Source organism: Mycetocola sp. BIGb0189 (assembly GCF_024810155.1).
Taxonomy (GTDB): domain Bacteria; phylum Actinomycetota; class Actinomycetes; order Actinomycetales; family Microbacteriaceae; genus Mycetocola; species Mycetocola lacteus.
On the sequence record NZ_JANUED010000003.1, the window covers coordinates 397747 to 455417 of the forward strand.

Annotated in this window: 47 protein-coding genes (2 of these 47 only partly in view); 16 read left to right on the plus strand and 31 right to left on the minus strand. The window is 66.2% G+C overall.

From position 1 onward, the window contains the following. The 3 genes from M2390_RS06605 to M2390_RS06615 all read right to left on the minus strand — a co-directional run. Positions 1-1142: the 5' portion of a thiolase family protein gene (locus M2390_RS06605; protein WP_259177704.1), read on the minus strand. The gene continues 55 nt to the left of window position 1, outside the view; 1142 of the gene's 1197 nt are visible here — the first part of the coding sequence; the start codon lies at positions 1140-1142; its stop codon lies beyond the left edge, outside the window. A gap of 74 nt (positions 1143-1216) precedes the next feature. Further along, positions 1217-2407 carry an HRDC domain-containing protein gene (locus tag M2390_RS06610; RefSeq protein ID WP_259177782.1) on the minus strand — a complete coding sequence of 397 codons (1191 nt, stop codon included), beginning with the start codon at positions 2405-2407 and terminating at the stop codon, positions 1217-1219. 244 nt (positions 2408-2651) lie between these two features. Continuing rightward, on the minus strand, positions 2652-3269 hold the full coding sequence (locus M2390_RS06615; protein ID WP_121688653.1) for a DUF3000 domain-containing protein: 618 nt from the start codon (positions 3267-3269) through the stop codon (positions 2652-2654). 25 nt (positions 3270-3294) lie between these two features. Between M2390_RS06615 and M2390_RS06620 the strand changes: the two genes are divergently transcribed. After that, a complete protein-coding gene (locus M2390_RS06620; protein WP_259177705.1) occupies positions 3295-4485 on the plus strand; it encodes a S9 family peptidase in 1191 nt (396 codons plus the stop codon). A 108-nt stretch (positions 4486-4593) separates the two neighbouring features. On the opposite strand, the gene M2390_RS06625 is transcribed toward M2390_RS06620, so the two are convergent. From M2390_RS06625 to M2390_RS06635, 3 genes are all read right to left on the minus strand, one after another. Continuing rightward, on the minus strand, positions 4594-5313 hold the full coding sequence (locus M2390_RS06625; RefSeq protein ID WP_259177706.1) for a dihydrofolate reductase family protein: 720 nt from the start codon (positions 5311-5313) through the stop codon (positions 4594-4596). Next, entirely contained in the window at positions 5306-5749 is a 444-nt protein-coding gene (locus tag M2390_RS06630) for a SufE family protein (RefSeq protein WP_259177707.1), read from the minus strand. Before M2390_RS06630 ends, M2390_RS06625 begins: the two co-directional genes overlap by 8 nt. 99 nt (positions 5750-5848) lie before the next feature. Further along, the gene (locus M2390_RS06635; protein ID WP_259177708.1) at positions 5849-6772 is read right to left on the minus strand and encodes a sulfurtransferase; all 924 of its coding nucleotides are present in this window, start codon (positions 6770-6772) and stop codon (positions 5849-5851) included. Between the two features lie 195 nt (positions 6773-6967). Here M2390_RS06635 and zapE point away from each other — a divergent pair, with 195 nt between their 5' ends. Continuing rightward, a complete protein-coding gene (zapE, locus tag M2390_RS06640) occupies positions 6968-8017 on the plus strand; it encodes a cell division protein ZapE (RefSeq protein ID WP_259177709.1) in 1050 nt (349 codons plus the stop codon). 29 nt (positions 8018-8046) lie between these two features. Here the strand turns inward: zapE and M2390_RS06645 are convergent, their stop codons facing one another. Further along, on the minus strand, positions 8047-8631 hold the full coding sequence (locus M2390_RS06645) for a TetR/AcrR family transcriptional regulator (protein ID WP_259177710.1): 585 nt from the start codon (positions 8629-8631) through the stop codon (positions 8047-8049). Between the two features lie 87 nt (positions 8632-8718). On the opposite strand from M2390_RS06645, the gene M2390_RS06650 reads away from it, so the two are divergent. The 4 genes from M2390_RS06650 to M2390_RS06665 all read left to right on the plus strand — a co-directional run bounded on the left by M2390_RS06650 (position 8719) and on the right by M2390_RS06665 (position 12372). Further along, the gene (locus M2390_RS06650; RefSeq protein WP_121688646.1) at positions 8719-9111 is read left to right on the plus strand and encodes a DUF1304 domain-containing protein; all 393 of its coding nucleotides are present in this window, start codon (positions 8719-8721) and stop codon (positions 9109-9111) included. A gap of 10 nt (positions 9112-9121) precedes the next feature. After that, on the plus strand, positions 9122-10153 hold the full coding sequence (locus M2390_RS06655) for an NADP-dependent oxidoreductase (protein ID WP_259177711.1): 1032 nt from the start codon (positions 9122-9124) through the stop codon (positions 10151-10153). A gap of 172 nt (positions 10154-10325) precedes the next feature. Beyond that, positions 10326-11585, plus strand: a complete 1260-nt coding sequence (locus M2390_RS06660; RefSeq protein WP_259177712.1) for an ammonium transporter — start codon at positions 10326-10328, stop codon at positions 11583-11585. Positions 11586-11808: 223 nt separating this feature from the next. Continuing rightward, the gene (locus tag M2390_RS06665) at positions 11809-12372 is read left to right on the plus strand and encodes a type II toxin-antitoxin system PemK/MazF family toxin (RefSeq protein WP_259177713.1); all 564 of its coding nucleotides are present in this window, start codon (positions 11809-11811) and stop codon (positions 12370-12372) included. Positions 12373-12452: 80 nt separating this feature from the next. Here M2390_RS06665 and M2390_RS06670 read toward each other — a convergent pair whose 3' ends face one another. From M2390_RS06670 to M2390_RS06685, 4 genes are all read right to left on the minus strand, one after another. Continuing rightward, positions 12453-12818: an RNA polymerase-binding protein RbpA gene (locus M2390_RS06670; RefSeq protein ID WP_030143556.1), complete on the minus strand. Its 366-nt coding sequence runs from the start codon at positions 12816-12818 to the stop codon at positions 12453-12455. Positions 12819-13037: 219 nt separating this feature from the next. Then, a complete protein-coding gene (locus M2390_RS06675; protein ID WP_259177714.1) occupies positions 13038-13838 on the minus strand; it encodes a glycerophosphodiester phosphodiesterase family protein in 801 nt (266 codons plus the stop codon). Further along, positions 13831-14844 carry an SPFH domain-containing protein gene (locus M2390_RS06680; RefSeq protein ID WP_259177715.1) on the minus strand — a complete coding sequence of 338 codons (1014 nt, stop codon included), beginning with the start codon at positions 14842-14844 and terminating at the stop codon, positions 13831-13833. Before M2390_RS06680 ends, M2390_RS06675 begins: the two co-directional genes overlap by 8 nt. A gap of 43 nt (positions 14845-14887) precedes the next feature. Beyond that, positions 14888-15358, minus strand: coding sequence for an NfeD family protein (locus M2390_RS06685; protein ID WP_121688641.1), 471 nt, complete (start codon positions 15356-15358; stop codon positions 14888-14890). 202 nt (positions 15359-15560) lie between these two features. On the opposite strand from M2390_RS06685, the gene M2390_RS06690 reads away from it, so the two are divergent. Then, entirely contained in the window at positions 15561-16328 is a 768-nt protein-coding gene (locus M2390_RS06690; RefSeq protein WP_259177716.1) for an SDR family oxidoreductase, read from the plus strand. A gap of 74 nt (positions 16329-16402) precedes the next feature. On the opposite strand, the gene M2390_RS06695 is transcribed toward M2390_RS06690, so the two are convergent. Both M2390_RS06695 and M2390_RS06700 read right to left on the minus strand, forming a co-directional pair. Beyond that, positions 16403-16963 carry an HdeD family acid-resistance protein gene (locus M2390_RS06695; protein ID WP_259177717.1) on the minus strand — a complete coding sequence of 187 codons (561 nt, stop codon included), beginning with the start codon at positions 16961-16963 and terminating at the stop codon, positions 16403-16405. Positions 16964-17177: 214 nt separating this feature from the next. Then, positions 17178-18005 carry a MerR family transcriptional regulator gene (locus M2390_RS06700; protein WP_259177718.1) on the minus strand — a complete coding sequence of 276 codons (828 nt, stop codon included), beginning with the start codon at positions 18003-18005 and terminating at the stop codon, positions 17178-17180. A 130-nt stretch (positions 18006-18135) separates the two neighbouring features. On the opposite strand from M2390_RS06700, the gene M2390_RS06705 reads away from it, so the two are divergent. Then, positions 18136-18567 carry a nuclear transport factor 2 family protein gene (locus M2390_RS06705; protein ID WP_259177719.1) on the plus strand — a complete coding sequence of 144 codons (432 nt, stop codon included), beginning with the start codon at positions 18136-18138 and terminating at the stop codon, positions 18565-18567. A gap of 36 nt (positions 18568-18603) precedes the next feature. Beyond that, positions 18604-19557, plus strand: a complete 954-nt coding sequence (locus M2390_RS06710; RefSeq protein WP_259177720.1) for an alpha/beta hydrolase — start codon at positions 18604-18606, stop codon at positions 19555-19557. 197 nt (positions 19558-19754) lie between these two features. Here the strand turns inward: M2390_RS06710 and M2390_RS06715 are convergent, their stop codons facing one another. Next, entirely contained in the window at positions 19755-21647 is a 1893-nt protein-coding gene (locus M2390_RS06715; protein ID WP_259177721.1) for a cation-translocating P-type ATPase, read from the minus strand. 83 nt (positions 21648-21730) lie between these two features. Continuing rightward, a complete protein-coding gene (locus M2390_RS06720; protein WP_259177722.1) occupies positions 21731-22144 on the minus strand; it encodes a helix-turn-helix transcriptional regulator in 414 nt (137 codons plus the stop codon). A 187-nt stretch (positions 22145-22331) separates the two neighbouring features. On the opposite strand from M2390_RS06720, the gene M2390_RS06725 reads away from it, so the two are divergent. Genes M2390_RS06725 through M2390_RS06735 form a run of 3 tightly spaced genes read left to right on the plus strand, consistent with a single transcriptional unit; the run spans position 22332 to position 28017 of the window. Continuing rightward, entirely contained in the window at positions 22332-23882 is a 1551-nt protein-coding gene (locus M2390_RS06725; protein WP_259177723.1) for a DUF3375 domain-containing protein, read from the plus strand. Then, complete coding sequence (locus M2390_RS06730; protein WP_259177724.1) at positions 23879-24658, plus strand: DUF4194 domain-containing protein; 780 nt, start codon at positions 23879-23881, stop codon at positions 24656-24658. Before M2390_RS06725 ends, M2390_RS06730 begins: the two co-directional genes overlap by 4 nt. After that, positions 24655-28017, plus strand: a complete 3363-nt coding sequence (locus M2390_RS06735; RefSeq protein WP_259177725.1) for an ATP-binding protein — start codon at positions 24655-24657, stop codon at positions 28015-28017. The genes M2390_RS06730 and M2390_RS06735 overlap by 4 nt, the downstream gene beginning before the upstream one ends. Before the next feature lie 132 nt (positions 28018-28149). Here M2390_RS06735 and M2390_RS06740 read toward each other — a convergent pair whose 3' ends face one another. The 12 genes from M2390_RS06740 to M2390_RS06795 all read right to left on the minus strand — a co-directional run bounded on the left by M2390_RS06740 (position 28150) and on the right by M2390_RS06795 (position 45478). Beyond that, positions 28150-28563, minus strand: a complete 414-nt coding sequence (locus M2390_RS06740) for a hypothetical protein (protein ID WP_259177726.1) — start codon at positions 28561-28563, stop codon at positions 28150-28152. 163 nt (positions 28564-28726) lie between these two features. Next, the gene (locus M2390_RS06745; protein WP_030143541.1) at positions 28727-29974 is read right to left on the minus strand and encodes a pyridoxal phosphate-dependent aminotransferase; all 1248 of its coding nucleotides are present in this window, start codon (positions 29972-29974) and stop codon (positions 28727-28729) included. Between the two features lie 106 nt (positions 29975-30080). Further along, on the minus strand, positions 30081-31490 hold the full coding sequence (locus tag M2390_RS06750) for an NlpC/P60 family protein (protein WP_259177727.1): 1410 nt from the start codon (positions 31488-31490) through the stop codon (positions 30081-30083). Between the two features lie 211 nt (positions 31491-31701). Then, the gene (locus tag M2390_RS06755) at positions 31702-32304 is read right to left on the minus strand and encodes a TetR/AcrR family transcriptional regulator (RefSeq protein ID WP_259177728.1); all 603 of its coding nucleotides are present in this window, start codon (positions 32302-32304) and stop codon (positions 31702-31704) included. Between the two features lie 37 nt (positions 32305-32341). Then, positions 32342-33472, minus strand: coding sequence for a serine hydrolase (locus M2390_RS06760; protein ID WP_259177729.1), 1131 nt, complete (start codon positions 33470-33472; stop codon positions 32342-32344). 404 nt (positions 33473-33876) lie between these two features. Then, positions 33877-34605 (minus strand): hypothetical protein, encoded by a 729-nt coding sequence (locus tag M2390_RS06765; RefSeq protein WP_259177730.1) that lies wholly within the window; start codon positions 34603-34605, stop codon positions 33877-33879. Beyond that, positions 34602-35267, minus strand: a complete 666-nt coding sequence (locus M2390_RS06770; RefSeq protein WP_259177731.1) for a signal peptidase I — start codon at positions 35265-35267, stop codon at positions 34602-34604. Before M2390_RS06770 ends, M2390_RS06765 begins: the two co-directional genes overlap by 4 nt. A gap of 6 nt (positions 35268-35273) precedes the next feature. Further along, entirely contained in the window at positions 35274-36038 is a 765-nt protein-coding gene (locus M2390_RS06775) for a hypothetical protein (protein WP_259177732.1), read from the minus strand. A 76-nt stretch (positions 36039-36114) separates the two neighbouring features. Beyond that, the gene (locus M2390_RS06780) at positions 36115-36735 is read right to left on the minus strand and encodes an alternate-type signal peptide domain-containing protein (protein WP_259177733.1); all 621 of its coding nucleotides are present in this window, start codon (positions 36733-36735) and stop codon (positions 36115-36117) included. Between the two features lie 59 nt (positions 36736-36794). Beyond that, on the minus strand, positions 36795-39896 hold the full coding sequence (locus tag M2390_RS06785) for a vWA domain-containing protein (RefSeq protein WP_259177734.1): 3102 nt from the start codon (positions 39894-39896) through the stop codon (positions 36795-36797). 273 nt (positions 39897-40169) lie between these two features. Further along, on the minus strand, positions 40170-42830 hold the full coding sequence (locus tag M2390_RS06790) for a helix-turn-helix transcriptional regulator (RefSeq protein WP_259177735.1): 2661 nt from the start codon (positions 42828-42830) through the stop codon (positions 40170-40172). After that, complete coding sequence (locus M2390_RS06795; protein WP_259177736.1) at positions 42827-45478, minus strand: LuxR C-terminal-related transcriptional regulator; 2652 nt, start codon at positions 45476-45478, stop codon at positions 42827-42829. The genes M2390_RS06790 and M2390_RS06795 overlap by 4 nt, the downstream gene beginning before the upstream one ends. Before the next feature lie 251 nt (positions 45479-45729). Here M2390_RS06795 and M2390_RS06800 point away from each other — a divergent pair, with 251 nt between their 5' ends. The 4 genes from M2390_RS06800 to M2390_RS06815 all read left to right on the plus strand — a co-directional run bounded on the left by M2390_RS06800 (position 45730) and on the right by M2390_RS06815 (position 51456). Further along, entirely contained in the window at positions 45730-47091 is a 1362-nt protein-coding gene (locus tag M2390_RS06800) for an anaerobic C4-dicarboxylate transporter family protein (protein WP_259177737.1), read from the plus strand. Positions 47092-47219: 128 nt separating this feature from the next. Continuing rightward, positions 47220-47861 (plus strand): PadR family transcriptional regulator, encoded by a 642-nt coding sequence (locus tag M2390_RS06805; protein ID WP_259177738.1) that lies wholly within the window; start codon positions 47220-47222, stop codon positions 47859-47861. Next, on the plus strand, positions 47858-48583 hold the full coding sequence (locus M2390_RS06810; RefSeq protein ID WP_259177739.1) for an ABC transporter ATP-binding protein: 726 nt from the start codon (positions 47858-47860) through the stop codon (positions 48581-48583). The genes M2390_RS06805 and M2390_RS06810 overlap by 4 nt, the downstream gene beginning before the upstream one ends. 2 nt (positions 48584-48585) lie before the next feature. Beyond that, on the plus strand, positions 48586-51456 hold the full coding sequence (locus tag M2390_RS06815) for an ABC transporter permease (protein ID WP_259177740.1): 2871 nt from the start codon (positions 48586-48588) through the stop codon (positions 51454-51456). A gap of 60 nt (positions 51457-51516) precedes the next feature. On the opposite strand, the gene M2390_RS06820 is transcribed toward M2390_RS06815, so the two are convergent. From M2390_RS06820 to gltB, 4 genes are all read right to left on the minus strand, one after another. Next, positions 51517-52626, minus strand: a complete 1110-nt coding sequence (locus M2390_RS06820) for an N-formylglutamate amidohydrolase (protein WP_259177741.1) — start codon at positions 52624-52626, stop codon at positions 51517-51519. Positions 52627-52732: 106 nt separating this feature from the next. Next, positions 52733-54175, minus strand: a complete 1443-nt coding sequence (gene pyk / locus M2390_RS06825; protein WP_259177742.1) for a pyruvate kinase — start codon at positions 54173-54175, stop codon at positions 52733-52735. A gap of 47 nt (positions 54176-54222) precedes the next feature. Then, entirely contained in the window at positions 54223-55680 is a 1458-nt protein-coding gene (locus M2390_RS06830) for a glutamate synthase subunit beta (protein ID WP_259177743.1), read from the minus strand. After that, positions 55673-57671, minus strand: partial view of a glutamate synthase large subunit gene (gene gltB / locus M2390_RS06835; RefSeq protein WP_259177744.1) — the end only. The gene runs 2804 nt beyond the window's last position; the window shows 1999 of its 4803 coding nt (coding positions 2805-4803); its start codon lies beyond the right edge, outside the window; the stop codon is at positions 55673-55675. The genes M2390_RS06830 and gltB overlap by 8 nt, the downstream gene beginning before the upstream one ends.

Genomic DNA, 57671 nt, shown 5'->3' on the forward strand with positions numbered 1-57671 from the left:
AGTCCCACACACATCGCGGTGAGACCGTAACGCACGCCGGGGTTCTCGGCGAACTGTGCGGCGAGCTGGATCATCAGGCGCACACCCGAGGCGGCCAGCGGGTGGCCGAGGGCGATGGCGCCGCCCCAGGCGTTGACCCGCGGATCGTCATCGCCGATGCCGTAGTGGTCCAGGAAGCTCAGCACCTGGACGGCGAAAGCCTCGTTGAGCTCAAATAGGCCGATGTCCTCGATCTTCAGGCCGGCCTTGGCCAGCGCCTTCTCGGTTGAGGGGATCGGGCCCAGGCCCATCAGCTCGGGCTCGACGCCCGCATAGGCGAAGGAGACCATCCGCATCTTCGGGGTCAACTTGAGGTCGTGCACCGCCTGGCTTCCGGCGAGCAGGCTCACCGTGGCCCCGTCGGTCAGCGGCGAGGAGTTACCGGCGGTGACGCGGCCGTGCGGACGGAAGGGCGTGCGCAGCGTGGCCAGGCCCTCCATCGTGGTTTCCGGACGCATGCCCTGGTCGGTGTCGGCCAGGCCCCAGCCCGCCTCACTGCGCAGCGCGATCGGGACCAGATCCGGCTGGATCTTGCCGTTGCGGTATGCCGCCTCGACCTTCTGCTGACTGCGCAGCCCGAAGTGGTCGGCGCGCTCCTTGGTGAGCTGCGGGAACCGGTCGTGCAGGTTCTCGGCGGTGATGCCCATGTTGAGTGCGTCCGGGCTGACGATCTTCTCGGCCAAAAAACGCGGGTTGGGGTCGGCGTTGAAGCCCATCGGGTGCCGACCCATGTGCTCCACGCCACCGGCGATGGCCAGATCGTAGGCACCGAAGGCCACACCGGCGCCGAGTGCGGTGACCGCGGTCATCGCCCCCGCACACATTCGGTCGATCGCGTAGCCGGGCACCGTAGTGGGCAGGCCCGCCAGCAGTGCGGCGGTACGACCCAGGGTCAGGCCCTGGTCACCCTGCTGAGTGGTGGCGGCAATCGCGACGTCGTCAATGCGTTCCCCGGGGACACCGGGGTTTCGTTCAAGTAGGCCGATCATGGCCTTCACCACGAGATCATCGGCGCGGGTGTTCCAGTACATGCCCTTTTCACCGGCACGTCCGAACGGGGTTCGCGTTCCATCGACGAAATAGACGTCGTTTTTCTTGGCCACACTGCCTCCTAGAGGAATCGATTGATTCGATCCTAGGGATGACCTCGGGCGCTCAGCTACCCCTTTGATGCTTCCTACGAAACCGCGCCGTCGTCTTCCAAAACAATTTGGGGGGCTTCTACAAACGCATCGGCGATTAGCTGTGAGGTTTCCTCAACCTGCCAGGGGCGTGCCCCGAGCTCGGCGAGGGCCGCTCCCACCGCCTCGGCGGTCAGCTCGGTCGGCGGCTGCCAGGCCACCCGACGCAGCAATTCCGGAGTCAGCAGGTTCTCTACCGGCATCAGAATCTCTTCGGCATGCGCCTGCACCCGCGGACGGGTCACCCGCAGGCGGTGGTGTGCCTCGGGGTTCTTTTCGGCCCAGGCACGGATCGGCGGCAGGGTATCGGTATGAATGCGCAGCGGCGGCAGCTCGGTCTCGTGCTGCCCGCGCTCGATGGCCTCCCACCAGGTGTTCAGCTCGGTACGGCTGGCGCGGCCGGTGAAGGCACGCATGCCGGCGAGCTGGGCGCGGGTCTTGGGGTTGGCCTTGACCGCCGCCTGCAGGGCCGCATCGGGGACCAGGCGTCCCGGGGCCACATCCCGACGTCGTGCCAGGGTGTCGCGGGCGACCCACAGTTCGCGAGCCACGGCGAGGATCTGCCGGTTGCGTGCGCTCGGGGCACCCGACAGCTTGCGCCACGGGTCCACCTTGGGCGCGGGCGCGGGCTTGGCCAGCTCGGCGTTGAATTCCTGCCGGGCGATCTCGGTCTTATCGGCCTCGATCAACAGCTTTTCGACCTCGTCGCGCAGATCCACCAGGAGCTCCACATCCAGGGCCGCATACTCCAGCCAGGACTGGGGGAGCGGACGGGTGGACCAGTCGGCGGCCGAGTGCTCCTTCGCCAGGTGAATACCCAGCAGGGACTCCACCACGGCGCCCAGACCCACCCGCGGCATGCCCAGCAGTCGGGCGGCCAGCTCGGTGTCAAAAATCTCACGCGGATCCAGGCCCACCTCGCGCAGGCAGGGGAGGTCCTGGCTTGCGGCGTGCAGCACCCATTCGGCGTCCCCGATCACGGCCTGGAGCTCATGCATCGAGCCCAGCGCGATCGGGTCGTAGAGGAACATCCCCGATCCCCGGCGGAAGACCTGGATCAGGTAGGCCCGCTGCGAGTAGCGGTAGCCCGAAGCGCGCTCGGCGTCCACGGCCACCGGGCCGTGACCGGCCGCCAGCAGTTCGAGGGACGCGGCGTAGGTGCGCGGGGTGTCGATGACTGTGCGCATGGCACCGGTGGGCGTATCCGTCTGAGCCAGCGCCTGGGCTGCCGCGGCCGTGGCGCTCACCGACACCACTGGTGCCTGTGCGGCAGCGCCGGCCGGGGCCGACGCGCGTCGGGATCGGGTGCGCGTGCGCGACGCCGAACCGGAGGAGGCCTGTTCGACCTCGACGGTGTCGGTGGAGACGGCCTCGCTCGAAGTGGCGGACGGTGCGGTGTTTCCTGCGGGAGCCGATGCTCGTCTGCGGCGCTCAGGCACGGGGGCCTCTGCGGCGACCGATCATGGTCACTCCTTCTTCAGTCGGGGGAAGGCCCGCGAGGAGACACAGCAGGTCGCCCCAGCCTTCGACATGGGCGCCGATTTCGGCATTACTGGGCGACCAGGACGCGCGCAGCTCAAGCTGTGTGCCGTCTCCGGCACGGGCGAGCTCGCCAAAACCCGTTGATATTACCTTAGTGGCGGTGCCACTCGCCGCGCCAAATTGGGCGTCACGTGACTCCAGCGCATCCATTAACCAGGACCAGGCCACCCCGGCCATGAAGGGATCGACACCCAGCTCGGGCTCGAGCGGTGCCTGGGCGAAACAGATCACCCGGAAAACCCCACCCCAGGCCTCGGGGGCCGCGGGATCGTAGAGGAGGACAAACCGGCCGGCGCCGTGTTCGGAGTCCGCCGTGTGTGGAGCGTGCGCACGCCCGAGTTCGGGCGGAATCACGTCGGCGGCCAGGGCCAGAGCGTACGGCGCAAGACGCTCCGGCGCGGTAATCTCGTGGACCCGCAGTTCGGGGCGTAGGATCACACTTCGGATGGCGTCGCGTGCCCGGAGAAAGTCAGCCGGTGCGAGTCCGTCCGTTACCGAATCAGTCACGATTGCAGACTAGAGTTAGTTGGCTATGAATTCTTCACGCCGCGCCGGAGCTCGCGCGTTAATCCTGCCTGCGGCGGCTATCGCCGCCACCACCGCCCTCGTGGCGGCCGGAATCGCCACGGTTTCGGCGATCCTAGCCCGCGAGGTGGTGACGCCCCCCGGGCCGGATGCGCCCGACACTCAGGTTCTGGGAATCAACGAGATTGAGGGCACCATCGTGCTCTCCCGGACCGACTTCACGGTCCTGCCCGGGCAGTACGGCATCTGGTACGGACGCCCCGAGCGCCTGGTGCGCATCGGCGAGGTTTTGGCGGTGGGGGAGCACACGGTCACCCGCGAACTGCCCGCCCAGAATCTGCGGGGACTGGTGGGGCACGGCGCGGGTCGCTTCACCGCCTGGGTCGAGGCCGACCCCACCACGGTGGCCGAGCACTGGGAGAACGTCCACATTCCGGTGGAGAACGGTGTGGCGCCCGCCTGGCTGTTCCCGGTCGAGGACGAGGGCGCACCCTGGCTGGTGGTGGTGCACGGCCGGGGCACCCGTCGCGGCGAGGGGCTGCGCGTGGTTCCCACCGCCCAGGCCGCCGGGTACAACGTGCTTCTGCTGTCCTACCGCAATGACGGCGATGCCCCCGCCAGCGCCGATGGCCGTTACGGGCTGGGCCTGACCGAATGGCACGATGTGGATGCGGCCCTGGGCTGGGTTCGCGCCCGCTCGACCGCGCGCATTTTGCTGATGGGGTGGTCGATGGGTGGCGCGGTCTCGTTACAGACCGTGCTGAACGGCGAGCACGGTGCCGAGATCTCCGCGCTGCTGCTGGACTCCCCGGTGATTGACTGGGCCGAGGTTCTCGCCTTCCAGGCACGAGAGCGTCGACTGCCCAGGCCGGTTCGGGATATCGCCGTGCACCTGCTTGGTGCCGGATGGGCGTCGCGAATCACCGGACTGGGCGAGCCTGTCCGCCTTGACCGAATGAACCTGGTTGCCCGCGCCGACGAGCTGCGCATCCCCACCCTGATCCTGCACAGTGTGGATGACGACGTGGTGCCTGCCGAGGCGTCACAGGCCCTGGCGATCGAGCGCCCGGACATCGTCACGCTGGAGGAATTCAGCGTGGCCCGACACACCAAGCTGTGGAACTTCGATCGCGATCGCTGGGAGCGCCTGGTGCATGAGTGGCTCGAGGCCCAGCGGGATCCAGCCACGCAGGATTAAACCGAAACGACCCGGTGGGAAATCCCACCGGGTCGTTTTGTTCGGCCGAACACTCGGCCTGGGCTCACTCGGCCAACCGCTGCCCGGCCAACCGCCAGTGTGGCCGCGCTACTCAGTGGTGCGCGGACGGAAGCGCTGATAGAGCGTACCCTCATCGTCCAGCATCAGGCCGTGCAGGGTATAGCGGGTCACCAGGTGCTCGGTTTGGCCAAACACCGGCTGTGGCGGCAGGACCACGCTCGGTGCCGCGGTCAGGAAGATCTCGTCGATCGCCCCGGCGGCCAGGAAGCTGCCGGTCACGGTTGGACCACCCTCGCAGATCACCCGCTTCAGTCCGTGGTCGGCCAGGGTTGCCAGGATCTGAGCGGGGGACGGATCGGCGGCCTCGATGCCGATCACGGCGCGTACCCGACCATCCATCCGGGCGGTAACCTTGGGGACCGAGGCGCGCGGGCACAGCACGATCAGTCGTTCCCGAGCACCCTGATTATCGGGCACGTCGCCCAGGTCCCCGCTGCGGGTCAGCACGGCCAGTGCCGCCCGGCGCGGAATCGTATAGCCCTCGGCCCGCAGACTCTGCGCGCCAACCAGGACCGCGTCGGCCTGGTCGCGAATGACGCTGAGGATTGTGCGATCCACCCGGTTGGAAATCGTGTCGCTGGTGCCGTCCTCGCCGGCGGCTGAGCCGTTCATGGTGGTGATCATGTTCACCGCGGTCCAGGACTCTCCGGCGAGCGCATAGCGTTCGGCGATCCACTCGCGTGCCTCGGGCAGCGCGGGATCGATGCTCTCTCCGCTGGCGGGGAGGAGCTCGGTCAGACTACTCATGCCCGGCCAGCAGTCGAATCTGACGCTGGGCACGACGAATCATTCCGGTCATCCCGGCCAGTCGAAGCGGGGAGACGGCGCGGGCCAGTCCCAGCCGCTGCGAGTAGTCCGAGGGAACGGCCAGCGCCTCCTCGACGCTCAATCCCGAGAGTCCCTGGACCAGGATGCTGGCAAAGCCGCGCGTGGTCGGCGCCTCCTGGGGTGCGGTCGCAAAGAGCTGCACGAGCCCGGCATCATCCAGTTCCACCCGAATAAACACGGGGGATTGGCATTCGGCCACGCGCTCGAGCTCCTCGGGGTGGTCGCTGTAGCGAGCGGGCAGCTCGGGAAGTTCGCGGGAAAAGTCCAGCAGCAGTTCAAGCCGCGAGTTTTCGTCGAGGTCGAGGAAGTCCTCGCTGATCTCGGCGAGCGCGGCGGGCAGCGCGTTATCGGTCATGGGACCCCATTATGCCAGCCTCTGGTGCGGCTGGCCGTGGATTTCGCCCAGAGTGAAGGGCCGCGGGGATGCTCCCGCGACCCTTCATCCACTCGGTTCCTAGCGGGTGGATGCCCGGTTTCCGCGCTCCGGGCGGGTGCCACGCTCGGTGCCCTGAACGATCGGGACCCGGACGGCGTTGCCCCATTCGGTCCAGGAACCGTCGTAGTTGCGGACCGCCTGGAATCCCAGCAGGTAGCGCAGCGCGAACCAGGTGTGGCTGGAGCGTTCCCCGATGCGGCAGTAGGTGATGACCGATTCGGTGGGTGCCAGGCCGAGCTCACCCCGGTAGATCGCCTCGAGCTCCTCACGGGTGAGGTAGCCTCCATCGGCGGCCACGGCCCGAGCCCAGGGGACGTTGTGTGCGGTGGGGATGTGGCCGCCGCGCAGCACACCCTCCTCCGGGTAGTCGGGGTGGGTGACGCGTTCGCCGGTGTACTCCTGCGGGGAGCGAATGTCGATCAGCGGGTTGCCCAGATGGTCGATGACGTCGTCCCGGAATGCGCGTTCGGTGCGATCATCGCGTTCGACGACCGGATAGCGAGTCGCGATGCGTTCGGGCACCTCGGTGGTGATCTCGCGGCCCTCGGCGATCCACTTGTCCCGTCCGCCATCCAGCAGACGCACATCGGGGTGACCAAACAGCGTGAACACCCACAGGGCGTAGGCGGCCCACCAGTTACTCTTATCGCCGTAGATCACCACGGTGTCATCACGCGAGATGCCCTTGGCCGACAGGAGTTCGGCAAAACCCTCGCCATCGACGTAGTCGCGCACCACCGGATCGTTGAGCTCGGTGTGCCAATCCACCTTCACGGCACCGGGAATGTGACCAACCGCGTAGAGCAGCACGTCCTCATCGGATTCCACCACCACGAGGCCCGGTTCACCCAGGCGCTCGGCCAGCCATGAGGTCGAGACGAGTTTGCCCGGGTGTGCGTAGTCGGCAAACTTGGGATCGGAGGTATCAAAGGCGAATGTCACGGGGTTCCCCTCGGGTTGCACCGGCAGAGGCCGGTCCGGATGGTGGCTGGGGGACGGGACTCACAGCCGACACCCCACGTGCGTGTGCCTCGTGGGACTAGGCTAGGAGCCGACGCCCCACCTTCGAATGTACGCACCTTTTTGCGGCTTGTCATCAGGGTGGCGAAAGAATCCGACACACGAGGTAGCCCCCACATGACCGCAGCCCCCACGCAGCGTCGCATCAGCCTGACCGAACGCACCCCGCGCAGCGACGCGCAGGCCATCATTGCCGGGCTGACCCCGCCCCCGCAGTTTGCGCAGGCATCGTTTGAAAACTATCGCCCCGATGCCGACTATCCGAGTCAGGCCGAGGCCGTCACGATCCTGACCGAGTTTGCCGATGCCTGGGGCGTGCAGCGCTCGGGTGGGTTCTTCGGCCGGAAAAAGAAGGCGCCGACGGTTCAGCCGGGCATCTACCTGGACGGCGGCTTCGGCGTGGGAAAAACCCACCTGCTCGCCTCGCTCTGGCACCGGGCACCGGGCCCACGCAAGTACTTTGGCACCTTCATCGAGTACACCTCGCTGGTGGGTGCTCTCGGGTATCAGCAGGCGGTACAGGCACTCACCGGTGCCACGCTGATCTGCATCGACGAGTTTGAGCTCGATGATCCGGGTGACACGATGCTGATGACCCGCCTGCTGGGGGAGCTTGTGGCCTCGGGGACCCGGATCGCGGCCACCTCAAACACCCCGCCCGGCGCACTGGGGGAGGGCCGCTTCGCCGCGGCCGACTTCCTGCGTGAGATCCAGGCGATGTCCGCGCACTTCCGCACCCTGCGTATCGATGGGACCGACTACCGTCGCCGTGCGGTAAGCGGATCCTGCATCGTGACCGATCCGGCGACCTTCGATTCCGCACTGACCGCCGGGTTGCCGGTGGACGCCGAGGTGTCGGATGACACGTTTGATGCGCTGCTGAACCACCTGCAGACGGTCCATCCCTCGCGCTATGCCGGACTGATTACCGGTCTATCTCGTCTGGGCATCCGCGATGTCCACGAGCTCACCGATCAAACCCGCGCCCTCCAGATTGTGGCCTTCATCGACCGGGTGTACGACGCCCAGGTGCCGATTGTGGCCTCCGGGATTGCGCTGGACCAGATCTTTGGCGATGGGATGCTGGAGGGTGGCTACCGCAAGAAGTATCAGCGTGCGATCTCCCGCATGATCGCGCTGACCCACGCGGCCACGCCGGCCGAGTAGTCCATCGGGCCCCACCGAGGCCCCCGGTTCTATTCGACCGGGGGTGCCGCCTCGATGATCGCCGCATCCAGCAGTGCCAGCGCGCCATCCAGGTCCACCGGAGCCAACAGGAGTGTGCTCACGATTAGGCCGGTGATCACCGTGGCCCGGTGTGCGGTGCGAGCCTGGTCGGCGGGGAGCGGGGCGTCCACGCGGAGGGCGGCGAGGATCGAGCCCTCGACGCGGCGACGATAGCCCGCGACCACGGCGGCCGCATCGGTGTCTCGCGAGCCGATTCCCGCACCGGCGCGCACGATCATGCATCCGAACCGTGGATCACCGGGTTCCAGCGCGGCCAGGGAAGCAGCCATATCGCGCAGATAGCGTCGCACCCCGTCGGGGCTTCCGTCGGTCAGATGGACGAGCCGCGGCTCGATGATCTCATCCAGGTAGTCCTGTAGCGCCGCATCAAACAGTCCTCGCTTATTACCGAAAGCCTGATACAGGCTCGACCGCGACAGTCCGGTCGCCGTTTCCAAATCGCTGATCGAGGCGACGTCATAGCCGACCGCCCAGAACAGGTCGCGGGCCGCACGCACCACGGTGGCGGTATCAAATTCTCGGGAGCGGGCCATGTTTTCTCACATTCTGCAACGATCGGTTCAGAATCTATTGTACGCTAGTTTCCAGACCCCCTGTTATCTAACGTGAGGAACCCCCAAATGCTTGTAGCCGGACTCGTATTCGCGACCCTGGCCGCCGTGCTGCACTGCTACATCTTCGTGATGGAGTCGGTGCGCTGGACCGCCCCGAGCACCCGCAAGACCTTCGGGATCGAGAGCGCCGAGGTGGCCGAAATCACCAAGCCCCTCGCGTTCAACCAGGGCTTCTACAACCTGTTTCTGGCGATTACATCGCTTATCGGTCTGATCCTGGTTATCGCCGGGACCGAGACGATCGGACTGACCCTGATCATTGCCGGCATCGCCCCGATGTTTGCCGCCGCACTGGTCCTCCTGCTCTCCGACCACACCAAGGCTCGCGCAGCAATCACGCAGGGAACCCTGCCGCTGCTGGGTCTGATCTTCCTCTTTGTCGCACTCGCAACACGCTAAGGCTGTATTTATGAACACCACACCGATTCCCGACACCACCGTCGAATTCCATCTCGCCGAGCGCCCCGAGGGCTGGCCCACCGCGGACACCTTCCGTCGCGTGGAGCGCACCCTGCCCGAGCTGGCCGAGGGCGAGGTTCGGGTGCTTAACCGGTTTGTCTCGGTTGATCCCTATATGCGTGGCCGGATGAACCTGGGCGAGTCCTACGTCGCGCCGTTTGAGCTGGATGCGGCCCTGACCGGCGGCGCCGTGGGCCATGTGATCGCCTCGAACGCCCCCGAGCTGCCCGTGGGCACCGCCGTGAGCCACGACCAGGGCTGGCGTTCGGTCGCCCAGGGTCCCGCCACCGGATTCCGCCGGGCCGCCGAGATTCCCGGCGTTCCGCTGTCCACCTCCCTGGGCATCCTGGGCATGACCGGCCTCACCGCCTTTGTGGGGCTGCGCGATATCGCCGAGATCAAGCCGGGGGACGTCGTCTTCATCTCCGGCGCCGCCGGGGCCGTGGGTACGGCCGCGGGGCAGATCGCTCGCCTGATGGGTGCCTCCCGCGTGGTGGGCTCGGCCGGTACCGATGCGAAGGTTGCCATGCTCACCGAGCGTTACGGCTACGACGCCGCCTTTAACTACAACGACGCGGCGCCGGTTGCCGAGCAGCTGGCCGAGGTCGCCCCGGACGGGATCGACGTATACTTTGACAACGTCGGCGGTGAGCACCTCGAGGCCGCGATCGGTGCCCTGCACCGCGGTGGACGGATCGCACTGTGTGGCGCCAGCTCCGAGTACAACGTCACCACGCCCAAGGTGGGACCGCGTAACATGAGCCGCCTGATTACCCAGAGCCTGCGCCTGCGCGGCTTCACCATCGGCGAGCATGTAGCCGTGGCCCCCGAGTTCGCCAAGGCCATGGGGGAGTGGTTCGCCGCCGGCAAGATCGCCTACGACGAGACCGTCGTCGAGGGCATCGAGAACACCCCGCAGGCCTTCATCGACCTGCTCGCCGGCAAGAACGTGGGCAAGATGGTGGTCCGCGTAGACGCGTAATTCGCGCTTCCCACGGGGCGGCGGCATCGAACACGAAACATTCTGTTTACCGATGCCGCCGCCCTGTAACATTTTGGAAATCAGATCCTGCCGGTTTTGGAAATAACTTCTCGCCAAACTAATCGCAACGGCCTCTACTCCCGATGGAGGCCCAGACGGTTAGGAAAAGCTTATGGATACCGGATCTCTCGCCTGGGGACTCGTCGCCACCGCACTGGTGCTGCTGATGACCCCCGGCGTCGCCTTCTTCTACGGCGGCCTTGTCAAGATCAGCAGCGTCGTCAGCATGCTCATGCTGAGCTTCGGCTCGATGGGCCTGATCGGCGGACTCTGGATCCTCTACGGCTACAACATGACCCACGTCGACAACCCGGGTCAGTTTGCCGGTAACCCGCTCAACGATTTCGGACTGAGTGGACTCGCCTCGGCGCCGCACGCCAACGAAAACCTGATCGGGGTGGCCTTCGGCGCCACGTTCGCCATCATCACCGTGGCCCTGATCTCGGGAGCGATCGCGGACCGGGCACGATTTGGTGCCTGGATGGTCTTCGCCGGTATCTGGGCAACCGTGGTCTACTTCCCGGTCACCGCCTGGATCTGGGGTGGAGGCTGGATCCAGAACCTCGGCACCGCGCTGTTTGGTAAGGACTCCGGCATCGAGGTCATCGACTACGCCGGTGGTACCGACGTACACATCAACGCCGGTGCGGCCGCCCTGGCCCTGGCCCTGATCCTGGGTAAGCGCGTGGGCTTCAAGCCCGGCATCCAGAAGCCGCACAACGTCCCGCTGACCCTGATCGGCGCCTCGCTGCTCTGGTTCGGATGGTTCGGATTCAACGCCGGTGCCGAGTGGCTCAACGGCCTGAAGAACGTCGGCCTGATCACCATCAACACCCTGGGTGCCACCGCCGCGGCCATTATCGGCTGGCTGATCATCGAGAAGATCCGTCACGGTAAGCCCACCTCGGTGGGTGCCGCCTCCGGCGCCGTCGCCGGCCTGGTTGCCATCACCCCGGCCTGCGCCAACCTGACCCCGGGTTGGGCCCTGGTCCTCGGAGTCCTGACCGGTGCGGTCTGCGCCGTGGCCATCGAGCTCAAGTTTGTCCTCGGTTTTGACGACTCGCTCGACGTGGTGGGTATCCACCTTGTGGGTGGTCTGATCGGAACCCTGTACCTCGGCTTCTTCGCCACCGGCACCGGCCTGTTTGTGGGCGGCGACTTCCGCCAGCTGGTGGTCCAGACCATCGCGGTCTTCGCGGTCCTGATCTACTCCTTCGTGGCCGCCTACGTCATCGGCTGGGTCATCCAGAAGACCATGGGCTTCCGCGTCACCAACGAGGATGAGATCGCCGGTGTCGACAGCGTGGTTCACGGTGAGGACGGCTACGCCCTCACCCCGGTATCCACCGCAACCTCCGAGCACAGCCTCTAGGTTTCCCAAGCTCGCGTCGGGTCTTCAAGGGGAGGGCCCGACGCGAAACTCCCATCCGAATATCGGATCCCCGGTTTGTGCCAGGTCTTCAAGGGGAGGGCCTGGCACAACTCTTTTCCCAAACGAACCGGATGTGCACTCGCACATCCGGTTCGTTTTGTCCGTACGCGACACTCAGCTTGAAGCCTGGCAGCTCGGTGACGGCGTGCACTAGCGTAGGAGCGTGAACACGTTCCTGAGGATCCTGCGTGACCTGCTGTCGGCCCTGACCGGCCCGAGTCGCCCCACCAGCCGTCCCGGCGGTGCCGGCCGCCCCGGTGCCCCGGGAAAGCCCTCCGGGGGCTCGAGACCGGGGGAGACGCCTAGTCCCGGACAGAGCGGACCCGCGGCCACCCGCGAGGTGGACCCGCGCCGGGTGGGATCCGTCACCATGACCTATGCACCGAGCCGCGACGGTGACGCCGACCCGGGAGAGATCGTCTGGACCTGGGTCCCGTTTGAGGAGAACGATGGACGCGGCAAGGATCGTCCGGTTCTGGTGGTCGCCCGACTCCAGGGATCCGACGTGTTGGCCATTGCCCTCACCTCCAAACCCCATGCGGGTCAGAGCGACTTTGTCCCCATCGGTGCCGGTCCCTGGGATTCCCAGGGGCGTCCGAGCTGGGCAAACCTCGACCGCGTATTCCGCGTCCGACCCGGTGGCATGCGCCGAGAAGCGTCGGGCCTGGACCGTAAGACCTTTGCCCTGGTGACCGCCGCCCTGAGTAAGCGTTACGGCTGGCGCTAACTGGGCGTTGCGCACCGGCGGTTAAACGAAGGATGGGGATGCCCCTACGGGCATCCCCACAAATCCGGTGAACCGGTGGGCTAGGCGCCCACCTTTTTCTGTCCGCGCCGGGCGCGGAGGTAGTCGAGTCGTTCGTCCAGCAGGACCTGAAGCTCTTCGCGGGTGCGACGCTCCAGCAGCATGTCCCAGTGGGTACGTGCCTGCTTTTCCTCGCTCGGCTCGAGCTCAATCGGTTCGGTCCCCACCATCAGCACCGCGGCCTCGCCGCAGTTACGGCACTCCCAGGTGTCGGGTGCTTCGGCATCGGCCGCAAACACCAGTGCGGTCTCGTGGCCGCACTTAGGACATAGGTAGATGTAACGTTCCCGGTCTGAGAACACAACACCCTCTTCGCTCTGTAGGCTCTGTGCCCCGAGGCGCATTCCGCGCAAACTGCGATCCGCCATTGTGTGGTCTCCTCTCGCGTGCTTGCCATTTATACCGGTCTAGCCTGAAAAAACTATGAGCGTGGATCGGTTCCCCACACCATACCGGCCCCGGCTACCGCGCAACAGGGCTTGGACACAAAAAGAATGACCCAGTGCACGGGTCAGATAAAACAACCGGTCACGGGCCACAAATTCCCGACCGATGGAAAATCTCATCACCCGGTGTAAGCGCTCACATTAATGTACCTCGTTCGAGGGGCAGAATCCCTCGGCGCGCAAATCCTCGATCACACTCACGGCAAGATCACAGCGATCGGTGATGACACCATCCACACCGGCCAGAATAAGCCGTCGAATATCGGCCACATCGTTGATTGTCCACACGTGGGATTCGACCCCGACGTCGCGTAATCGGGCGATCAGGGCCGGGGTCATCGCGGGGAACGGACCGTATTTCTCGGGAAACTGCACGGCCTCGGTGCGGGTGGCCAGTCGGCGAAAAATCGTGCGGAGCCGTAGCCAATGGGCAAGGATCAGCACAATCCCGGCCCAGCGTCCGGGGGAGCTTGCCACCGGACCGAGCCTCCTCATCGCCCTGCGCCGGGTGCGCTCGGAAAATGAGGTCAGTAGGATCCGGGACCGGGCGTCTGCCCGAAGAATGACCTCCACCGCCGGGTCCACCGCGTCCGCCGACTTCAGGTCAACATTGATCGGGATGCTCGGGAATGCCGCCAGAAGTTCGGCGAGCGTCGTGAGTGATTCTCCGGGGCCGATCGCCGGGTCGCGCAGGCGATCCAGGGGGAGTGAGGCAACCGGAATCTGCCGACCCGCCTGCTCGAAGGTTGGATCGTGGTGCAGGATCGCGATCCCGTCCGCGCTCACCCGAATATCCGTTTCCAGATGCGTCGCACCGGCGGCCACCGCCGCCGCGAAGGCCGCCAGTGTATTTTCTCTCACACGCGCCGAAACGGCCAGGCCGCGGTGTGCAAACACGCGCGGACTGGCCGTTTCAAAAAACGCGGGGGAGTTGCTACTCACCACTCGAGGCGGGGTTCTGCTTGGTGTAGCCCAGGGCCGCGGCGATACCCTCGACATCCACGCCGGCGACCGGAGTCGCGGCACCGGGTGCATCGGGGGTGGGGGTGGCATCACCCTTGGGGGTAAAGGCGCCGCCGATACCCTTGAGGGCCTCGGTGAGCTCGGACGGCACGATCCACAGCTTATTGGCCGAACCGTCCGCGAGCTTGGGCAGCGTCTGGAGGTACTGGTAGGCCAGCAGCTTGTTGTCGGGATTTCCGGCATGGATCGAGGCGAACACGGTCTTGATCGCCTCGGCCTCACCGTTTGCGCGCAGCACGGCGGCCTGGGCGTCACCCTCGGCACGCAGAATCTCCGACTGACGCAGACCCTCGGCCTCGAGGATCGCCGACTGCTTGGTGCCCTCGGCGGTCAGAATCGCCGCACGCTTGTCCCGCTCGGCGCGCATCTGCTTCTCCATCGAGTCTTGGATCGACAGGGGCGGATCGATGGCCTTGAGCTCCACGCGTCCCACACGGATGCCCCACTTGCCGGTGGCCTCGTCGAGGACGATGCGCAGCTGGCCGTTGATGTTGTCGCGGCTGGTCAGCGCCTCCTCGAGGTTCAGACCACCCACCACGTTACGCAGGGTCGTGGTGGTGAGCTGCTCCACCGCGCCCAGGTAGTTGGCGATCTCATAGGTGGCGGCGCGGGCGTCGGTGACCTGGAAGTACACCACGGTGTCGATCGAGACCACCAGGTTGTCCTCGGTGATCACCGGCTGCGGCGGGAAGGAGACAACCTGCTCGCGCATGTCGATCAGCGGGCGCAGGCGGTCGATGAAGGGGACCAGGATGTTCAGGCCCGGCTGCAGGGTCTTGTGGTAGCGGCCCAGCCGCTCCACCACGCCCGAGCTGGCCTGGGGAATGATGCGGACCGCACGAGCGATCACCACCAGGACAAAGATCACCAGCGCGATCAGGGCGATGATGCCGATAATGGCACCAATTGATACGTCGTCGTTCACGATGTTCCTCTTGTTCTGTGTTGGTTCGCCGCTCTGGCGAGACCTAGACGGGGGGAGTCGCGTCGGGGCGCACCAGAGCGGTGGCACCCTCGATCAGAGCTACGGAGATCACCGTGCCGGGTTCCAGCGCGGTACCGGGACCGTCGGCTACGGTGCGTGCGGTCCAGGTTTCCCCATTGGAAAGCTTGACCAGGCCCGTCCCCGCACTCACGGTTTCCAAAACCACGCCACCCTGACCAACCACGGCATCCATATTGCTCTTGGTTGGGTCACCGCCGCGCTGGAGGGCACGCAGTAGGGGAGGGCGCACCAGCAGAATCAGCAGCATGCCGGCAATGCCGGCAATGATGATCTGGCCCCACCATTCCACCCGCAGAATGCCACTCAGCAGCCCAACAAAGCTACCGATGGCCAACATGAGGAAGGTGAATTCCAGGGTCAGCATCTCGATGATGATGAAGATCAGGATCAGCGCAAGCCACGCAATCCAGATATACGGGGTAATCATCTCCATGGTCGTCCAATTCCTTTCAGGATGTGGGCGAAAACTCTTGCAGCAAACCTACCAGTTCGACGGGTCAATTCCGGGGAAAAGGGCGGATCGTTCGCACTTTGTGTCTGTACGCCGCGGGTGGGAGGGGGTGGCCTTGCTAGAATCGTCGCTGGGCTACTTTGCCCACCTCGTCCTTTCCGCACCCTTCAAGGAGCATCACACAGTGTCTGAAATCCTCGCCCCGGGCAGCCTCGCCGGCAAAAACGTCCTCGTCACCGGTTCCTCTCGCGGGGTCGGCGCGGACACCGTTCGCTACTTTGCCGAGGCCGGTGCCCGCGTCGTGATCAACTTCCGCAATAAGGAGGCACGGGCGATCAAGCTGGCCGAGCAGATTCGCGCCGCCGGCGGTACCGCGATCACCGTGGGTGCCGACCTGACCGATCCCGCCTCGGTGGCGGACATGATGGACACGATTCGCGCCGAGTACGGCTCGCTGGACATCCTGGTCCTGAACGCCTCAGGCGGCATGGAGTCCGGCATGGCCGAAAACTACGCCCTGCTGCTCAACCGTGACGCACAGCTCAACGTCCTGGAGAGCGCCAAGTCGCTCCTGGGCGAGGGTTCGCGCGTGGTGTTCGTGACCAGCCACCAGGCGCACTTCATCCGCCAGACCCCGACCATGCCCGAGTATGAGCCCGTCGCGCTGTCCAAGCGCGCCGGTGAAGACGCCCTGCGTGAGCAGATCCCCGCCCTCGCCGAGGCCGGAATCGGTTTTGTTGTGGTTTCCGGCGACATGATCGAGGGCACCATCACCGCAACCCTGCTGGACCGCCTGAACCCGGGTGCCATTGCCGAGCGCCGCGAGCAGGCCGGCAAGCTCTACAACGTGGCCGAGTTTGCCGCCGAGGTAGCCCTGGCCGCAGTCGAGGCCGTGCCCGCCGACAACACCCGTCTGGTGGGGGACACCGGTAGCTTCGGCTCCGGCGAATAGAACGTAACAAAAATCCCGCATTCGTAGCGAATGCGGGATTTTTGTGGTTTTTGGGGGAGCGGCGGCGGGTGTATCTACCCGTGTCGCCCAAACAAGAACGCCTGAATAATCTGCAGGATGCCGCCAATCACCAGGAACACCGCGGCAATAACCAGCAGGATCGCCGCGGTACTGAGCGGAATAAACAGCACCATCACGCCGGCCACAATGCTGAGGATTCCGTAGAGGATCCCAAACCATTTGGCACGGTCGTTGCTGCGTCCGGTCAGCGCGGCAATACCCTCGATAATCCAGGTAATACCGATAACTGTCGCCAGGATGGTCGCGCCAAAGACCGGATTTTCCAGCGTATAGATGCCGCCGGCCACCAGAAGCAAGCCGAGGATCCCGCTGGAGATGCGATACACGGTATCCGAGTCGGTGGCCAGTGCCGCGGCGATCAGGCGCATCACGCCGGCCACGATGAAATACAGCCCAAAGAGCCAGCCCACGGCGACGAGGGCGGATCCGGGCTGCGCCAGAATCAGGATTCCCACCAGAACGGCAACGATGCCGGTAACGCCGAGTCCCACACGAATTCCGTTGACCGCCGAGTCGCGCAGCTGCCTACTGTCAATCACTAGTCGATCACTCATGATCTTTCCCCTTCGATCACACCGGTACCGGTAACTCCATTCTGACGCAGACGCTCATTATTCAGCTATGGGGCCGCCGGTTTGTGCCCGAATCGCAATTCAATTACTGCGCCGATAATGTACATTATGTCAAGTAACACGTGCATTACCCGTGAAAGCTACACACACGTCGATAACGGACGACTCCCCTTGCCGGACAACGGGGTCGACTGTCCTACGCTCCGGTGTGGAAGATGGGCCAGCCGATCTCGGTGCGCCACTGGTTCTCGTCGGCGGTCTCGCGTGCGCCGACGAGGTAGTACTCGCGGATGGGGCCGTCGATCCCGATCGCATGATCACCGACGTACGCGCCAAGTTCACCGTAGATGTGATCGATCTCGCCGGTGTGCGGGCCGCGGTGTTCGGCCACGGCGAGGTCTGTCTCCGGCACCGTAAAGGGCACGACTCGTCCGGTGGGTCGCAGATCGCCATCACAGGGCACAAACACGATGGCCTCGCCGCGGCCGTGGGTGAGCAGATCGGTGGAATAGATCGCGCCTCCAGGCCCGGTGGGCGGGATCTTCTGGACGGCGAGCAGAGCGTACAGCTCGCCGAGGGCACCCTGGTACCAGCCCGTCACATTCACGATGTCGATCACGGCGCTGATCGCGGCGGCCGACGTGGCAGGCTGACGCCGATGCTCAACGCTCGCCGACCGATTTCCGCGGGATGGTTCGATCAGGTCCCGCAGCGACGCCACCGCGTCCTGTGTGCGGGCGAGCTCCGCCTCCAGGTGTGCGAGGTGGTCTGAGATGAGTCGGTTTCGGCGGGCCAGATCGCCCGTCATGATCAGGCGATGGATCTCGTCCAGCGGCATGTCGAGCATGCGGAGCCGGCGGATGACCTGGGCGGTCGGGATCTGGTCGGTGTCGTATCGCCGGTGGGCGGTATCCGGGTCCACGTGGGCGGGAACGAGGAGTCCAATCCGGTGGTAATGGCGCAGCGTCTTAATGTTCAGATGCGTTGCACGGGAGAAGTCCCCGATCGCTAAGGATGCCGTCATACCTCGAGTATGACACCTCCCCCAAGGGGAGATACCAGCAGGAACAGGCCTCTTGCCTCTCCCCTGATGGCACACCCGAGACTCTTTCTAGAGGCGGTTACTCAAGCTGCCAGATGGAAGGAACAACACCATGACCACGACCGAGCGCGCGAGTGCACAGCAGGACAAAGACACCTTGATCGGCATCGTCGGCGAGATGGCCACGTCGATGACCGGAGCGCAGAGCACCCGACACTGGGCGTCCGACGCGCTGTGGTTCGACATCGTCCCATTCGCCTCCCGCGGCATCGCACCGGCGCTGAAGCTGTTCGATGACACGTTCGCGACATTCGAATCGTGCACGGTCGACATCCTCGAGCTGGATGCCACGGTCAACGGCGACATGGGCATCGTGTGCACCGTGCAACGCACCGCCCTCGTGCTCAAGGATGGCTCCAGTCGGGAGGTCATCTCCCGACAAACCGACTGCTTCGAGCGTCGGGAGAACGGGTGGGAACTCATCCATCAACACGCCTCCGTGCCCGCGGGCAGAGCATGGGATGGCACCATCACCACCGCCTGAGACTGAACAAGCCCTCAGAAATCGAAAGATCCGATCATGAAATACGAACTTGACCCCGACCTGGCGCCCGCAATGGCCGAACTGAAGCGAGGAGCGGCGGGTGCCCCACGCCCCGTGCGCGGAGACTGGCAGGCCGTCCGCGCCTCCGCGAACGCCGGTCAGGCCCACATGGCCACCCTCTCCCCCACCGTCACCGACGTGACCACGACCGACTTCACCACCGAGACGTTCGACGGTGAGGCCTCGCTGCTGCTGCGCTGGTACGCCAAGACCGGAAAAGCCCCGGGGCCTGCCGTCGTCTACGTACACGGTGGAGGGATGCTCGGGGGCAGCGTCGACCTGTACAACGAAGTCGTCGCGTGGTACGTCGCCCACAGCGGTATCCCGTTCTTGTCCGTCGACCTCCGCCTCGCCCCCGAGGCACCGACCAGCACGGCGATGGCCGAAGACGTCTACAGTGCGCTGATCTGGCTCCGCGAACACGCCACCTCCCTCGGTGTGGACCCCGACCGGATTGCGCTCATGGGTGACAGTGGAGGAGGTGGCCCCACCGCGGGCGCCGCAATCCTCGCCCGCGACCGGAACATCCCGGTCGCCAAGCAAATCCTGATTTACCCGATGCTTGACGACCGTAACACCACCCCCGGCGTCATCCCGGACGATTTCCTGACCTGGGGATACAACAACAACTACACCGGCTGGGCAACGCTCCTCGGCAACGAGATCGGCACCGAAGACGTGTCACCAATAGCCGCACCGGCACGCCTCACCGACTTCACCGGCCTCGCCCCCGCCTATATCGAGGTCGGCGACCTCGATATCTTCCGCGACGAAGACATCTCCTACGCCGCCAGGCTTGCCCGGCACGGCGTACCGATCGAACTCCACGTCCACCCCGGAGCACCACACGGCTTCGAACGCTTCGTCCCCGACTCCGACATCGCCCGCCGAGCCATGACCGATCGGGTTCGAACCATCACCGATATCTAACCCGACCGCGCCGTAGATCCCGCAGTGTCAACGGATCAACACTGCGTAGGCGAGGCGAATCTGACGGTGCAGCATGACGAGCCACCCTCTCCTCCTCCCCCGGAACCTGCTCAGTAATCATTGGTTCAATTTCCACTGAACCAATGATTACGTGCACGGCGTGGGAATCCTCAGATCATTGCTTGCCCGGGCACCGCCTAGGAGGACGGAGGCTTCCCAGAGCTATCGGACCGGACCCTGGCTGCACGGATGCCATTAAGAATCACGATCACCTCGGCGATTTCGTGCACCAGCACCACCCCGGCCAAGCCCAGGACGCCCCACAGCGCCAGCGGCACCAGCACCACGATGATCGCCAGCGCGAGCACGATGTTGCCGGTCATGATGCGGAGCCCGCGGCGTGCATGGGCGATCGCCCGTGGAAGCTGGCGCAGGTCGGTGCCAACAAACGCAATGTCGGCGGATTCCAGCGCGGCCGCCGACCCCGTCTGTCCCATCGCGATCCCCACGTCCGCGGTCGCCAGCGCCGGTGCGTCGTTGATGCCATCGCCGATCATCGCCGTCACCGCGGTGCGTCGGTACGCCTCGATCACGCGCGCCTTATCGCTGGGGAGCTGGTCGTGATGAACCTCAGAGATCCCGGCACTCTGCGCGAGCGCCTCCGCGGTGCGGGCGGAATCACCCGTGAGAAGTGCAACCGAAATCCCCCGCTCGCGCAGTGCCGCAACCGTCTCCCCCGCCTCGGGCCTCAGTTCATCGCGGATTCCAATGACCGTGGACGCCCGGCCGTCCAGTTCGATCACCACGACGGTCATGCCCACCGCGGCCAGCCGTTCGACAGCATTCGAGAGCGCCTCATCAGCATCCGGTTCGAGCAGCCACCGCGCGCTGCCCACGCGCACGCGCACACCATCCACCGTCCCCGAGAGTCCCCGACCCGCCTCCTCGGTTACGTCCTGTGCCTCCGGACGTTGTCCAGCGGGTGCGGCGGCCACGATTGCCCGCGCCAGCGGATGGGTACTCCGAGCCTCCAGCGCCGCGGCCGCAACGAGCGCGAAGGTGGACGATCCGCCCGCACCCCGTTCAACTGCGACCACCTCGGGCACGTTGCGTGTGAGCGTGCCGGTCTTATCAAACACCACCCGGCGCACGGCCCCGAGGCGTTCAAACGCGGCGCCGGATTTCACGATGACACCGAAGCGACTGGCCGAGCCGATCGCCGAAATCACGGTGACCGGAACCGCAATCGCCAGCGCACACGGTGACGCCGCCACCAGAACAACCAGGGCGCGTTCGGTCCAGAATCCCGGATCTCCCACCAGGAAGCCAAAAATCACCACGAGGGCCGAGAGGATCAAAACGGCGGGGACCAATGGTCGGGCGATTCGATCGGCACGGCGCGCCCACTCCCCCTTGCGGTCCTGAGCCGCACTCACCAGCGCGACGATATCGGTCAGGGAGTTGTTTCGGCCATCGGCCGTGGCGGTAATGCGCAGGCTCGCCGAGCCGTTGATTGCCCCGGCCGCAATCGGGTCGCCCGGCGCCACCGAGACCGGGATCGATTCACCGGTAATGGCCGAGAGGTCTACCCCGCCGCGTCCCGCGGTCACAATGCCGTCGGTAGCGATCCGCTCCCCCGCGGCAACCAGCAACACGTCACCGATCCGCACATCCGCGCCGGCCACGACAAGCTCGTGGCCGTCACGCAGTACACGCACCTCGGTGGGAATCAAATCGAGGAGGGCACCCAGTCCGTGGCGCGCACGATCCATCGCCCGATCTTCGAGCGCTTCGGCCAGGGAAAAGAGGAAGGCCAGGGCCGCAGCCTCGGCGATGTGGCCCAGCAGCACCGCACCCACCGCGGCGATGGTCATGAGCAGCCCCACGGTGAGGCGTCCGCGCCACAGCTTGCGCAGCGCGCCGGGGATGAAGGTCCACGCCCCCAGCGCAAGCGACACCGCGTGGATCACCAGGGCGGCCACCGGGAATCCGAGCGCCGAGACGCCGGCACCCACCAGGAGGAATACCCCCGAGGCTGCGGGGATCAGGACACCGGCATCCCGCCCCCAGGGAGTCAGTGATTCGCGCATTGCGGGGGCGGTGTGATCGGCCCCCTCCCGCTCGGATCGGGCAGCGACCGGTACTTCGGCGGGTCCACAGCAGGCGTCGGCCACTAGCTCCGCTCCCCCACGCGGTCGATGGCGTGATCGGTTAGCCGCTCATCCCGACCCTCGGTGTCCTCATTCGGGCAGCATCCGGGTTCGGTGCAGGAGGTGTTCACGCAGGGTGCTCCATCGTCCACGGCGAGCACCACTCCGAGCAGCGATTCGATCGCGCGGGTGATGTGCGGGTCGGAAATCTCATAGCGTGTCGCCCGCCCCTCGGGGACCGCCACCACGATGCCGCATCCACGCAAGCAGGCGAGATGATTGGAGACATTGGTGCGGGTGAGATCCAGGTCCGTCGCGAGTTTGCCCGTATATCCGGGCCCGGTCATGAGTTCAAGCAGGATACGGGAGCGGGTGGCGTCGGCCATGGCGCGGCCGAGCCGGTTCATGACGTCGAGGCGAGAAGCTAATGTCAGCATGCACTGACTATACAGCGAACGCTGACATATGCACACCCCCTATTTTCCTCCACACCTTGCGGAGATGATCAAATTCTCCCCAAATCCCCCACCTCGAGTGGCGGGATCGTGTCGGATCGGTAACGTACGAGAGAATAGAGGTTGGCCCTCCGGCGGTGGGCCACGCGACAACGGGAGGATACACGCGGTGAGTGACGTACTGCGAGAGCTGACGCGGGTGCGGGAGTCCTTTGACAAACCCACCCTCCGCCTTCTCGATCGAAAATGGGCACCACTGGTGCTCACCATCTTCCGTACCTCCTTTAGTCGGGAGCGCCAGAGCATTCACGCCGAGCGGCTGCACGTCCAGGTGGACACCTACCTACAGGAACTCGCCGCACTCGGTGAGGAAATTCCGGCGGGCACCGGGCGGTCGCTGTGCGTGCAGTGGATGAACGATCGCTGGCTCTACCGCTCAAGCGATACCGACGGGGAGGAGCGCTACTCGCTGACCTCCCATGCACTCGAGGCGCTCGCGCTGGTAGATTCCCTGGCCAAGGACCGCGCGCTGATCAGTGAATCTCGGCTGACCACCATCCTCGACACCATGCACCACTGGGCCACCGAGGCCGACCCCGACCCGCACACCCGTATTCAGCGGTTGGATGATCGCATCGCCGAACTCACCGCCGAGCGGGACCGCCTCCGCGGGGGCGGCGAAGTCCCCGCCGCCGGTAACGAGCGCATGTATGAGGGCTATCAGAACCTGATTGACCTGATCGGACAGCTTCCCAGCGACTTCAAGCGGGTCGAGGAATCGGTCGCCGCCATGCATCGCCAGATCATCAGCGACTTCCGTGCCGAGGAGCGTCCGATCGGCGAGGTGCTCGATGAGTACCTGGCCAAGACCGATGAACTCATGGGTGCCACGACCGAGGGGCGGGCGTTCGAGGGCGCCTTCGCGCTGCTGCGTAATGAGGAACTCCTGACCGCGCTCCGGCAGGACATCCAGACCATTCTTGATCACCCGTTTGCGGCCGGCCTGGGCTCGGGCGCGCGCCGCGACTTCCGCGGCACGGTCTCGATCCTGCGCTCGGGCATCGACGATGTACTCTCCCAGCGCCGCCGTCTCACCGCAACCCTGCGTGAGCACATCGAAAACCACGATCACGTGCGCGACCGAGAACTCGATGCCGTGCTGCGTGCACTCGGTCGCGAGCTGGAAACCTGGATGCACACCGCCGGACCACGCTCAAGCGTTCCGGTGGAACTGCTCCCCGGTGTGCCCGAGACGCCACACCTGCGCGAACGACTCTGGGACCCGCTCTCGGCGGCACCGCCACCGCCGCTGGAGGATCACGCGGCAGAGGCACCCGCGGCCCCCGAAATCGATACCATTCGGGTTCAGGGTGGCCCCTATCTCGACGAGGTACGTGCGGCGATTGGCGACGCGGCACGAGACATCGAGGACGCCCCGCTCGGCGAACTATTCAACACGCTGAGCCCGGATCTGCGCCGTCCGGTCGAGATTTTTGGCCTGCTACACCTGCTCACCCAGGCGGAAATCGGCGTCGAAGCCGATGCCTATGACGAGTTCTCCACCATCCGTCCCGACCACACCGCACGAACCTTCCGGGTGCCACGGGTTCGGCTGGACCGTGAGGCGCAGCGCGCCCTTGCCCATATCGAACAGATTATCGACGGTTCCGAAACCGACGACTCCCCCGCCCAGACCGCTCAGGAGGACACCCACGCATGACCCGAGACACGATGATTGAGGACGGCGTGCCCGAGGTGGACCCCGAGGGTACCGTTTCGCTGTTTGAGGGTGACGAGGGTCGACTCGACCTCGCCCAGCGACGCGCGCTGGTCACGCTGCTGCGCGGCCGCTATCTCAGTGCCGCCGATCACCCGCGCGAGTGGAAAACCCTGCTCGCCTCCGAAGCGGTGCTGCGCTCTCGCCTCAACGACCTCTTCCTGGATCTGCACATCGACCGCGCATACGAGGTGGCGTTTAAGCGCCAGGCTCACCCCGAGGAGGGGGGACGCTTCCCCACCCTGCTGCGTGATACCGCCTACACGCGCGAGGAGACCATTCTGCTGGTCTTCCTGCGCGGCCGCTTCCGTAGCGAGCGGGGTAATGGACGCGAGAGCGTGCACGTGGGACGCGAGGAGATGCTCGGGCGGATCGCCCAGTTCCGCCCCGCCTACTCGACCGACCAGTCGGGCGATGCCCGCAAGGCCGAAAAGGCCATCGAGTCGATGACTCGCTCACAGATCCTGCTGCGCACCGACGATCCCGACCGATTCCGGATTGCGCCCGTGATCGAGGTATTGCTGCCGCTTGAGCGGTTGAGTGAGCTGCTCGAATGGTTCCGGACGCGCTCGGGTGAGGAGCCCCACACGGAGGCCGACGTCGAGACCGATACCGATACCGGCAGCGAAATCGACACCGATGCAGACACCGTCACTGCCACCGCCACCGCCACCGCCACCGACCCCACTATCGATACCACCGAGGAGATCACCCAGTGAGCGACGCCCCTCTCTTCCACATCGACGGCGCCACCGAGGGCACCACCCAGTGGCGCGCCGAACTATTCCAGGTGGTCAACTGGGGCGGCTTCCAGGGACACCACGCGATCCCCCTCTCCCCCACCGCCACCCTGCTCTCGGGCGCATCCGGCTCGGGTAAGAGCACGCTCATGGACGCGTATCTGGCCCTGATGATGCCCTCGGACACCGCATTCAACGGCGCCTCCAATGACGCGACCACCGGGCGTGCTCGCGGGGCAGATCAGCGCAACCTGCTGTCCTATCTGCTGGGAAAGACGGATTCGCGACGCGATCCGGAAACCGGTGTCATGCTGGACCGGGTGTTGCGTGGGGAAAACTCCTCCACCTGGGGCGCGATCTCGATGACCTTCGTGGACGATAATCAGCGCCGCTTCACCGTGCTGCGCACCTACTTTGTCCCGCGTGGCGCCGCCGCCTCGGCGAATGTCTCGATGAAGATGGCCGTGTTGGACAGCGGGTTTGACCTGCGCGAGCTGGCCGGTATCGCCGAGAGCCGATTTGATCGTCGCGCCCTTCGCGGAGTCGTTCCCGGTATCCAGGTGTGCGGAACCTACCTGGAATTCGCCCAGAAGCTGCACACCCGTCTGGGCATCGGTGCCGGAGGTGATGGCTCCAAGGCTCTGCGTCTGCTTGCCCGCATCCAGGCGGGCCAGCAGGTTCGCACGGTGGATGGACTGTATAAGTCGATGGTGCTGGAGCGTCCGGCCACCTTCGAGGCGGCCGATACGGCGCTGGCGCACTTCGCCGATCTGGAGAAATCCTATGAGGCGATGGTGACCGAGGACCAGAAATCCACGGTCCTGGGGGCCGTCCCCGCGCTCATGGCCGAGCACGCTCGCGCCCGAGCCGAAGAGGCCACCATCGATACGTTTGGGGTCAATCAGGAGGGGGCCACGGCCTTCAACCTGTGGCGGGTCCGCACCGAGCGCGCCCTGCTGGAGACTGCCACAACCACCAACGCCGCCGACCGACGCGGCGCAAGAGAACGCATCGCCACGGCTCGCGAACACGAGGATGGGCTGGCCTCCCGGCTTGCCACGATCCAGCGTCAACAGCGCGAAAACGGGGGCGATGTCCTTGAGGATCTGGGCCAGCAGCGCACGGCGCTCGAACACCGTCGCGAGCAGGTAGCGCTCGAGCGTGACGCCTTCATCGAGCGGGTCTCGGTCCTGGGAGCGGCCCCCGAATCGGCCGCGGAGTTCACCGCTGCACAGGACGCCGCCGATACATTCCTTGCCGCGTATCCCGATCGCGAACAGGAACACGAGGACCGCATTAACGCGCGCGGCCGAGACCAGTATCCGTTGGAAGCGGATCGTCGTGCCCTGCGCGATGAGGCGGTGTCGCTCAGCGGGCGGACCGGTTTGGTCCCGCCCCATCTGCACCAGGCACGTCTGGCGCTGGCGGAGGCCAGCGGGCTGAACCCGGCAGATCTGCCGTTTGTGGCAGAACTTATCGACCTGGCTGCCGGCGAGGAACGCTGGCGCACGGCCGCCGAGGTCACGCTCGGCCCGGTGTCCCGCATCCTGGTGGTGGATGAGGAGCACCTCGACGCCTTCTCGCGCAGTATCGATGAGGTTGAGCTGTCCACTCGGATCGTGTTTGAGGGCGTCCCCGCGGGGACGTTTACACCGGCCGAAACCGACCCCGAGATGATCTCCGGCAAGCTGGTGTTCCAGGACTCCCCCTACGCCCACTGGGTGCAGGACCGGGTGCGTGCAGCACACACCGACGCGCTGTGTGTTGAATCCGCGGCCGAGCTGCGCGGCTCCGGACGCCGGGTGGCACCGAGCGGGCAGACTCGCGACGGCAGTCGCGGCGCACACGGAGACAATAACGTGCGCCCGATCATCGGGTTCTCGAACACCGCGCGGCTCACCCAGATTGAGGCCGAGGTTGCCGACCTGGACGCGCGCCTGGCCGAACTGGTCGGCGAGATCACCGCCGAACGTGCCGGCCTGGCGGTGCTGCGGGCGCACCGCGATGCACACCGTCTGGTGCGTGATGCCCGCTGGTCAACAATCGACGTGGCCGCGGTCGAGCTTGCGCTGAGCGAGCTCGCCGCCGAACGCGAACGGGTTCTGGCCGACAGCGATGTGCTGCGCAGCCTGGGCGATGAGGAAACCCGCCTGCGGGTGGAGCGCGATGCCGCCCAGCGGGAACGATTCCTCGCCGAGGATACCGGCTCGCAGTTGGCCACCGAACATGAGCGGCTCGTGGACCGCGAGGATGAACTTGCCGAGGCATGGGAACGGGTCAACACCGCCGAGTTGGCCCCCGAACACGCGGAGCGCCTGGATGAGGAGCTCGCCGCCGTGGGCGGCGGAACCGACCTGGCCGCCTTCGATTCCGGCGTGAAACGACTGGGTGATCGTCTGCGCGCGCAGTCCACCCAGGCACGCGAGGCCGCGCTGGCCGCCGAGTCGGCACTCGAATCGGCATTCCGGATCTATCAGGACCGTTGGCCGGACCCCAACCTGGGCACCACGATCGAATCGGCCGAGGGCTACCGCGATATCCTCGACACGATCATCACCACCGGCCTGCATGAGCGACGCCAGGAGTGGACCCGACGGCTGTCCGAGTGGAGCGGGCAGGATCTCGTGCCGCTCGGCGGCGCCTTCGACGGTGCGATCGAGGCCATCGAGGAACGGCTGGACCCGGTCAACGAGATTCTCTCGACCCTGCCCTTTGGTGCCGGACGCGACCGGCTCAAGATTGCCCTGCGACGCCTGCACGGCGAGGATGTGACCCGGTTCCGTCGTGAACTGCGTGAACTCTCCGCCGGATCCACCGAGATTCTTGATGACGCGGCCGCGCAGGAACGGTTCACCCGGCTGCGGGCGTTCATGGATCTGCTCCGTGAAAACGGTGAGGGTCGACGTGATGACCTGCTGGATGTGCGTCGCCATGTGGAGATCACCGCCGTTCGCCAGACGGTGGACGGCGTCGAGGTCAGCACGTACTCCTCGCTCGGCGGAAAGAGCGGTGGTGAATCCCAGGAGCTGGTTGCCTTCATCGTGGGGGCCGCCCTGCGGTTCCAGCTCGGAGACGAATCGCGAACCCGCCCGCGGTTCGCGCCGGTGTTCCTCGATGAGGGATTCGTGAAGTCCGACGCCGAGTTCGCCGGACGTGCGGTCGCGGCCTGGCAGGGCCTCGGATTCCAGCTCATCGTGGGCGCACCGCTGGATAAGGTCACCGCGCTCGAACCGTATATGGATCGGATGCTCTCGATGACCAAAAACAATGCCAGCGGGCTGTCGTTTGTGGCCGAGATCGCCGGGGCCGGCTCGGGCGATGAGGTCGACGCAGCCTAACCCGGGCACTCAGGCGGGTGCGCACTCCCCCGAGCGCGCACCCGCCTGACCCGCGCTCAGCGCGCACACGTCTGACCCACGCTCAGCGCGCACCTGCCTGACCCGCACTCAGCGCGCACCCGTGAACCGCGCTCAACTCGGAGACGTGGCCACGCGGGGCACTCGATGCAGCCAGGCGTTTTCGCCGGGAGCCTCGGGGCGAAAGCCGTGGGCGCGATACCAGGCGGCAAGCCTGCCGGTGTCACTGCCAAATGCCGGATGCGGTTCCAGCGCGATCTCCCAGCCGGCAGAATCGGCGCGGCGACACAGGAGATCGAGGGCACGATCCGCGAGGCGCTGACCGCGCAGCGGATAGGGAACCTGGATGAGGTCAAGAATGACCTGATGCCCGTGGGGGCGAAGAAGAATTTGAATGTGCGGATCGATGTCACGATGAATGCGCTCGCGAACCGCGTCGAGGGTGGCGGTGGATGGGAGCGACGGAATATCGGGCTCGGGCAGGGCAAGCATCCCGGCGCGGCGCGCGGGGAACCTGGAGTCGGTCACGGGGAATCCTTCGTTCTTGTGCGAAAGCGTACACGCAAAAACGCCCGGATCTGCCCGGGCGCTCCCCATACCCTAGCAGGGACCACGCGGCAATGCCCACGCGTCGCCGCCTCAGACAAAATGCCCGTCTCGACCGGGTCGAGACGGGCATTTCGGCTTATACCTACTGGTGGTAAGAGGACAGGAAGTTCCCCAGTCGCTCAAGTGCCACCTCAAGGTCACCCACGCCCGGCAGTGTTACCACGCGGAAGTGGTCGTGCCTCGGATAGTGGAAACCGGTTCCCTGGACCACGAGGATGTGCTCCTTGAGCAGGAGGTCCTGCACAAACTTTTCATCGTCGTGAATCTCGTGCACCTCGGGGTCCAGTCGCGGGAATGCGTAGAGCGCGCCCTGCGGGGCAACCACCGAGACGCCGGGAATCGCGTTGAGCATGTCCACGGCCACGCGGCGCTGCTCATAGAGTCGTCCGCCCGGTTTGAGCATCGGGTCGATGCTCTGATAGCCACCGAGCGCCGCCTGAATCGCAAACTGGGCGGGCACGTTGGCGCACAGGCGCATGCTGGAGAGCAGGGAGATACCCTCGATAAAGGAGGCCGCGCGGTCACGCGGACCGGTGATGATGACCCAGCCCGAACGATAACCGGCGATCCGGTAGGTCTTGGACAGACCGTTGAAGGTCAGGCACAGGACATCGTGTGCGAGGGTCGCGATGGAGATGTGCTCGGCCTCATCGTAGAGAATCCGGTCATAAATCTCATCGGCGAAAATAACCAGGTCGTGTCGACGAGCGACGTCGGCCAGCTTGGTCAGCACCTCCTTGGAGTACACGGCACCGGTGGGGTTGTTGGGATTGATGACCACGATGCCGCGGGTGCGGTCGGTGATCTTCGCCTCGATATCGGCGATATCGGGCTCCCAGTTCTGCTCCTCGATGGCGTTGTAGTGCACCACGTTACCGCCGGCGAGGGTGGCCGAGGCCGTCCACAGCGGGTAGTCCGGGGAGGGAATCAGCAGCTCATCGCCCGGGTTCAGGAATGCCTGCAGGGTCATCGTGATCAGCTCGGACACACCGTTACCCAGGTAGATGTCGTTGACATCGAACGCGGGGAAGTTCTCGCGCACCTGGTAGTGGTTGAAGATCGCGCGGCGGGCCGACAGGATTCCACGGGAGTCGGAGTACCCGCTCGCGGCGGGCAGGGTGGCGATCATGTCGCGCACGATCGCGCTCGGCGCCTCGAACCCGAACGGTGCGGGGTTGCCGATGTTCAACCGCAGGATCTTGTGTCCGTCGGCCTCCAGTCGGGCGGCGTGCTCGTGCACCGGGCCGCGGATATCGTAGAGGACGTTTGCCAGCTTGGCGGATTGCAGGATGGGACGCGGCTTGCGCGTCGACTTTTCTGGATCAGACACACTGCCACTATACGCCCGTACAATGCGGCGACGCCGAATCGGGAACCGTTTCGTGTCGAAAACGATATGCCCAATCCGGCGTCGCGAATTGCATGGTGGCGCGGGCCTATCCGGCCGGACGTCCGACGTTCTGCACCAGGTTGTGCGTACGTACCGGAACCAGCTGAACCTTCTTCCCGGGCTCGGGTGCCTCGATCATCTGGTTGTTACCCACGTAGATGGCCATGTGATACATCACCTGAGAGTTGGTGTTGCCACCCGGCGAGTAGAACAGCAGGTCGCCGGGGACCAGTCCGCTGGAGCGCGGAACCAGGCGTCCCACCGCGGTCATCTGGCGGTACTGCGCACCCACGGTGTGGTATCCGATGTTGATCCCCGCCTGGCGGTAGGCGATCATGGTCAGGCCCGAGCAGTCCCACACGTCGGGACCCTCGCCGGCGAACACATACCACTTGCCCAGCTGGGCATAGGCGAAGTTGACGGCACTGGTCGCGGCGGCGGCCGGACCCACCGGCGCGCCTCCCCCGCCACCCACCGGCGGCGTGGTGACCGGAGGTGTCGTGACCGGCGGCGTGGTGTTGCCACCGCCCGTGTTACCGCCACCGCCGTTACCGCCGCCGGTTGCCGGCGGCCGGGTTACCGGCGGGGTGGTGGTCGGCGGACGAGTCGCCGCGGCCGCGGCTGCGGCATCGCGGGCGGCCTTCTCGGCTGCCGCGCGATCCCGGGCGGCCTGCTCGGCCTGAGCCTTGAGTGCGGCTGCCTGAGCCTGAGCGGCCGCGTAGGCGCTTTCCAGGGTCGCGCTGCGGTCCTGCAGGAAGGCGAGCTGAGCGTTCAGCGTGGCCGATTCCACCTGTGCGTTATCCACGGCGGCCTGGGCGGCATTGGCGCGATCGTTCGCGGTCTTAAAGGCGTCGTCGGCGGCCTTCTGCGCGCTCACGTTCTCGGCCTGCGCGGCCTTGGTCTGGTCTTCCAGGGTGGAGACCAGGTTGCTGGTCTGCTTGGCCCGGTCGAGTAGCGCGGCCTGGCCGCTGGAGAGCTTCTCCATCGTGCCCAGCTCATACAGCAGGTCGCTTCCGTCGGTCTTATTGCCTCCGGAGAGCAGGGCGGCGCTCACACCGGTGCCTCCCCCGGCGCGGGCAAACTGCGCGATGATCGAGCCGAGCGCCTTGCGCGCGTTTTCATCATCGGACTTTGCGGCTTCCAGCCGTGCGTGCAGATCGTCCAGACGCTGCTGCGTCTCGGTAACCTTCTGCCGGGCGATCTGCAGCTTCTCGGCGGCCTGCTGAGTGGCCACATCGGCCGCATCCGAGGCGTCGCTGAGCTGCTGAATGGTGGTCTGGATCGCGGCGGCCTGCGCCTGCGACTTGGTCACGTCATCGCGCGCGGCGGCGACGTCATCCCAGGACGGTGCCGTGGGTGTGCCGGGATCGGCGAGGGCGGGGGCCGCAAAACCCACACCGCCCAGGGTGAGCGCAAAGGTCAACGAGATGACCGCGCAGCGTTTAGAAAAGCGCATAACCGTGTTTCACTCCCCGTAGGTCCATGATGGCAATCCGCTAGGCGGAGGCCACCCCGTCACATCGCCCCACGGAGTGGAGGGGTGTAAACGGAACGCGGCGGGTGCGCCGCTTCGTCAGGCTAACACCGTTTTTGCGACACGACCATAGCGAGTTCTCATATTTTCACACCGCGCGCGTCGCGGCGTGCGGAGCCGCAGCTCCCCTTAGTTACCGTTCGGCGGAGGGAAGCGGGATGCTGGAATCACCGGTCAGTGCGGAAATCAACAGCCCGGCAAGGCGCGCCAGCTCATCGGCGCGCTCGGGGGCACCGGCCAGGTGTGCGGTGGCGCGCAGGATCATCGGGAAGTCGCGATCCGACACATCCGCCCGAATAACCCCGGCTTCGCGGGCCGCATCGAAGAGCTCGGTGATTCCCGCACGAATAAGCTCATGCTCATCCACGAAGATTCGTGGCGTGCCGAAGCCATCCAGCAGGACATCCGAGAAGCCGCGATCTGCCGACTGTAGCTCGATCGTGTAGTGCACAAACGCACGGAATGCACGGGCGGCGTCGCGGTCGGCGAAGTTCACGGCGTCGCTGGCAATCGTCACAAAGTGTTCCAGCTGTTCGCTGTAGAGCGCGATGATCAGATCATCACGCGTGGGAAAGCGGCGATAGAGCGTCCCGATACCCACCTCGGCGCGGCGCGCAACATCCTCAAGCGATCCCCCGACGCCGTGTTCGGCGAACAGCTCTCCGGCGACATTCAGGAGGACCGCGCGGTTGCGTTCGGCGTCGGCGCGGAGGGGTTTCGGGGTGGAGTCGCTCATCCTGTCATGATATCGCACGGCGGACCCTGTCCTCCGATTATCCGGCTGTCACACCCGCAAGGCACACGGTTTCACTGGCCAGACGCTGCACGGCGAACACGTTCGCCCGGGCGCGTCCCGGATGCACGCGGTTGGTCAGGAGCGCCACGGCACTGTTGTGCACGGGGTCCACCACGAGCATGGTGCCGGTGAATCCGGTGTGTCCCAGGCCCGGGACGGCACCCATAAATTCGGCGTCGTGCACCCGGAAGCCGACGGCCTGACCGAAGCAGCCCGCCGCATTTGTGCCATGAATTTGTGGGGCGGCCAGCAGGGCAACCGAGGCGGGTGAGAGGACACGGCCACGATCACCGAGTCCGTCGGCCAGGATCATCCGTCCAAGCGCGAGGGCATCATCGGCCGGACCAAACAGGCCCGAGTTTCCGCTGGGTCGCCCCAGGAAGAATGAGAGCTCGTCGTGCACACTTCCGCGCACCAATCCTCGGCCGGGCTGTTCCTCGGTGGCCACCGCGAGGCCCGGATCAATCGGGTGATACCCGGTGCCTCGGGTCCCCAGCGGTTCCAGAACCCGGGCATGCAGCAGGGTCGGCAGATCCTCCCCGGTGACCGTTTCCAGGATTCGCCCCAGGATGTTGTAGCCGATGCAGGAGTACTCGTGGGCCTCCCCCGGTGCCCGCACCGGGGCGGTTCCCAGGACGTGTGTCCAGAGCGCGTCGGCGTCTGGCGCATCCTCCCAGAATCGCGTATTGGCCGGGAGGCCCGAGTCGTGGGCGAGCAGGTTCATCAGGGTGATGCGGCGTGCATCGGGATGTAGGGACTCGCCCAGCACATCGCCGATGGGAGCATCGGGATCCACCAGCCCGGATTCCACGACGCTCAGCGCGGCAACCGAGACAAACAGCTTCGACAGCGAGGCAAAGTCGAAGCGATGCTCGGGGCCGAGCGGGCGAGAAATCTCGGGCTCGTACTCCGCGATCGCCGTGCGTCCGTGGAGGAAGTCCACACGCTCCCCACTCGGGGTGAGTCCGGCCAGGGCGAGTGCCGAGCCGGGGATACGACCGGGCACACCCACGCTTGCGGGGTCGCGGACCAGGGCACGCAGCGTGTCGGTGATCTCGTCGGTGCGAGATGCCGTGGTGTCGGCTGCCGTGGTGTCGGATGGATTCATTGTGTGCTCCTTGCCTCGGCCGCGAGTACTCGAGGCTTGTGGCGCGAGCACGTATGACCGGTGTGTCCACCTTATCCCCGTCACGATTCCAGTTTCGGCATGCGCACGAACACAAACCGCCCACTCCGACAGGGGTCGGCCGGTCGGTCGTCGGGGCAACACAAACCGCCCACTCCAGCAGGGGTCGGCCGATCGGTCGTCGGGGCAACACAAACCGCCCACTCCAGCAGGGGTCGGCCGATCGGTTGTCGGGGCAACACAAACCGCCCACTCCAGCAGGGGTCGGCCGATCGGTCGTCGGGGCAATACAAACCGCCCACTCCGACAGGGGTCGGAGTGGGCGGGGTCCACGCATGCAATGACTCGGGACCCATGACGACCACGGGTCATCGCATGCGGTGGCTTTAGGGGGTGCGTCGGGAGGTTGCACCGGTCATTTTGCGCCGCAGCGCGAGGCCGCCGCCCACAAGGAGCGCGCCGACTGCGGCGATCAGGGGCCATCCCTCGGCACCCGTGCGGACCAGGTTCCCCGGTCCTGCGGCGGCGGGCGGTCCGGCAACCGGCGGTTGGCTGGGCTGTTCGGGGGTGGGCATCGGGGGCGTCGGGGAGGGTGTCGGGGTTTCGGTGGGGCCATCGATCCGGCTCTCCCCCGCCAGGGCCAATCGCACATCAAACGCGACCGACACGGCCTGGTCGCCGGCCACCGGATAGTTGCCGGTGATCGCGGCCTCGGGGAGGTCGTAGTCGAGGTTGACGGTCGCGGTGCCGCCGGGCTGAACGCGGGTGGTCAGGATCGTGGTGTCCTTGCCATAACGGTCGATCACCGGGAGGCTGTTGACGGTGAAATCACGATAGTACTCATCCGCGGGGTTTCCGGTGAGGCGTACGTTGACGATCTTGGCGGTGAGTACCGCGGCGGTGTCGCCCTGGTTGCGCACCACAAACGAACGCGCATCGGAGTCGCCCGGCACCACCCGCGGTGTCACAAACACCGGGCGGTCTAGTTCTGCGGCGAATCCCGAGCTTCCATCCCAGGAGAGCCCAATCTCATCGGCCGCCTGCGCGCCGAGCGCGGGACCCGCAACCGTGAGGGCGAGTGCGCCCGCGACGGCGGCAACGGTGATCCGTTTCATGGTGTGTTCCTTTCGGTGGCGCCGCGGGGACGACGCACGAGGGTGAAGACTGCGTAGCCGACCAGTCCCAGGCCGGCGAGGGTAATGAGGGGGCCGCGAACGTTGCCGCCGACCAGGTTGGTGACCCAGCCCACGTACGGCACGGTGTAGAGCACACGTCCGCGGACCTGATCGGCACTGATTTCGGGATCATCCGCGCTGTTGGCATCCCCACGGGTGATCAACCGCACACCCGAGTCTCCCGCGCTCATTGAGCGGATGCGGTGGGTGATCAGGGTGGGGTCATCGGAGATGGGTTGGAAGGTGACCACGTCCCCCACGCTCAGCTGGGCCGCCTGGACCGGGGCCGATACCACGACATCACCGGGGCGAATCGTGGGCTGCATCGACCCGGTCAGTACGGTGAGGGGCACCGCCCCGATGATCAGCGGCACCACGGTGACCGCGGCGCTGATCAGGATCAGCGCGGCGAGAAGCACCGCCCCGGCGCCCCGCCACACCCCGAACCAGAAGCCGCGCGAGGCGTGGTCCCGGCCGGTGTCTGCGGCGCGCCGGCGACGACGCGGGGTGCTCTCCCCCGGCCGCGCGGAGGCCGGTTCCACGCGTTGCGCGGCGTCGACGTGATCCGTCTCCGGCTCGGTGGGTGTGATCAGGATGGACATGATGCGTTATCCGGCAAACCGACCGCGGAAGGTCTCGAACCCGAAGTCCAGGGAGAAGGTGGCCTGGAACGCCCGGGTGTCATAGCCCAGTCCGATCGACCAGCGGTCCTCACCCGAAACGCTCACCTGAGCACCGGTCTGCGGGTTGGTGTAGGTTCCGGTGGCGGATCCGATGTTGGTGTAGGTGGTGTTCAGAGCCACGGGACGGCTCAGTCGCAGGCACAGGAACTCGTGTTCCGGGGTCTCCCAGCCGGCCGTGCTGTAGGCCGAGGAGACCAGTTCCCGGGCGGGGATCTGCGCCGCGGACAGGGCGCCCTCGTAGAGGGTGCCGGCATCGGCATTGAGTGCGGGTGCGCATCCCTCGGCCGTGCCGGCTCGCACGATCCGAACGCGCACGCCATCAACAAGGCTGGAGTCGTCCCCACCGATGATGTGTGCACCCCGAAGGTCGTAGGCGAGGCCGCGATTACCCTGGGACTGTCCGTCCACACGGATCACCGCATCGGCGAAGTTTTTGGTTTGCAGGGCGGTAATCGGGTTGCCGCCAATCGCGTTATTTGCCAACCAGGTGACCGCGGTCTGCGGCCCGAAGGCACGGTCCATCTGTGCGGGGGTGGCACCGGGGTTGCCGACGGCAAATCCCGCGTAGCCGATCGTCACGGCGTCGTGCACTGCGGTCTGCTGTGACCAGAGCGCCCAGGTTGCGGCGCCGGCGGTGCCGAGCGTCGCTCCGAGAGCCAGCGCGGTGACGGCGGCAAGGGTGCGTTTCATGGGTCAGGGCCTTTCAACTGTGGGGAATGCTGCGATGGGGTGGGCAGGGGGTGTGCCCACCCCACCGAGGGTGGAACTATCCGCGGGTGCTCTGCTCGAGCGAGAAGTTGACGTTGCCCAGGACCGCCTGCGCGTTGGCGTAGGTCAGGTCGGTTGCGGTCTTGTCAAAGGCCAGCTCGATCTTCACGGTGTAGGTGTCCGGGGTGGTACCGGCGTTCTTGGGCACCTTGAGGGTGACCGGGGTGCCCAGTGCGGTCTTGGCCGAGGGGGCCCCGCCCACCAGCGGAACAGCGTTGCTGTCCTTGTCCAGCACGATGTAGGTAGCGGTCAGTCCACCGGTACCGGCCTTGGCTACACCCTTGTCGTCGAGGGCGCTCAGGGCGCTCGAGGTGACGTTGAGGGTCGCGTTGAGGTTGTCACCGGACAGGGTTACGGCGATCTCCTGGGTGCGGTTCAGGGTGTCCCCGGGAACGGTCTTGAACTTGGTGGCGTCGGGGATGGCAACCGGGGCACCGACAACGTCGGTGGAGACGTCGGTCCAGACCGGTGCACCGGCGACGGCAACGTGCAGGTTACCGGTGTTGATCTTGCCGGCGTCGGCGTCGGTGGTGGAGCTCCAGAGAGCGAAGGTGCTGCCACCGGCCAGGAGCCCCAGGCCCAGTGCGCCGGCGACGATACCGCGAGTTGAGATCTTCATGATGATTCCTTTGTGTGAGGTGTTGCAGAAGGTGGAGGTGTAGCAGTGGTTCTGTGTGACTACGGGGTGAGGGATCCACGTGCCCAACACGTCATGGACGCGCCGGCTGCGAGGAATCGGGTGCCATCGTCGCGAGTATTCGCGGCGGGGCAGGTCACGGCGTTCGCCGCAAGCTTGTTATCGAGGACCGTGATGTTCTCGATCGGGAGTGCACCGGTGTTGCTGACCCGGTAGGTCCACTGGACCTGGCTGCCGGTGGGGCGCGGGATCGAGGTGTCGATCACCGGAGACCCAATCGGTCCGGTGCCGGGGATGATCTCGGAGAGTTCCCATCCGGTCTTGATGATGGTCAGCTTGGGTACCGCGGCGTTCGTGAATTCGCAGTGCAGCGAGGTGTTGGCCGCGACCCGGATGGTGTCGTTTTCGGGGGTAAAGGTGCGGGTTCCGTCATCACAGATCAGCGAGGCACGCACAAAACCGTTCACGAGTCCGATCTCAGCGAGCCGGTACTCGCTGTCCGGGGCAATCGTAAAGGGTGTGGCCGCACTCTTCGCGGCACCACTAACGTGCACGCTTCCCACGCCGCCCGGACCGCTGAGGCGCGAGGCCGACAGGGTCCAGCTGCTCGGAAGGGCATGGGTGTCCGTGCCGTTCAGCACAACCTTGGACAGGATCAGGGTCGCGGCCTCGTTGGTCACCGTGCAGCGCAGCTTGTCGCCCCATCCGACGGTGATCGAGCCGTTACGCCCATCGGCGATACCCGCGAAACCGGAACCCGAATCCCGCTCACAGACCCAGGAGCCCACGGCACCGGGGACCAGGGTGGTTCCCGCGGCCACAACCGGGCGGTATTCGCCGGGTCCACCGCTCTCGGAGAGCACCACTGTGCCCGGGTTGACGGCGACGCTGACGCCGCTGGTACCGGTACCACCGGGGGTGGCCTTCAGGGTGAAGTCGGTGGGCTGAGCAGTTCCGCCGCGCACCACCTTGTTCAGCTGGAGCGTGCTGGTGCACTCAAACCGGTTGGTGAGCTGGAAGGCGTTGTCACCAACCACAAGCACGCGGGTCTCCACACCATCAACACCCAGCAGGCGGCAGCCCGAGGGAACCTGGGTGGGGGCAGGCTCGGCCAGGGTCACGCTCTGTCCGGCGGTGAATCCCGTCTGCTTGGTCCCGAAGTCGGTGCGGGCAGCCGCACCATTCAGGGTGTAGGAGGCGGCACCGAAGGGCTGGCTGCCGTGGGCGAAGTTCTGGCCGTTGACCACCCACTTCTTGGTGACCGTGACGGTTGCGGTGACCTCCTTGTTCACGATCTGGCAGCTGATCGAGGTGTTGGCGATCGCGTCGACGGTAAAGCCGGTGGCCCCCACGTTGGTCACCGTGACGGCGGCCTTAGTGTCGGCGCGGGTACAGACCGCGTTCTTGCCACCCTGCTGTTCCAGGGCGTATCCGGGCTGCTGGGTTTCGGCAATGGTGATGGGGCGGGGCGTGCCGATCGGCAGGTTGTTGACCTTGAAGGAGGCCACACCGGTCGCACCGGTCACCGCGGAGGCGGGGGCGACAGAATCACGCGAGGCGTTTTCCACGCTCATGGTCCAGCCTGCGGCTGGCGAACCCGCCGGGTTTGTGGCGGTCTTCACGGACTTGTTCACGTTGATTGTTCCGTCGCACTGTGCGCCGGCCAACGCCTTCAGCTGCGCGTTCAGGGCGCTATAGTCGGCCACCTTGAGATAGTCGACGCCCTCGCGGGTACCACTGATCGACTTGAGGTTTTCGATGTTTGCCGCGGTGAAGGCCGAACCGATGCCCAGTGCCATGACGGTGGTGCCCTTGGCCTTGAGCGCGTTGGCGCTAAACACTGCGGCCTCGATGTCGGCCACGGTGGTGTTATTACCCGCGCCGTTCAGGGTGCCACCCGCGCTCAGGCGGTAGGTCGGAGCGCCGTCGGTCAGAACCAACACCAGATCCAGAGACTCGGAACTCGCGGTGATTGCGCGCAGACCCGCATCCCAGTTGGTGCCCGAATCGCTGGGCACGGTGAGGCCGTTGGCCTTGGTGCGGATCGGTGCGGCGGACTGGGGGGTGGCCAGGCTGACCATCGCCGAGTTGGTGTTGGCAGATCCGGCGGCCGGGGAGGTGGTCCCGAACGTCCAGATGCCCAGGCGGGTCGGGGTGCCGGTCAGGGCATCCACGAAACCGGTGGTGGCGGTGCGCAGGGCGGCCTGGGAGCCGCTGAGCGAGGATGACAGGTCAACCAGCAGGCCGATGTTCAGCCCACACTTGGGGGCAAGCGACGGGTTGTCCTGGGAGGTTTGGAAGATTCCCGTGCTGTTCAGGGCCACACTCGAGTCGGAGGAGCCAACCGGCGGGTACTTGGTGATCCGTCCCTGAGCGAAATCGCCCGACGAGGTTCGGAATGCATAGGGGGTGGTGACGGCGGTGTTCTGGGTGCCGGTCCGCGTCATCGTAATCGAGAACACACCCGCGGGGGTGCTCTGCAGGGCGACCCACGGAGCATTCGAGTCACGCGGGAAGGTGAAGCTGGACGGTACCAGGATTGCGCAGTTACCGTCGGCATCGGAGGTGCAGGTTGCCCAGGGGGCGTACAGCGTGTTCGAGGGTCCGCCGCTGTGGGTCACCAGGCGCAACACCACGCCGGGCTGCGGTCCAACCACACCACCGGCGGTGCGGGTGCCACCAACCTGCACGTTGATCACGGCCTTGCTGCCGGGCGGCACCACCGTCGGTGCCGCCAACGGGGTGACAACGCCCGCATCCGCCGCCACAGACTCTTCGGCGAGGGGTGCCCGGGCGGACTCGACGGTTGCCTCGGCACCGGTTTCGGCCGGAGCTTCGGGAGCGGTAGTGCTCGCGGTCCCGGACGTCGGTGCCGCCGCGGGGGCGGTCGATTCGGCGGGACGAGTGGGCTTGGCGGCCGGGGCCTCGGTTCCGATCTGAGGGGCGGGGGCCGGTGTCTGTGCCGGGGCATCATCCACCGCGCGAATGTTCTCATTGGCGGTGACCGCGAGTGCGGCTTCGGAGGGGGCAGCCTCGGGGGTTGCCGCGCCGCTGGTCGCATAGGCGCTCAATGAGGCACCACCCACGATCAGCGCGAGCGCCACCGTGGCGGCCGTCGCAATCCTGAAATTCCTGTTCTTCACCGAACGTTCCTTTTGACTCATGTGTGCAGGGGGCGCACATCTAGGAACAATCTAAAAAGCGATAGTTTGTAGTGCGATGCGTATCGTTACGTGTTTTGTTCAGCGAGGCCTCAGAAAACTACGTATGTGGGCCGCGAACCTACGCATTAACGACGCAAAAACTACGTGCCCCGCCCGCGTAGACCCCCGTTTGAGGGACCTTTCTTACGCAAAAACGACCGGCGTGCACCCAGATGGGTGCACGCCGGTCAACGTCGCGGGAACGCGCGGTACCTATGCCGTATCGGCGATAAAGCCCAGGTTCGCGTCAAGCAGGCGCTCGCGCGAGCCCAACCCCAGTTTGAGCAGAACCCGCTGTACGTGGCCCTCAACGGTGCGGTCCGAGAGTGAGAGTGCCCGGGCAATCTCCCGACTGGTGAGTCCACGCGCCACCAGGCGCGCCACCTCCCGCTCGCGATCGGAGAGCACGGTGGCCTCCCGCATGGCGTTAAGCATCGGATCCAACGCCCGGGCGCTCGGCGCCAGCAGGGCCAGCGCGTCCAGAGCCCGCCGATGCAGGGCGCGTTCGGGACCCACGCGCAGGGCCAGGAACGCGCTGGTCAGTGCGCGAGCGGCGATGTAGTGCTGGGAACACTCGATCGCGATCTCTGCGGCATCCACAAAGTCGCAGGCGAGTCCGGTGCGCAGCGCCTGGGCCAACGCACGGGCGGCTCGCCCCATCCGGTCGGTGACGCCCTCGGTGATCTCCGTCATCTCATCCAGGCACTCGCGGTCTCCCAGATCCATCAGAAGCAGGAGGATCTGCACGCGGGCGGGATAGTGCCCCTGTTTCCCGGCTTCCTGGACAAGCGCGCGCAGCTCATCAAGTCCGAGACTCGGATCCACCAGGTACCGCGCATAGGCCGCGTATGCACGCGTGAGGGTGTCGGTCAACGGCGTTCCCCCGTATTCCAGGGTGCCGTACTCGGCCAGGTAGGTGGCGGCTAGGTCCAGATCCTGACAGACCACCGCGGTGAACGCGGCGGTGGCCAGGACCAGCGGACGTAGGCGCTCGGGGTCGCTCTCGCGGGCCAGCACAACCGCCGCTTGGGAGTGACGAGCCCCGGCCTCAAAGTCACCCTCCTGCATGTTTTGCACCGCACGAACCAGCTCCACGATGATTCCCTGTCGAATCATCCAGGCGTTTTGCTCCTCGGCCAGGCGTTCCAGGAGCCGATCCTGCCGCTCCCAATCGGCGTACGAGCACTGCACCAGTGCGATCCGGGTAAACAGGAAGCCCCCGTAGTTGGCCAACTCCGCCGTGTTCATGACCAGTTCGAGCGCGGATTCCAGCTGCTCGAGCGATCGCTCGAAGTCACCGGTCACCGCGAGAATCTCCCCGGTGAGGGCGCCGATCAGCACGGTTTCGGCGCTGATTCTGCGCGATTGTTGCAGGAGCGGCTCCACCGCGGCGCGGGCGGCGCGATAGTCCCCACTGGTCATCAGGAAGGCGGGGGCCCGCATCGCCCAGGCATGCTGGGCCAGCACACCGTGATAGTTGGTGCCCTCGGCCATCGTGGTCCATCGATCCAGCATGACCTCAATGCGGTCAAAGCCCTGTCCGGTGGTGACGTAGATCTGTGCCAGCAGGGTCGCGATGCGCTGAATATCGTTCAACGAGCCGGGTCCGACGAAAACCTCATCGATGATCTGCAGCGCCGCCGCGGATTCCCCCAGATAGAAGTGTGCCCGGGCGCGCTGGACCTGCATGGCCGTGGAGCGGGGGGTCTCGCGATCCAGGGCAACCGCCCGCAGCGCCAGCTCGGGCCGGCCGACACGATTGGCCAGCGTCGCCAAAACACCGAGGGACTGGGTGTCCACCACGCCACCACACTCGGTTGTCCACTCGACATAGCGCAGGGTTGACTCGGGAAGCCTCGGCAACGGCAACCGGGAGAATACCCGCTGCCAGAGCGCTCGACTGGCCGAGGGCGACAGGGATTCGCGCAGCACCACGGCAATCAGATTGGTGGGAATCCGCAGCAACTCCTCCCCCGACTCATCCAGCCCGTCCCGCTCGATGGGCACCAGCAGCTCGGCCGCCCGTAACGCGCGGACGGCGTCACCGCCAAAGATTTCGCCCAGGAGGTTGGCGGGAATCGCGAAGGCCAGGGCCACCGCGCTCAGCGCATCGGTTTCCTCGGGGCCCAGCTGGGCAAGCATGCCGCGCAGCTGCCAGACACTCGCCGATCCCAGCCGCGGCTCATCCACAAAACGCCAGACGCCCTCGGTGCAGACCAGCGCACCGGTACGCACACTCTCGCGCAGCCCACCCTCAAGAATCTGCGGTGCGGCGCCGCCCATTCGGACAAAGCGGTCGGCCACCGCCCACGGGACGATGCCCTCGAGTCGGCTGTGCGCAAACGCGATGACGCCGTCGGTACTGAGCGAGGTCATCGAGAACTCGACCAGCTGCCCCTCCAGTAATAGCGCCCGCAGATCGCGCGGGATTCGGGCGGCACCCGGTGCCAGGATCATCAGGTGTACCCAGGCCTCGATCGAGATTTGGGCGAGCAGGCCGGCGCTGGCAGAATCCAACAGCTCAACCTGCTCCACGATGATGACAAACGGCGCGCCCTGTCGGCGCCGCTCGATCTCGCCGCGGAAACCCGAGAGTGCGGTGAGGGCATCGGGATCGGGGGTATCCAGGATCGGTCCGAGGAAGGGTGCCAGCGCGCCGTAGGCCACATCGGAAAGGCTGCGGTTTCCCACCACCCGCATGGTTTTTTCGATCCCCGCGGCGGCACAGGTTTCCCGCGCCAGATCCGGGAGACCGATGGCTCCGGGAGCAACCAGGCACACCCCGGCGCTCGCGGGCTCGCGCAGCACACTCACCGCGCGATCACGAATAATCACCGCATCGCGAACCTCGGCACCCTCCGTCACATTTTTCATCCGGCACGACCTCGCAGTTGGGTCACCGCGGCGAGGGGCTGTGCGGCAGAGCCGGGATCGATCGAGGCGACCCCGCGCGCCTCGATCGGGTAGGCGGCAAGCAATTCGGTGCGCGAGCGCACCCCGAGGCGACGGTACAGTCGCTGAACGTGCCCCTCGGCGGTGCGCGGGGAGATCCCCAGGATCGCGGCGATCTCTCGATTACGCAGGCCATCCCGCAGCGCCGCAAACACGTGCCGCTCCCGCTCGGACAGCCCCTCGGGCTCGTTCTCGGGCACGGTGGTTTCGGACGCTGTACCCACGGCCTCACCCGTGCCGGCATACACAAACGTACCCAACCCGAGCATGTCGCTCAGCCGACTCCCCGCACGCACGGCACCCGAGACATCGCGCCGGTCCAGGCCGATCTCAAATGCCGCACACGCGCGCGAGAGCGGGCCCGCGCTGTGGCTCAGCGCCCGTGAAATAACGGTCCGGGCACGCTGCACGCTCTCGGCGTCGGAGGCTAGGGCACCCAGATCGGCGCTCAGCAGGAGCCGAAGCAGCCCGGCCGCGGGGAACACCTCATATCCAAACTCGGCGCGCAGATGGTGGGCATCGGCCTGGGCAACGAGGGCGAGGATTGCCGCGGGCAGGTCAAGCCCCTCGGCATGGGCCCGGGTCATGATCGTCTCGCCCAAAAACACCAGCGGACGCGGCACACCCTGCAGATCAAATTCGATATCCGTGGAGGGCAACGCGGCGGGATCGGCCAACAGCGGTTCCATCGCGCGCCCGAGTTCGGCACCCTCCGCGGGATCTAACTGAGCAAAGAGGGCGCGGGCGGCCCGCATCGGACGCTCGGCCCGTTCGGTTCGGCCCTGCAAGAGTGCGAGGAACCCATCCACCAGCTCCCCCACCGCCGCATAGGTACTCCCGGCCTGTGGAAAACGCTCGCGCAGCACGGCGGCCAGGTGACGGCACTCATCCCATTCACCGCGCACCTGAAGCACTCGCCACATCGCCATCACCGACGTGTCGCGCAGCTCGAACCAAACCAGGTTGAGCGTGTCCGGGAACACTCGACGCGCGAGCGCGATCCCCTCGTTCTGGAGACCCTGGACGCACAGCGCCTCGGCCACCAGCATCAAACACACATTGGTCATGGCCGGCGTCAGCCGAGAAAATCGCTTTTCCTCGGCGATCTCGCGCACCCGCTGCCAGCGTCCGCGATGGGAGGCGATCAGCATGTCGCAGTACACCACGAGCGAGAGGGCCACCGTGTCGGTGGAGGCATGATCACGCTGCCACTGGGTAAACGCCTCCAACAGCTGCTCGGATTGGGCAACCTGCGCGCGATCCTCCAGCGTATTCAGGATGTGCAGCGCTCGGGCCTGCGCGGCCTCGGCACTCACGGTCGCGACCAGCGCCGCGCGACTGGCAAACTCCTCGGAGGCCTGAATGTTTCCGCGCTGGCGCGCATTGCCCGCACGGATCAGGAAGGTCTCCGCGGTGTCGGGACCCAGCTGGTCCAGCAGCAGATCACTCAGGTCTGGGCGCTGATCGCCGGTCGCGGTAAACGCCGCCGCGTACAGTTCGTCCCGAGTCACCCGCACGCCACCGCGGGTGGCACGCAGGATCGCGGCCGGATGGAGGGTGTCCTCCAGGGCGCGCACGCGCTGCCCATACTGCCGCCACAGATCCCGCACCAGATCGGGGCTGAGCGAGCGCAGGAAGGACGCGTTCACGGTGCTGGAGGCCAGGCGATAGCGGGGCGGCTCCCCCTCGATAATGATCAGCCCGGCGCGTTCAAGCTGTTCCAGATTGGCGTGGGCCGCAATATCCATCAGCCCGGCGATACTCAGCCGCTCAAACACCGCCAGCGCGTTGATCGCGAATCGTTCGTGTTCCCCCAGGAGCTCATAGACTCCGAGGAACGCGGTGTCCGTGCGCGAACCGGATTCGCCCAGTGCCGCATCGCCGCTGAGCGACCACACGCCGTCACGAAACCGCAGCCCCTCCACCGCCAGGGCCTGCTCAACCAGCACCCGCAGCCGCACCGGGTTTCCGGCGGCGGCCCGGGTCAGACGTTCGGCAACCGGGTAGGGCACGGTCCCGGGGAGGGCCGCCTCAAGAATCTTGTGTACCGTGCGGATGGACAGCGGACGGATCTCGACCGGCTCGACCATCCCGCCGGCGATCACCCCCATCAGGGACGCCTGGCTCTCCACCGGGCCGCACGTGATTAGGGCGGCATATGTGCCCGCTCCGAGCAGGGTAGACAGCACGGCGGCGCTGGCCGAATCGAGCAGTTCAAAATTCTGGATGTAGAGCAGAACGGGTCGATCATCCGAAATCTGACGGAGCCGCTCATCCAGGCGACGCAGCACACTCACCGGGGTATCGACGGGGCTCACGGTGCCCGAGACGAGGTGTGCAATCGCAAGATAGGGGCTGTCGCTGCCGAAGGACACCCCGCGAATGCGCAGAATCGAATACGGCTCGCCAAGCTCGGCGATGACCAGACTGGAAATCGCCGTTTTACCGCAGCCGGTCGGGCCCACCAGGGCGAGGGCGCGGGGTACGGTAGGGTCGCTAAAAGAGGTCAGGACGTCGGCCGCCTGGGGGGTCCAGTCGAATTGCAGCCGAGGCGGGGAAAGAGTTCGCATCGGGATCCTTCAGGTGTGCCGTGCCCCTCGTGTCATGGGTAAAGGGGCGCGACTTTCGGGTGCCCCCGTCCGTAGTTTTCAATCGGGTAGTCGAAAAAACGAAGGCTGCCTCCCAGATTAGCGCTCGGTGGGCGCCTGACACACGTCCCCGTTCTGGGTTGATTGTTTTCCCCATTTTGCCCCCGCGCGTCGCTAGGCTGAGCGCAGATTCTCCCGCGCGTGCGCGCGGGAGCCGGGGAGGACGCATCACTATGGAAGCCGTCACATTCATCTTGGAATTGCTGGTGGTACTGGGTGCCATCATCATGGGAACCCGATCCAGCGGTGTGGGCCTCGGCCTCTGGGGTGGCACCGGTGTCGCAATCCTGGTGTTCGTTTTTCGAGAGCCGGTGGGCTCTCCCCCGGTGGATGCCCTGCTCATCGTGCTCTCGGTCGTGCTGGCCTCCTCGATGATGCAGGCGGCCGGCGGCATCGACTGGATGGTTGGGGTCGCGGCCAAGCTCATCTCGCGCAGCCCCAAGCAGATCACCCTGGTGGCGCCGCTGGTGTCGTTCCTGTTCTCGGCGGGTGCGGGAACCTCGAATATCCTGTATCCGCTGCTGCCGGTGATCCAGGACCTCTCCTACAAGAACAACATTCGTCCCTCGCGCCCGCTTTCGCTCTCGGTGGTGGCCACCGGAATCGCGCTGGCGTGTAGCCCGGTGTCGGCGGCGATGGCCGCGATGGTGACCCTCACCGACGCACCCGCCTACGGGTATGAGCTGATCGATATCGTCAAGGTCACCTTCCCCGCCGCCGTGGTGGGGATCGTGCTGGCCTCGTTTGTGGTTTCGCGACTGGGCAAGGACATTGCCGACGATCCGGAGATTCAGGCCCGGATCGCCGCCGGAAAGTTTGAGGCACCCAAGCAGGACGGCCCGCTCTCCCACGCCGACGTGGCCCCCACCGCCAAGGGGCGCAACGCGGCGCTGATCTTCCTGGGCGGAGTCCTGGTGATCGTCATCTTCGGTCTGTTCAAGGACCTGCGCCCGCTGGTTCCCGGGGTTATCGATGGTGCCCCCGGACAGGTCCCGCTGGCCATGACCCCGATTATCGAGATCGTCATGTTTGTGGTGGGTACCCTGATCCTGCTGGTCGCCCGCCCCAAGGTGGCCGAGATCCCCACGATGACCGTGTTCAAGGCCGGAATGGTCTCGGCGATCGCCCTGTTTGGTCTGGCCTGGCTGACCGACACCTTCCTCGGCGCACACCAGCAGGTCATCGCGGACACCGTGGGCGGATGGGTCGGCAACTGGCCCTGGATCTTCGCCCTGGGCATCTTCCTGGTCTGCGTGCTCACCACCAGCCAATCCACGGCGACCCGAACGGTGGTGCCCATCGGGTTGGCCGCGGGTATCCCCCTCGGTCTCCTCTCGGGAATGTGGGCCGGTGCGTTTGCCGGAATCTATCTGCTCCCCACCAACGGGTCGCAGATCGCCGCGGCCAACTTCGACTACACCGGCTCCACCAAGCTCGGCACCAAGCTGGTTGACCACTCGTTCTTTGTGCCCACCCTGGTGCTGGCCGGCTTCACGATTATTGCCGGCGCGGGCTTCGGATTGCTCTGGGGCTAGCGAAACTTTGTGACACGGCATCCGTGGATGCTTGCAACTCGCATACCGAGTAGGTACATTAACCATACGCGGTATGCAGACGCAGGCCGTGACCAGAGAACGGCGTTCGCGCCCGGTTGGAGGATCCCGTGTCGATTCGTCACTCCCTACTCGCGCTTCTGAGCGAGGGCCCACGCTACGGTTACCAGCTCCGCGGCGACTTCGAGTCGCGCACCGGATCCACCTGGCCGCTCAACATCGGCCAGGTCTACACCACCCTGGACCGTCTGGAGCGAGACGGCCTGGTGGTCAACGACGGCGACGACGGTGCTGGACACGTCATCTACCGTCTGAGCGAGGCCGGTCGCGCCGAGGCCGATGGATGGTTTGCTACCCCGGTGGTGAACCAGAACCCGCCGCGCAATGAGTTGGCGATCAAGCTGGCCCTGGCACTCACCCTGGACGGGGTCGATGTGTCCGCAATCATCCAGACCCAGCGCGCCGCCTCGATCACCACCCTGCAGGACTTCACCCGGCAGCGCCGCTCCGCGGCAGCCGAACTCGATGCCCCCGAAAACGGCACCGACGGCACGGCCTGGCTGCTGGTCCTGGACGCGCTGATCTTTGAAACCGAGGCGGAGATCCGCTGGCTGGATCACTGCGAGGGATGGCTGGCCAAGCGGGCACAGGCCTCCGCCGGCACGGCCACTCGTTCTCCAGCCAACGGATCCCCGGCCACCGGCTCCGAGGCCACGCATGAGGATGCCCGGGCCGAGCGGGTGGCCAAATGAGCACCGAGATCCTGCAGCTCTCCGGGGTGTCTCGTCACTACGGCGCGGGTGCCACCGCGGTAGCCGCACTGCGCGATGTCTCGCTGACCGTGCACTCGGGCGAGTTCGTGGCGGTGATGGGGCCCTCGGGCTCGGGCAAGTCCTCGCTCCTGACCCTCGCCGGCGGGCTGGACCGCGCCACCAGTGGTGAGGTGTTTGTGGAGGGCACCCCGCTGGGCGGCCTGTCCACCAATGAGCTCGCCCGGCTGCGCCGCCGCGCGGTCGGCTATGTATTCCAGGACTTCAACCTGATCCCCACCCTCACCGCCCTGGAAAACGTCGCCCTCCCCCGCGAGCTCGACGGGGTCGCCCTGCGCAAGGCTCACCGGCAGGCCCACGATGCGCTGCGTCAGGTGGGGATTGATAATCTCGCCGATCGCTTTCTGGATCAGATGTCCGGTGGGCAGCAGCAGCGGGTCGCGATCGCCCGGGCCATTGTCGGCCAGCGCCGCCTGATCCTCGCCGATGAACCCACCGGGGCCCTGGATTCCACCACCGGAGACGAGGTGCTTGAGGTGCTGCGTTCGCGCGCCGAGGCCGGTGCCGCGGTCATCATGGTGACCCACGAGGCGCGTCATGCGGGCTGGGCCGACCGGGTGGTTTTCCTCCGCGACGGCCGCATCATCGACCAGGCCGCGGCCCAGCGGGACCCGCGCGTGCTGCTGAGCGGGAGTGCGAGCTAGCGATGCCCATCGACCTGACACCCACCCCCGGTGGGCTTCTTCGCCGTACCCGGTTGAGCATGCGTCTCGCCGGCCGCGACATTCGCACACATCGCGGCCGCTCGGCGCTGATCGTGGCGCTCATCGCGCTTCCCATCATGGGGATCTCGCTGGGATCCACCGTGCTCCTGAGCGCACTGCCCACGCCGGAGGATACGGCGCGCGCGGAGCTCGGGTCCACCCAGGGGCGACTGACCGCTGCCCCGTGGGGCGATGGGCCGGTGGTCCAGTCCACGGATGGCGACCAGGGCAACCTCTCCGGCGGGGTCGTCGCGGACTTCACGCCGGCACCGCCTGCGGAGACCATCCCACCCGGATACACCGCGCTCCCGTGGTCAACCGTTCAACTCACCGTCCGCTCCGACGACCGGGATATCGCACTCGATGCGACGGCCTCCGACGTCCTCAACCCGGCATTTCGTGGCCGCTACACCCTGCTGGAGGGGCGCGCACCGGAACGCAGCGATGAGGCACTCGCCGCCCCCGGTTTCCTCGCGATCCGCGGCGTCAAACTGGGTGACACGATCTCCACCTCGGTTGGTGCCCTGACCCTCACCGGTACGATTCGCGATGCCACCCGGTCAGACTCGTCCACCTGGGTCTACGTGACCCCGGAACAGATACCCCCGGATCTGCGTGCCTCCGCTCGCGACACCGACATCTATCTCGTGGGCGAGCGTGCGCTGGGATGGAAGGACGCCAAGGCCGCCAACGCGCACGGCGTGGTGCTGACCTCACGCGACCTCCCGGTGAATCCCCCGACCAATCTTGAGCTCACCGAGGACATCGTCTCGGTGGAAAACAACAACCGGTTCATGTCCCTGATCACATTCACCGGAATCCTGGCGCTGATCGGCGCCCTTGCGCTCTTCGAGGTGTGCTTACTCGCCGGTTCGGCCTTTGCCATGGGTGCGCGCCGCCAGCAACGCGATCTCGCTCTTCTTGCGGCAAGCGGTGCCGAAACCGCGAGCCTCCGGCAGATCATTACGGCGAGTGGCGTCTGGCTGGGCCTCGTGGGCGGGATCGTCGGGTCGCTGCTCGGTTGTGTCGCCGGTACCGCCTTTGTGATGCTCCAGCAGTCGCAGGGGTCCACCCGCTTCCTCGGTGTTCATGTGGCGTGGCAGGGGGCCATTGTCGCGATGCTGGCCGGAACCCTTGCCGGACTCATCGCCGCCGCGGTACCGGCCCGACAGGTTGCCCGGCAAGCGACGCTGGGTGCGCTGAAGGGTGGGCGCTCGGGGACCATCGCGCCACGTAAATCCACGATCGTGGGACTGGTACTCCTGATTCTTGCCGTGCTGCTCCTCGGCGCCGGCTTTGCCGTTGCCCTCGCAACCCAGGGCACACTCACCTCAAATGAGTGGACCCTGCTCTGGTGGGGGCTCATCATCGCGGGGGCACTGACACTCGCCAGCGCCCTGATTGTCCTCTGTGGTCCGGTCATCGCCGCACTCTCCACCCGTGCGGGGAGGTTCCCACTCCCCCTGCGTCTGGCGGCTCGGGATGCGGGACGAAACCGCGGGCGTGCCACCCCGGCGGTGGCAGCGGTCTTAGCCGCGGCCACGCTTGCGGGGATGCTGATGGTCACCGTGGCAAGCTATGCGCGCGCGGACAACGAGAACTACCGGTGGTCGGCAAATCCCGGGCAGGCCGTGGTTCCCCTGGTGATCCCGAGCCCGGCTGCGTCCGCGGGCGAACCGGATTCGGTCAACCGTATCGATCCCGGCAAAGTCCTCGAGGCCGTGGAAGCCACCGTGTCCACGGCACCCACCAGTCGGGTGATTTCGGGGGCAGATTCGCAATCGGTTTGCGCCGCGGATGCGGGGCTGGACTCGCGAAGCGAACAGATCCCGAGCCGGTGCGAGGAGCTGGGTATTGCCTGGCCGCTGGAAAACCGATGCGTCGTCAACGATGCCAACATCCCGTTGGATCTGACGGATTGGCGCTGTCAGGGCATTGGTCGCGAAGGACCCGGCAGCGATCGAGGCCTGCCGCTGATCATGGTTGGCGATCCCCAGGACCTCGCCGCAGTTCTTGGGCACAAGCCGTCTCCCGAATCGGTGCACACCCTCGAAAACGGTGGCATCGTGGTGAGTAACCCCGTGCTGATGGAATCGGCAGATCGCGCGTCCCTGATTCGCTATCACAACAGGACGGCCTGGAGTGCTCGGGAAGATGAGGAGGACGGCGTCAGTCGTTCCGGCTCACAGCCCCGGGCCAGTGCCACGCTGCCCCTGCCCGCGAGCGTCGAGCAACCCGATCGGGACCTCACCTACTACGGAATGATCTCGCCGGAGACGGCTGCGGCACTCGGCATCGCCGTGACCCCGCAGGTGCAGATTCTGACCTTCGCGGATACACTCACCGATGTCGAGCGGGCTCGCGCCGCCGAGGCAGCCGGGCCGATCATCCCGAATGGGCGCTTTTCGATCGAAACCGGACCCACAACGTTCAGCACCGCCATTCTGTGGTGGGTCGTGTTGGGTGCTGCACTGGTCACGCTGAGCGCCGCGGGCATCACGGCCGGCCTCTCCCTCGCCGATGGGCGCGCCGACCATGCCACGCTGGCGGGTGTGGGGGCTTCCACACGGCTGCGGAGATCGTTAGCCGGCGCACAAACCCTGCTGACCGCGGGGCTGGGGACCGCTCTCGGCCTGATCGCCGGGGCCATTCCGGCGATCCTGATCTTCACGGCAACCTGGGGGGCTCCGCTGGCCATTCCGTGGGTACACTTCCTGGCGCTGCTGGTGGTGGTTCCCCTGGTCGGGGCGCTTGCCGCCTGGCTGCTCACCCGGGGTTCGTTGCCGCTCACCCGGCGGCAAACGCTGGTCTAGTGGCCCGTGCACGGGACGTCCCCGCCGCACATGCGGCGGGGACGTCCCGTTTGTGCGCGGCTACGCTCGACGGTAGCGGTCCCAGGCGTCACGGCAGGCGTGTGCGACCTGGTCGATATGCGCCGGGTCCTCGGTGATCCAGCCGGTGCCCGGCTCATGCAGCACCCGAACCGCCGCGTTTCCAAGCAGGAACTCGCGCAGAAACTCGGCCTGGACCGCGTCCAGGTGCACGCCGGCCTGTGCCGCATCGGTTTCGCGGGCGAAGCGCTCCCCCGCCGCGATGATTTCCTGGCTCCCCAGATAGGGCTGATTGAGGGCCACATCCTCGGCGCGCTCGACCGCGAAGGCCTCGCGGTGGGCCGACGCCAGCATCCGCAGCCGCACCGGGTTCATGGTGACCGGCCCTTCGGGACGCGGATTCCCCGCGTGATCGCCGCGGTTGGACAGCGCCACCACTCGCGGCAGCCGGTCTGCCGGATCCCGCTCGACGTTGACGGCCCCCTCGCGGGTGGTGGTGGTATTCATCGTGTCGTGGAAACTCAGCCTGGTAAACCACGCCTCTCCCCCGGATGCCGCACGCGCATAGGCGGCGGCAATGAAACGCTCGGTCAGCTCATCCCGGGTACGCTCATACACACCGAGTCCCTGCTCGGCCACGGCCTCGAAGGTTGAGGTGAGCTCGGAGAGCTCCTCATCGGAGGTGGGGACCCGCAGCAACGGATAGAACGAGAAGGTGACCGGGCGAATCGCATCCACTCCGGTGAGGTCCACGCGCTGATAGGCGCCGGCCGTCCGCACTCGTCCGATCGCCTCGGCCAGCAGCGCCGCCGGATCCTCGGGCTTTTTGCGGTTGGGATCCCGAATCAGGCGAGGATGCGGATTCTCCACATAGACGATGCGGGGATCGATCTCGGCCCAGCGACGCACGATCGCCGAGGTCGCCACATCGGAAAAATCGTACTGCAGACGCCGGGTGAACTCGGGGGCCAAGAAACGCGAAATCTCGGCGGGGATGGCCGCCCCCGAGTGTGGACAGCTCACCAGCACATCCGCCTCGGCGATGGCCTGTTCGAGGCTCCGGTTATCCCGATCGGCCCAGAAGGTGATGTCCGCGGGCGAAAACACGGTGCCCGCGGGAATGAGAACGGGGGCGGCATCACTGGTGGTCATGACCGCACACTACCTACAAGCGCCCCGCAAAAATATCCCCTACACGGGGGCGGGTTAACGCGGGACGGCCCCGGGGAAAACCCCGGGGCCGTCACTGCTGGCGTTTCTACTTCTCGTACGCCGGAACGATCTGGTTCGCCGCATCGCCCACGCGGTGAATGCGCAGGTCGTTGGTCGAACCGGAGATTCCGGGGGGCGAACCGGAGATGACAACAACCTTGTCACCCTGCTCGGCGATTTCCTCGCCCAGCAGCGCGTCGTCCACCTGGCCGAACATGGCATCGGTGTGGGTCACGGTCTCGATCAGACGACCCTCGACACCCCAGTTCAGCTGCATGCGACGCAGGGTCGACTCCAGCGGGGTGAAGCCGAGGACGGGGATCCGGCTGCGCAGACGCGAGGTCCGGCGAACCGAGTCACCGGTCTCGGTGAAGACGCAGAGGAACTTGGCATCCACAAACTCGCCCACCTCGGCGGCGGCGGCCGTAATGGCGCCACCCTGAGTGCGGGGCTTGCTGCCCAGGGCCGGGATACGCTCCAGGCCGTGCTCCTCGGTGGACTCCACGATGCGTGCCATGGTGGCCACGGTGATCACCGGGAAGGCACCCACGCTGGTCTCGCCCGAGAGCATGACCGCGTCGGCACCGTCGAGAACGGCGTTTGCCACGTCGGAGGTCTCGGCGCGGGTCGGACGCGGGCTCGAAATCATCGACTCCAGCATCTGAGTGGCGACGATAACCGGCTTGGCGGCACGACGGCACAGCTCGATGGCGCGCTTCTGCACGATCGGCACGGCCTCCAGCGGAAGCTCCACACCGAGGTCACCACGGGCAACCATGATGCCGTCGAAGGCCTCGATGATCTCCTCGAGGTTGTCCACGGCCTGCGGCTTCTCGATCTTGGCGATCACCGGAACGCGGCGACCCTCCTCGTCCATGATCTCGTGAACACGAACGATGTCCTTGGCGTCACGCACGAAGGACAGGGCGATGAAGTCGGTACCGAGGTTCAGGCCCCAGCGCAGGTCGGCCTCATCCTTTTCGCTCAGTGCGGGCACGTTCACGGCAACGCCGGGCAGGTTGATGCCCTTGTTGTTCGAGACCGGACCGGGCACGGTCACGACGGTGGTGACGACGTTGCCGTCAACGGCGGTGACCTCAAGGCCCACCTTGCCGTCATCGATCAGCAGCGGGTCGCCGACCTTCACGTCCGCGGGCAGGCCCTTGAACGTGGTGGAGGAGATGTCCTTGTTGCCGATGATGTCGTCGGTCGTGATCTTGAACACGTCGCCCTCGGCGAGGTCGTAGGGACCACCCTCGAACTTGCCCAGACGGATCTTGGGTCCCTGCAGGTCCACCAGAACGGCGGTGGGGTGACCAAGGTCCGCGGCAGCCTTGCGCACGTTGGTGTACACGGCCTCGTGGACCGAGTAGTCACCGTGGCTGAGGTTCATCCGAGCGACGTTGACGCCGGCCTCAAGGATCGCGCGGATGTTCTCATACGTGTTCGTGGCCGGACCAAGTGTCGCGACAATTTTTGCGCGTCTCATGGGTATAGAGCTCCAAACTTCTGCGGCATATGCCGCGGCTGGGGTGATTACAGCGAGAGCGCCCGCTCATGAGCGTGCACCGGGGCTGGGAGAGAACTGGTGCCTTCCAGGTAGCGATCTACCGCCGCGGCAGCCGCACGACCCTCGGCAATCGCCCATACGATGAGCGACTGACCGCGGCCGGCATCACCGGCAACGAAGACCCCGGGCTGGTTGGTCCGGTAATCATTGTCTCGTTCCAGGTTACCCTGTGTGGCGATCGGAAGCCCGAGCTGGTCGCGTACCGTGTCGCCCTCTGTCCCGGTGAAGCCCAGCGCAAGGAATACCAGGTCCGCAGGGATTTCACGCTCGGTCCCGGCCTTGGGGACACGCCGCCCATCCACGAACTCGGTCTCGGCAACACGAATGCTGCACACATTCCCATCTTCGTCCGACAGGAACTCGACGGTGGAGACCAGGTAGGCCCGCTCACCGCCCTCCTCATGCGCGCTCTGGAACTCGAACAGGGTCGGCATGGTCGGCCAGGGCTGAGCATCCGAGCGCTCGGTCCCGGGCTGCTTGCCAATCGCCAGGGTTGTCACGGATGCGGCACCCTGACGGTGCGCGGTACCGATGCAGTCGGCACCGGTGTCGCCACCACCGAGGATGACCACGTGCTTGCCGCGGGCATCGATCAGGTTCTCCGGAGTCTCCCCCGCCACCGCGCGGTTGGCCGGCACCAGGTAGTCCATCGCGAAGTGCACACCCGACAGCTCACGACCCGGAATCGGCAGATCGCGCGGGATGGTGGCACCGGTGGCCACCACCACGGCGTCGAAGCGCTTGCGCAGCGCCTCCCAGGTCAGGTCCACCCCGATGTTCACACCGGCGCGGAACCGGGTACCCTCGGCACGCATCTGGTCCAGGCGGCGGTCGATGTCGCCCTTTTCCATCTTGAAGTCCGGGATGCCATAGCGCAGCAGGCCGCCGATGCGGTCCTCACGCTCGTACACGGCCACGGTGTGACCGGCGCGGGTCAGCTGCTGGGCGGCTGCCAGGCCCGCGGGGCCCGATCCCACCACGGCCACGGTCTTGCCGGTGATGCGCTCGGGCGGCTGGGGCTGAACCCAGTCGTTGTCCCAGGCGTCCTGGATGATCGAGGCTTCGACCTCCTTGATCGTCACCGCGGGCTGGTTGATCCCCAGCACGCAGGCGCTCTCGCAGGGGGCCGGGCACAGCTTGCCGGTGAACTCGGGGAAGTTGTTGGTTGCGTGCAGGCGTTCGATGGCCGCGTGGCCCTCGCCCCGACGCACCAGGTCGTTCCACTCGGGGATGATGTTTCCCAGCGGGCAGCCCTGGTGACAGAACGGCACACCACAGTCCATGCAGCGTCCGGCCTGGCGGGCCACGGTCGCGCCATCACGCTTGTCGTAGACCTCCTTCCAGTCCATGATTCGCACCGACACCGGGCGGCGGGCAGCGGTTTCACGCTGCGTGGTCTCCATAAATCCGCGCGGGTTAGCCACGGGTCACCTCCAGGATGCGCTCCCAAACCACGTCGCCGTCCAGGTCAAGACCCTCGGTCTCGGCCTGGGCGCGGGTGGCCTGTACCGCGGCGAAGTCGCGCGGTACGAGCTTAGAAAATTCGGTTGAGGCGGACTCGAAGTCCGCGAGGATCGCCTCGGCCACCGGCGAACCGGTTGCTTCGAAGTGACGGCCGAGCAGCTCGCGCAGGCGCTCCTGATCGGCGCGGTCCAGCGGGTGCACACCCAGCTCGCCGCTCTCGCGGGCGTCGGGGTTCACGGCCTCGGGGTTCAGACGGTAGATGTACGCGACACCACCGGACATACCCGCACCCACGTTGTGGCCGGTGGGTCCGAGGATCAGGGCCTCGCCGCCGGTCATGTACTCCAGGGCGTGGTCGCCCACGCCCTCGGCCACCGCGGTGGCCCCGGAGTTCCGCACCAGGAAGCGCTCGCCCACGACTCCGCGCAGGAAGATCTGACCCGAGGTGGCGCCGTAGCCGATCACGTTACCGGCGATCACCGATTCCTCGGCCCGATAGGTGGCCTCGCGCGGCGGACGCAGGGTGATCAGACCACCCGACAGTCCCTTACCCACGTAGTCGTTGGCTTCGCCCTCGAGGCGCAGCGCGATTCCGGCGGGCATGAACGCGCCGAGGGACTGACCGGCGGTACCGTGCAGCGCAACCTCGATGGTGGACTCGGGTAGGCCGGCCTCACCGTGACGCTTGGTCACCTCGTGCCCGAGCATCGTGCCCACGGCACGGTCGGTGTTGTTGATCGGCAGATCAATCGCCACCGGCTCGCCGTTTTCCAGGGCCGCACTGGCGTGTGCGATCAGCTGGTTGTCGAAGTGCTGATCCAGCTCGTGGTCCTGGGTGCGGATGCCGCGCAGGGCCTGCTCGGTCTCGGGACGGTACAGCAGCGGGTCCAGGTCGAGTCCGCGCGCCTTCCAGTGGGCGGCGGCATCTCCGGCGTGGATCAGGTCCACCCGGCCGATGGCCTCGTCCAGGGTGCGGAAGCCCAGGGCGGCGAGGTACTCGCGCACCTCCTCGGCGATGAACTCGAAGAAGTTCACCACAAACTCGGGCTTACCGGTGAAGCGCTCGCGCAGCACCGGGTTCTGGGTGGCCACACCCACCGGGCAGGTGTCCAGGTGGCAGACACGCATCATGATGCAGCCCGAAACCACCAGCGGGGCGGTCGCGAAACCGAACTCCTCGGCACCCAGAAGGGCACCGATGATGACGTCGCGGCCGGTCTTCAGCTGACCATCCACCTGCACCACCACGCGGTCACGCATGTTGTTGAGGATCAGGGTCTGCTGGGTTTCGGCCAGGCCCAGCTCCCACGGGGTTCCCGCGTGCTTCAGCGAGTTCATCGGGGACGCACCGGTACCACCGTCGTGACCCGAAACGAGGATCACGTCGGACAGCGCCTTCGCCACACCCGCGGCCACCGCACCGATACCGGCCTGGCTGACCAGCTTGGTGTGGATGCGCGCGGCGGGGTTCGCCCGCTTGAGGTCGAAGATGAGCTGCTTGAGGTCCTCGATCGAGTAGATGTCGTGGTGCGGGGGCGGCGAGATGAGGCCGACACCGGGGGTTGCGTGACGGGTACGGGCCACCCACGGGTACACCTTGGTCGGCGGCAGCTGACCACCCTCGCCGGGCTTGGCGCCCTGGGCGAGCTTGATCTGGATGTCGTCGGCGTGGGTCAGGTACATGCTGGTCACGCCGAAGCGGCCGGATGCTACCTGCTTGATCGAGGAGCGACGCTCGGGGTCGAGCAGACGCTCGGTGTCCTCGCCACCCTCACCGGTGTTCGACTTGGCGCCGAGACGGTTCATGGCGATCGCCAGGGTCTCGTGGGCCTCCTTGGAGATCGAGCCGTAGCTCATCGCTCCGGTCGAGAAGCGCTTCACGATGTCGGCGACGGACTCGACCTCGTCCAGCGGCACCGGGGTGCGGCCGTGGCCCTCGAGACGGAACAGG

Coding starts and splice junctions, on each gene's coding strand:
- M2390_RS06670 (WP_030143556.1), bottom strand. CDS start 12,818: ATGGCGGATCGCAGTTTGCGCGGAATGCGCCTCGGGGCACAGAGCCTA.
- M2390_RS06685 (WP_121688641.1), bottom strand. CDS start 15,358: ATGGAGATGATTACCCCGTATATCTGGATTGCGTGGCTTGCGCTGATC.
- M2390_RS06765 (WP_259177730.1), bottom strand. CDS start 34,605: ATGAAACGGATCACCGTTGCCGCCGTCGCGGGCGCACTCGCCCTCACG.
- M2390_RS06655 (WP_259177711.1), top strand. CDS start 9,122: ATGAACACCACACCGATTCCCGACACCACCGTCGAATTCCATCTCGCC.
- zapE (WP_259177709.1), top strand. CDS start 6,968: ATGACCGCAGCCCCCACGCAGCGTCGCATCAGCCTGACCGAACGCACC.
- M2390_RS06645 (WP_259177710.1), bottom strand. CDS start 8,631: ATGGCCCGCTCCCGAGAATTTGATACCGCCACCGTGGTGCGTGCGGCC.
- M2390_RS06750 (WP_259177727.1), bottom strand. CDS start 31,490: ATGCGCTTTTCTAAACGCTGCGCGGTCATCTCGTTGACCTTTGCGCTC.
- M2390_RS06715 (WP_259177721.1), bottom strand. CDS start 21,647: ATGCGCGAATCACTGACTCCCTGGGGGCGGGATGCCGGTGTCCTGATC.
- M2390_RS06775 (WP_259177732.1), bottom strand. CDS start 36,038: ATGAAACGCACCCTTGCCGCCGTCACCGCGCTGGCTCTCGGAGCGACG.
- M2390_RS06730 (WP_259177724.1), top strand. CDS start 23,879: ATGACCCGAGACACGATGATTGAGGACGGCGTGCCCGAGGTGGACCCC.
- M2390_RS06790 (WP_259177735.1), bottom strand. CDS start 42,830: ATGAAAAATGTGACGGAGGGTGCCGAGGTTCGCGATGCGGTGATTATT.
- M2390_RS06795 (WP_259177736.1), bottom strand. CDS start 45,478: ATGCGAACTCTTTCCCCGCCTCGGCTGCAATTCGACTGGACCCCCCAG.
- M2390_RS06755 (WP_259177728.1), bottom strand. CDS start 32,304: ATGAGCGACTCCACCCCGAAACCCCTCCGCGCCGACGCCGAACGCAAC.
- M2390_RS06710 (WP_259177720.1), top strand. CDS start 18,604: ATGAAATACGAACTTGACCCCGACCTGGCGCCCGCAATGGCCGAACTG.
- M2390_RS06700 (WP_259177718.1), bottom strand. CDS start 18,005: ATGACGGCATCCTTAGCGATCGGGGACTTCTCCCGTGCAACGCATCTG.
- M2390_RS06810 (WP_259177739.1), top strand. CDS start 47,858: ATGAGCACCGAGATCCTGCAGCTCTCCGGGGTGTCTCGTCACTACGGC.
- M2390_RS06660 (WP_259177712.1), top strand. CDS start 10,326: ATGGATACCGGATCTCTCGCCTGGGGACTCGTCGCCACCGCACTGGTG.
- M2390_RS06760 (WP_259177729.1), bottom strand. CDS start 33,472: ATGAATCCATCCGACACCACGGCAGCCGACACCACGGCATCTCGCACC.
- M2390_RS06610 (WP_259177782.1), bottom strand. CDS start 2,407: ATGCGCACAGTCATCGACACCCCGCGCACCTACGCCGCGTCCCTCGAA.
- M2390_RS06820 (WP_259177741.1), bottom strand. CDS start 52,626: ATGACCACCAGTGATGCCGCCCCCGTTCTCATTCCCGCGGGCACCGTG.
- M2390_RS06630 (WP_259177707.1), bottom strand. CDS start 5,749: ATGACCGATAACGCGCTGCCCGCCGCGCTCGCCGAGATCAGCGAGGAC.
- M2390_RS06815 (WP_259177740.1), top strand. CDS start 48,586: ATGCCCATCGACCTGACACCCACCCCCGGTGGGCTTCTTCGCCGTACC.
- M2390_RS06650 (WP_121688646.1), top strand. CDS start 8,719: ATGCTTGTAGCCGGACTCGTATTCGCGACCCTGGCCGCCGTGCTGCAC.
- M2390_RS06705 (WP_259177719.1), top strand. CDS start 18,136: ATGACCACGACCGAGCGCGCGAGTGCACAGCAGGACAAAGACACCTTG.
- pyk (WP_259177742.1), bottom strand. CDS start 54,175: ATGAGACGCGCAAAAATTGTCGCGACACTTGGTCCGGCCACGAACACG.
- M2390_RS06620 (WP_259177705.1), top strand. CDS start 3,295: ATGAATTCTTCACGCCGCGCCGGAGCTCGCGCGTTAATCCTGCCTGCG.
- M2390_RS06800 (WP_259177737.1), top strand. CDS start 45,730: ATGGAAGCCGTCACATTCATCTTGGAATTGCTGGTGGTACTGGGTGCC.
- M2390_RS06695 (WP_259177717.1), bottom strand. CDS start 16,963: ATGAGTGATCGACTAGTGATTGACAGTAGGCAGCTGCGCGACTCGGCG.
- M2390_RS06720 (WP_259177722.1), bottom strand. CDS start 22,144: ATGCTGACATTAGCTTCTCGCCTCGACGTCATGAACCGGCTCGGCCGC.
- M2390_RS06770 (WP_259177731.1), bottom strand. CDS start 35,267: ATGTCCATCCTGATCACACCCACCGAGCCGGAGACGGATCACGTCGAC.
- M2390_RS06625 (WP_259177706.1), bottom strand. CDS start 5,313: ATGAGTAGTCTGACCGAGCTCCTCCCCGCCAGCGGAGAGAGCATCGAT.
- M2390_RS06780 (WP_259177733.1), bottom strand. CDS start 36,735: ATGAAGATCTCAACTCGCGGTATCGTCGCCGGCGCACTGGGCCTGGGG.